Source organism: Serratia sp. CY74737 (genome assembly GCF_052166775.1).
GTDB lineage: Bacteria > Pseudomonadota > Gammaproteobacteria > Enterobacterales > Enterobacteriaceae > Serratia > Serratia ureilytica.
The window spans coordinates 1-41155 of sequence record NZ_JBJNOF010000018.1; the positions used below are offsets into that span (position 1 = coordinate 1).

The following is a 41155-nucleotide window of genomic DNA, read 5'->3' on the forward strand; positions in this document are numbered from 1 at the left end:
TGACCCGGCGGCTTGTCAGTCGTTGTTCCCGGTCAGTGGAGGCGCATTATAGGGAGTTCTCGGCAGGCCGCAACCCCTAAATGCAAAAAACTTTTCAAGCGCGGATTTTTTCGGCAAAAGAGCGAAAAAGCGGCGAATTTATGTCACTTTTTCAGGCAAACAGCCATAAAAGCTGGCGATCACTGGAGTAAAATAGAAGAAACGAAGTCAGTAAGGATCCGCAGCCATGCCATTAAATGCACAACAACAGGCCGCCCAACGCAATCTTTCTTATCTGCTTGCAGAGAAACTCGGCCAACAAATTCTGGCAGGCGATTATCAGGCCGGCAGCATCCTGCCCGGTGAAATGGAACTGGGCGAGCAATTCGGCGTCAGCCGCACCGCGGTGCGCGAAGCGGTAAAGATGTTAGCCGCCAAAGGCATGTTGTTGCCGCGCCCGCGCATTGGCACCCGCGTGATGCCGCAAAGCCAATGGAATTTCCTCGATCAGGATTTACTGACCTGGTGGATGACGCGGGAAAACTTCGATCAGGTGATGCAACACTTCCTTATATTGCGCACTTCGTTGGAACCGCAGGCCTGCGCGTTGGCGGCAGACCACGCCAGCCCGCAGCAAACCAAACTGCTGGCGGAATTGATGGCGGAAATGCGCGCGCTGCATACCCAGTTTGATCGCGAGCGCTGGATCCAGGTCGATACTCAATTCCACCAGCTCATCTACGAGGCCAGCGGCAATCCGTTCCTGACCTCGTTCGCCAACCTGTTCAGTTCGGTGTATCAGAGTTACTTCCGCGCCATCACCGGCAATGAAGTGATCAAGCTGCGCCACCATCAGGCTATCGTCGATGCGATACTCGCCGGAGACAGCGCAGGCGCCCTCGTCGCCTGCCAAGTTTTGCTGAAAGAGAAAGACTAGACACGCTCCCCGCTTATAGATAGAAGAAAGAGATGAGGGAGAGACGACCATTTAACCAGGACCGACCATGACCCAATCCGCGCGCAGTATGGCAGGACTCCCGTGGATCGCCGCAATGGCGTTCTTTATGCAGGCGCTGGACGCCACCATCCTCAACACGGCGCTGCCGGCGATCGCCCACAGTCTCGGGCACTCGCCGCTGGCGATGCAATCTGCCGTCATCAGCTATACGCTGACGGTGGCGATGCTGATCCCGGTCAGCGGTTGGCTGGCGGACCGCTTCGGCACCCGCCGCGTGTTCATCTTCGCCGTCACGTTATTCACCCTCGGTTCGCTGTTGTGCGCCCTCTCCCCCACGTTGAGCGTACTGGTTGCCTCTCGCGTGCTGCAGGGCATCGGCGGCGCGATGATGATGCCGGTCGCGCGACTGGCGCTGCTGCGCGCCTACCCGCGCAGCGAACTGCTGCCGGTGCTGAACTTCGTCACCATGCCCGGCCTGGTCGGGCCGATTCTGGGGCCGCTGCTGGGCGGCTGGCTGGTGACCTACGCCACCTGGCATTGGATTTTCCTGATCAATATCCCTATCGGCCTGCTCGGCATCTTCTATGCGCGCAAATACATGCCGGACTTCACCACGCCCAAGCGCCGCTTCGATTTTCTGGGTTTTATGCTGTTCGGCCTGAGCCTGGTGCTGATCTCCACCGGGCTGGAACTGTTTGGCGAGCGGGTGCTGGCGAGCTACGTTTCGCTGGGCATTCTGCTCAGCGGCTTCGTGATGCTGTTCGGCTACATCGCGCACGCCCGCCGTCATCCTCAGCCGCTGATCGGCCTCGACCTGTTCAAAACCCGCACCTTCTCGGTCGGCATCGCCGGTAACGTCGCATCCAGGTTGGGCACCGGCTGCGTGCCGTTTTTGATGCCGCTCATGCTGCAGGTGGGATTTGGCTACACGGCGATCGTCGCCGGCTGCATGATGGCGCCGACCGCCATCGGCTCGCTGATGGCGAAATCCACCGTCACTCAGGTGTTGCGCTGGTTCGGCTACCGTAAAACGCTGGTCGGCATCACCGTTATCATCGGAGCGCTGATCGCGCAGTTTGCCCTGCAGAGCCCAGGCATGCCGCTGTGGCTGATGATCCTGCCGCTGTTCGTACTGGGCATGGCGATGTCCACCCAGTTCACCGCCATGAATACCATCAGCCTGGCGGATTTGAACGACGCCAACGCCAGCGCCGGCAACAGCGTCCTGGCGGTCACCCAACAGCTGTCCATCAGTTTCGGCGTCGCGATCAGCGCGGCGGTGCTGCGTTTTTACGAATCCCTGTCGTTAGGCACTATGATCGACCACTTCCACTACACCTTTATCACCATGGGGATCGTCACCGTGGCGTCGGCGCTGGTATTTATGTTGCTGAGAAGGAAAGATGGCCGCAACTTGATCAGCGGCCAGGAAAGCAAGAAAGAAGCGAAGGCGGCCAGTTAACGGCGGCCCACCGAGGCGCGTTCCACCAGCTCGGGCGTCAACACCAGCACCTGGGGCGCGCGCTCCGGGTTTTGCAGGCGGTTGATCAGCGCATCGATCGCCAGCTCGCCCAGCGAATCCTTCGGTTGATGAATGGTGCTCAGCGGCGGCGCCAGATAACGCGCCAGTTCAATGTCATCGTACCCCATCACCGCCATATCCTGCGGCACGGAAAGCCCGGCCTGATACAGCGCCTGATAAACGCCTACCGCCACCGCGTCGTTGCCGGCGAACACCGCATGCGGCGGCTCTTCCAGCGCCAGCAGTTGGCGCATGGCGGTCACGCCGCCTTCAAACTCAAAGTCGCAATGCACTTCATACCCTGGCGGGATCGGTAATCCGGCGCGCCGCATCGCGTTGCGATAGCCTTCCAGCCGGTGACGGGCGGTGGTTTTGTCCTGCGGGCCGGCGATGCAGGCGATCTTGCGGTAGCCGCGAGCGATCAGATGATCGGTCGCCATCTCGCCGCCCAGCAGCGAGTTATCCTGAATAATGTCGTTCGCGCCCTCGAACGGCGCCCAGTCCATCATCACGATCGGCAATGACGGGTAGCGACTCAGGGCATCCTGAGATGGCCGGTGATTTTCGGTGCACATCAACAGCAAACCGTCGACGCGCTTTTGCAGCAGCGTCTCCATACTGCGGTTCATGCGCGCGGCGTCTTCTTCGGTATTGCACAGGATCAGGCTGTAGCCGCGTTCATAGCAGCTGCGCTCCACGCCGCGCACCACTTCAGCATAAAACGGGTTGTTGCTGGCGGTCACCAGCATGCCGATGGTGCGGGTCTGATTGAGCTTCAGGCTGCGCGCCAGCGCAGAAGGCGCATAGTTCAACTGTTCCACGGCCGCCATGACCTTGTCGCGCACGCTGTCGCTGACAAAGCGATTGTTGTTGACCACATGCGAAACGGTAGAGGTTGAAACGCCCGCCAGGCGGGCGACATCTTTCATGGTGGCCAAAGGATCACCCCTGTTGCTGCAAGAAGGCGTCGATCTCTTCGCGCCACGGCACCGAAGGCTGCGCGCCGGGGCGGGTGACGGCGATCGCCGCCGCCGCATGGGCGAAACGCACCGCGTCGGCCATGATCTTGCCTTCCAACAGGGCAGTGACCAGCGCGCCGTTAAAGGTATCGCCGGCGGCGATGGTATCCACCGCTTGCACTTTGAAGCCGGGCACCCGTTTGCCGTTGCCGTTTTCGCTCAGCCACACGCCGCGGCTGCCGAGGGTGATGATCACCGTCGCGATGCCTTTGTCGTGCAGCGCCTGTGCCGCGCGCGCCGCATCGGCGTCGCTGTCCACAGCGATGCCGGTCAGGCGCTGCGCTTCGGTTTCATTCGGGGTGATCATATCAATCATCCCCAGCAGCTCGTCCGGCAGCTCGCGCGCCGGGGCCGGGTTGAGGATCACCTGCGTTTGATGTTGCTTGGCCAAGCGGGCGGCGGCGATCACCGTCTCCAGCGGCGACTCCAGCTGCATCAGCAGGGCGTCGGCGTCGATGACTTTTTGCCGGTAGCGCGCCAGGTAATCCGGCGTCACCGCGGCGTTGGCGCCGGCATTGATGCCGATCACGTTCTCGCCTTCGGCGTTGACGAAGATCAGCGCCACGCCGGTGGTGCTGTCGGCGATGGCTTCAATCGGTTGGGTATCAATGCGATCGCTCGCCAGCTGCCGGCGGACACGCTCGCCGATATCGTCGGCGCCCACGCAGGCGATAAAGGCGATCTCCGCCCCACTGCGCCCGGCCGCCACCGCCTGATTCGCGCCCTTGCCGCCAAACGCCACCTTATACTGCTTCCCGATCACCGTTTCGCCCGGGTGGGGGAATTGTTCAATATTGAGGATATGGTCGGCATTGATGCTGCCCAGAACCACCAGCTTACCTGTTTCCATCGCATTGATTCCTGAATTGCGCGCCATCGTAAACGCCCCGTCCCGATGGCGCTGGTATGACTTACTGAGTGACCAGTTTCAAATCGACCGGAATGGTCGCCGGCACTTTTTCGCCTTTCAGCACTTTATCGGCGGTTTCCACGCCTATCACGCCGATCTGATCGGGACGCTGCGCCACGGTCGCCGCCAGCTTGCCGCCTTCAACCGCTTTCACGCCGTCGGCGGTGCCGTCGAAGCCTACCACGATCACGTCGGTTTTACCGGCGGTTTGCAGCGCACGCAGCGCGCCCAGCGCCATTTCATCGTTCTGGGCAAATACCGCCTGCACATCCGGGTGAGCGGTCAGCAGGTTCTGCATCACGTTCAGGCCCTTGGTGCGGTCGAAATCGGCCGGCTGGCTGGCCAGCAGCTTGAATTTATTCTGATCCAGCGACTGTTTAAAGCCTTCGCCGCGTTCACGCGCGGCGGAGGTGCCGGCAATGCCTTCCAGCTGAATCACCTTGGCGTCGGCGCCCGCTTTCTTGGCGATGAAGTCGCCGGCCATTTTGCCGCCCACGCGGTTATCCGAAGCGATATGGCTCACCACGTCACCCTTGCTCGCCACGCGGTCCAGCGTGATGACCGGGATCTTAGCCTGGTTGGCCATCTTGATGGCGTTGCCCACCGCATCGGAGTCAGTCGGGTTGATCAACAGCAGCTTGGGCGCCCGCACCATCAGATCCTGCACGTTGGCCAGCTCTTTCGCCGGGTTGTTTTGGGAATCCAGCACCACCAGGTTATAACCCAGCTTGTTGGCCTCTTGCTGCGCCCCATCCTTCATCGAGACGAAGAACGGGTTGTTGAGGGTGGACACCACCAGCGCGATGGTGTCTTTGGCCATGGCATTGGCGCTCAGGGTGGCGCTCAACGCGATGGCGGAAGCTAAGGTTGCCAGTTTTTTCATTTTCATCATCGTGATTCCTGTAGGGGGAGGTTACTTGTTGCTTTTGTTATCTACCAGAACCGCCAGCAGTATCACCACTGCCTTCACGATCATTTGGTAGTAGGAAGAAACACCCAGTAAATTCAGGCCGTTGTTCAGAAAACCGAGGATCAGCGCCCCGATCAGCGTGCCGACGATGCGTCCCTTGCCGCCGGCCAGGCTGGTGCCGCCCAGCACCACGGCGGCGATGGCGTCCAGCTCATAGCCGGTGCCGGCGGTCGGCTGCGCCGACGAGAGGCGCGCCACTTCGATCACCCCCGCCAGCGCCGCCAGCAGACCGCACAGCGAATAGACGATAATTTTCACTTTATCGACGCTGATACCGGACAGGCGTGTCGCCGCTTCATTGCCGCCCAGGGCATAAATATAGCGGCCCAGGCGCGTATGGTGCAGCATATACCAGGCGGCGATGAACACGATCGCCATGATCCAGATCGGCGTAGGCACACCCAGCGGACGGCCGATGCCGAACCAACCAAAGGTGTCGGCCACGTCGGTGAAACCGGTATTGATCGGGCTGCCGTTGGTGTACACCATGGTGACGCCGCGCAGCAGCAGCATCATCACCAGCGTAGCGATAAAGGCTTGCACCTTGCCTTTGGCGACGATCACCCCGGTGGCGGCGCCAATCGCGGCGCCCAGCGCCAAGGCCGCCGCCACCGCCACCAGCGCGTTGACTTCAAAGCCGACGATCGACGCCGCCACCGCGCCGGTCAGGGCCAGCAGCGATCCCACCGACAGATCGATGCCGGAAGTGAGGATCACCAGCGTCATCCCCACCGCCATGATGGCGTTGACCGAGGTCTGCTGCAGAATATTGAACAAGTTGTTCAGGGTGAAGAAGTTCGGGCTCATGGAAGAGACCACGGCGATCAGCACCAGCAGCGCAATCAACGACTTCTGCTCTAACAGCCATTCTTTACTGAACCAGCGCTTAGCTGCGATAGTCTGGGAACTCATATCTGATTACTCCTGCTTTACGCCGTATTGCTTGCCGACGGCTGCCGCCATCAACGCTTCCTGGGTGGCCTGTTCAATCGGGAACTCGCCGCTGAGATGCCCTTCGTGCATCACCAGAATGCGATCGCTCATGCCCATCACCTCCGGCATTTCCGAAGACACCAAAATGATGCTCAGCCCTTCCTGCTTGAACTGGTTGATTAACTGATAGATCTCTTTTTTCGCCCCGACATCGACGCCGCGCGTCGGCTCATCGAGGATCAGCACCTTCGGCCGGGTCATCAGGCCGCGGGCGATCGCCACTTTCTGCTGATTGCCGCCGGAAAGCAGACCTATCGGCTGCTCCATCGACGGCGTTTTGATATTGAACAGGCGGATGAAGTCCCCCACCGCCTGCCGCTCGTCGGCCTGTTTCAGGCTGCCGTCGGCGCGGCTGAAGTAGCGCAGCGCAGTCAGAGACATGTTTTCCTTTACCGACATGCCCAGCACCAGGCCGTCGCGCTTACGGTCTTCCGAGATATAGACGATGCCGTTCGCCAATCCATCCTGCGGCGAATGGGTGACTACCTCGCGGCCGTCGAGGTTGACGGTGCCGGCCTTGCGCGGCGCGGCGCCGTACAGAATCTTCATCAATTCGGTGCGCCCGGCGCCCATCAAGCCGGCCACGCCGAGGATCTCACCGCGATACAGCGTAAAGCTGACGTCTTCAACGCCGGGTCCGGAAAGATGACTGACTTCCAGCCGCTTTTCCCCGCGCGGTAAATCAAGGCGCGGGTATTGTTCTTCCAGCTTGCGACCGACCATCATCTCAATCAGCGAATCTTCCTGCAGCTCGCTCACCGGCCGCTCGGCGATGAACTGCCCGTCGCGAAATACCGTCACGTCGTCGCAGATTTCAAAGATCTCTTTCAGACGGTGCGAGATATAGACGATGCCGCGCCCTTCGGCCTTCAGCTCGTTGATCACCTTGAACAGCGAGGCGGTTTCGGTGTCGGTCAGCGCATCGGTCGGTTCGTCCATGATGATCACTTTCGATTCGAAGCTCAGTACCTTGGCAATCTCCACCATCTGCTGATCGCCAATCGACAGCTCGCCCACCAGCCGGTGGCTGCTGTAGCGCAGGTTGAGGCGCGCCAGCAAGCGATCGGCCTCGGCGTACATGCGCTTCCAGTCAATGCGGCCGAAACGGTTGACGAACTCGCGGCCGAGGAAGATGTTTTCCGCAATCGTCAGCTGCGGGATCAGGTTCAGCTCCTGATGGATAATGCCGATGCCCGCTTCCTGCGAATCTTTAGGCCCGTTGAACGCCACCTCTTTACCGAGAAAATACTGGCTGCCGGCGTCTTTCTGGTAGATGCCGGTCAGCACTTTCATCATGGTGGACTTCCCGGCGCCGTTTTCCCCCACCAGCGCCATCACCTTGCCGGGATAAACGCTGAGAGCGGCGCCGGAAAGCGCCTTCACGCCGGGAAAGGCTTTATCAATCCCTTTCAGTTGCAGTAAAGGTTGCATAAACGCCTCAGAAAGTTACGCCGGCGCACAGGATCACGTTCGCGTAAGGCGAACACTCTCCGCTGCGGATCACCGCCCGGCTGTGCTCGGTTTGCGCTTTAAACGCCTGATGGCTGATATAACGCACGCCGATGGTATTGCCCTGGCGTTGGCCCAGTGCGGTCAGTTCAGCCAACAATGCCTCGTGGAGCGACGGATTTTGTTTCACGATTTCTTCCGCCAGGATGGCGCTTTCTACCTGCATCTCTTGCGTGACCGCCGCGAACACCTGCATGAAGGTCGGCACGCCCTGCGTCAGCGCCAGATCGATGCGCTGCGTCGCCGCCGGTATCGGCAAACCCGCATCGCACAAGGTGAGCTGATCGGTATGCCCCAGCCGGGCAATCACGGCAGACACGTCGGAATTCAGTAATACGCCTTTTTTCATCTTCTCACTCCGCTAGCGAAACGTTTCGCTCTCTGGAGGAGTGTAAAAAAACGGCAGGGGAAGGCAACCCGGACAATGCAGAAGTGTGATCGTCATCGAAACGTTTCGTTCGCGCACGGAGAAAGCGCAAACAAAAGGGGCTCAGCCTAGCTGAGCCCCTGTCAGGCGGGTTAGATCTCGACCTGCGTGCCGAGCTCGATGACCCGGTTCGGCGGGATTTCGAACTGATCCGGCGCGCGCAGCGCATTGCGGCTCAGAGCAACGAACAGTTTGCCGCGCAGGTAGAGGTACCATGGCCGCTTGGTGAGGATCAGCGATTCATGGGACATGAAGAACGACGTCTCCGACATGCGGCACGGCAACCCTTCCAGCCCGCAGCGGTGGAACACTTCCTCCACGTTCGGCGTTTCGCGCCAGCCGTAGCTGGCCACCACCCGCCAGAAGGTCGGCGACAGCTGCTCGATGGTCACCCGGCGCACGTTGTGCACGTAAGGCGCATCCTCGGTGCGCAGCGTCAGCAGCACCACGCGCTCGTGCAGCACCTTGTTGTGCTTCAAGTTATGCAACAGCGCAAAAGGAATGACGTTGGTGGCGCGCGACAAGAAGACCGCGGTGCCCGGCACCCGTACCGGCGGCGATTTCTCCAGCGAGGCAATCATCGCCTCCAGCGAGTTGCCGTGCTCATGCAGACGGCGCAACAGGCGGAAACGCTCGCTCTTCCAGGTAGTCATAATGATGAACATCACCAGCGCCAGGGTCAGCGGCAGCCAGCCGCCGGAGAACAGCTTCAGGGCGTTGGCGGAGAACATCGGCACGTCGATGATCAGCAAGATGGTTACGATGCCGATCGCCAGGAAGCGGTTCCAGTGCCAGTTATTAATCGCCACCGAAGTGACCAGTATGCTGGTCAGCACCATAGTGCCGGTAACGGCGATGCCGTACGCCGCCGCCAGGTTGCTGGAGTGCTCGAAGCCGATGATCACCAGCACCACCGAGATATACAGCGTCCAGTTGATCACCGGAATGTAGATCTGGCCGGATTCCATTTCCGAGGTGTGAATGATGCGCATCGGCGACAAATACCCGAGGCGCACCGCCTGGCGAGTCAGCGAGAAGACGCCGGAAATCACCGCCTGCGAGGCGATGACCGTTGCCAGGGTTGCCAGAATCAGCAGCGGGATCAGCGCCCAGTCGGGCGCCAGCAGGAAGAATGGGTTTTTGATCGCTTCAGGGTTTTTCAGCAGCAACGCCCCCTGGCCGAAGTAGTTGAGCACCAGCGAAGGCAGCACCACGGTGAACCAGGCCAGGCGGATCGGGAACTTGCCGAAGTGCCCCATGTCGGCATACAGCGCCTCAACGCCGGTGATCGACAGCACCACCGCCCCCAGCGCGAAGAACGACACCTTCTTATATTCCATAAAGAAGTTGAGCGCCCATTTGGGATTCAGCGCCTGCAGCACTTCCGGGTTCGAAATGATGCTGCGCGCGCCCAGCACCGCCAACACGATGAACCACAACAGCATTACCGGGGCGAACAGCTTGCCGACGCTGCCGGTGCCGTGTTTTTGGATAACGAACAGCAGGGTCAGCACCAGAATCGAGAGCGGCACGATATAGGCGTCGAGCGCAGGCGCGGCGATTTCCAACCCCTCTATCGCCGACATCACCGAGATCGCCGGGGTGATCACCACCTCGCCATAGAAGAAGCTGCCGCCGATCAGGCCCAGTATCACCAGCACTGCGGTGGTGCGCGCCGAGGTATTGCGCCCGGCCAGCGACATCAGCGTCAAAATGCCGCCTTCGCCGGCGTTGTCCGCCCGCATCACGTAGGTGAGATATTTGAGGGAAACGATCACGATCAGCATCCAGAAAATCAGCGACAGGAAGCCGAAAACCACGTCTGGACGAACATCGAAGCCGTAATGGCCGGAGAAACACTCTCTCAACGTATAGAGAGGACTGGTGCCGATATCACCGTAGACCACGCCGATGGCAGCCAGGGTTACCGCCGATAGGGACTGCTTATGCTCTGCGCTCATAATTCGTTTCTTTATCAGAACATCCGTTAGCGATGCATCCGCATCAGGCAAAATACGGGCTCAAAGATCCGTCACGCCCACCAGAAAGCCGCACAGTATGCACCATTTATACGGCTTGCCTACCCTTATATCAGAGCCGAAAAATAAACAAAATGTGAACCGGATATCCGACTCAACTGAGAAAATTTTTACTAATCAATAAGCTATACCATTAAAAATAATGGTGGTTTATCATCGAATTATCGACCAAGATTGGCTAACTCTCGGACAATACGACGATTATATGACGCCATCATCCCTTCTGGCAGAACGAATTTCCCGCCTCAGCAGCGCGCTGGAGAGCGGCCTTTATGAGCGGCAAGAGGCGATCCGCCTGTGCCTGCTGGCGGCGCTGAGCGGCGAAAGCGTATTCTTGCTCGGCCCGCCCGGCATCGCCAAGAGCCTGATCGCACGCCGGCTGAAGTTTGCCTTCCGCAACGCCCGCTCTTTTGAATACCTGATGACGCGTTTTTCCACGCCGGAAGAGGTCTTCGGCCCGCTCTCGATTCAGGCGCTGAAAGATGAGGGGCGCTATCAGCGTCTGACCGCCGGCTATCTGCCGGAAGCGGAGATCGTGTTTCTGGACGAGATCTGGAAGGCCGGCCCGGCGATCCTCAACACCCTGCTGACGGCGATCAACGAACGCCGCTTCCGCAACGGCAACAGCGAAGAACCGATCCCGCTGCGCCTGCTGGTCACCGCCTCCAATGAACTGCCCGAAGCGGACAACAGCCTCGAAGCCTTATATGACCGCATGCTGATCCGTCTGTGGTTGGACAAGGTGCAGGATAAACAGAATTTCCGCTCGCTGCTGGTCAACCGCCATAGCGAAAGCCAAAACCCGGTGCCGGCGGCGCTGAGCATCAGCGACGAAGAGTTTCTGCAGTGGCAACCGCAGATCGACAAGGTGGCGCTGCCGGAAGCCTGCTTTGAGCTGATTTTCCAACTGCGCCAGCGGCTGGACGCGCTGGAACAGGCGCCGTACGTCTCCGATCGGCGCTGGAAGAAAGCCCTGCGCCTGCTGCAGGCCTGCGCCTTCTTCAGCGGGCGCGACGCCATCGCCCCGCTCGATCTGATGCTGTTGAAAGACTGCCTGTGGCACGATCTCACCTCGCTGAAGCTACTGCAACAGCAGATCGATCAACTGCTGACCGAATCGGCCTATCAGCAGCAGTCGATGTTGATCCAACTGCAACAGATCCATACCCGCTGGATGCAGGACCAGCAGCAACAAAGCGACCGACAGGCCATCAGCCTGGTGAAAAAAGGCGGGATGTTCAGCCGCAAACCGCAATACGCGCCGGCCACGCCGTTCGCCGGCGGCACCCTCACCCTGCTGCTGCAAAAACCGCTGCAGCTGCATGACATTCAGGTCAATCATCTGAGCATCGAAAGCAGCGCGCTGGACAACTGGCTGCAAAAAGGCGGCGACGTGCGCGCCAAGCTGAACGGCATCGGCTTTGCGCAGCCGATCGACCTGGAAGTGGACGATCAACTGCACCTCACGGTGTTGGACGTCAGCCGTCAGCCGTCGCTGCTGGCGCTGCCGGGCAAACAGGCTACCGCTACGCCGCAGGCGCTGCTGGATGAAATGGACGCATTGGCCCAGCGCCTGGCGGAGCAGCGCCGCGCCTTCAGCCAACATCAGCCCTGCCTGTTCACGTCCGCCGCCGGTCTGGCCAAGATCGAAGCCAGTCTGCTGCAGGTCGCGGAACAGGTTAAACAGCAACAGCAGCAAATGCGCGGCCAGTAACCATGCTCAGTCTGGAGACGCTCGATCTGCTGCTGGCGATCACCGAAGGCGAGATGATCGAGGAGATGATCGTCGGCATGCTGGCCGCGCCGCAGCTGTCGGTATTCTTTAAAAAGTTTCCGGCCCTACGCCGGGCGCTGGATCGCGATCTGCCGCGCTGGAAGCTGCAGCTCAAGGAGCGTTTGCAGGAGGCCATGGTGCCGCCGGCGCTGGCGCAGGAATTTTACCGCTACCAACAGTGCCAGCTGGAGAACAATACCCAGTTCTATCACAACCTCAACGACACGATGGAGCTGCTGCGCCAGCTGGTTTCCCCGTTTTATGAACAGGCGCGCGCGCTGGTGGACGCCGCCGATCTGCCCAATCATCCGTTGGACGACAGTTTTCAAACGCTGTTTCTGCAGCGCTGGCGCATCAGCCTGACGCTGCAGGCCACCATGCTGCACCACCAGCTGCTGGAACAAGAGCGTGAGCAGCTGATGGCGGAACTGCAGGAACGCCTGGCGCTGAGCGGCGCGCTGGAACCGCTGCTGTCGGAAAACGACACCGCCGCCGGCAGGCTGTGGGACATGAGCAAAGGCCAGCTGCAGCGCGGCGATTACCAGCGGCTGGTGGAGTACGGCAACTTTTTGCAGCAGCAGCCGGAGCTGAAAAAGCTGGCGCAGCAGCTGGGCCGCAGCTATCAGGCCAAGGCGGTGCCGCAACAGGACGCGCAGCCGGAGCCGTTCAGGGTCATGGTGCAGGTGCCGGCCACGCTGCCGGAAGAAGTGAGCGGCATTCATCAAAGCGACGACATTCTGCGCCTGCTGCCGCCGGAGCTGGCGACACTGGGGATTGAAGAGCTGGAATTCGAGTTTTATCGCCGCCTGCTGGAAAAACGACTGCTGAGCTACCGCCTGCAGGGCGACGTCTGGCAGGAACAGATCCTGATCCGTCAGGTCACCCACCAACAGCAGGATAAGCAGCCGCGCGGGCCGTTTATCGTCTGCGTGGACACCTCAGGATCGATGGGCGGCTTCAACGAACAATGTGCCAAGGCGTTCTGTCTGGCGCTGCTGCGCATTGCGCTGGCGGACAACCGCCGCTGCTACATCATGCTGTTCGCCAACCAGATCGTACATTACGAACTCACCGCCGCCAGCGGCATTGAGCAGGCGGTGCGTTTTCTCGGCCAGCAGTTTCGCGGCGGCACCGATCTGGCGGCCTGCCTGAACGCCACCGTCACCAAAATGGCGGAGAGCGGCTGGTTCGATGCCGATGCGGTGATCATTTCCGATTTTATCGCCCAGCGGTTGCCGGAGGAGGTAATAAAGAAGGTGAAACAGCAGCAGCAAAGCCACCAGCAGCGTTTCCACGCGGTGGCGATGTCCGCCTACGGCAAACCCGGCATCATGCGCATCTTCGATCACATCTGGCGCTTCGATACCGGGTTGAAAAGCCGGTTGATGCGCCGCTGGCGGCGCTAGGCGGAATCAGAGCAGGCCTTCAACCGCGCCGCGCACTTCCGGTGACCACACGCCGCACTGCACCTGGCCGATATGCGACAGCTGCAACAGCAACATCACCAAACGCGACTGACCGATGCCGCCGCCGATGGTCTGCGGCATATCGCCGCGCAACAACGACTGATGCCATTCCAGCTTCATGCGATCTTCATCGCCGGTCAGCGCCAGCTGATGTTTCAGCGCCGCGGCGTCGACGCGGATGCCCATGGAAGAAAGCTCGAAAGCGTCCTGCAGCACCGGGTTCCACACCACGATATCGCCGTTCAGGCCCGCCAGGCCATCCGCCGTCGGCGTGGTCCAGTCATCATAATCCGGCGCACGCACATCGTGCGATTTGCCGTGCGACAGCTTGCCGCCGATGCCGATCAGGAACACCGCGCCCAATTCTTTGGCGATCGCCCGCTCACGCCCTTTGGCGTCCAGATCAGGATAGCGCTGCAGCAGGGTTTCGCTGTGCACGAAGTGGATCTGTTCCGGCAGGAACGGGGTCAGGCCATGCTCACGGCTGACTTCCGCTTCCGTCGCCTTGATCGCGGCGTAAATGCTGCGCACGGTAATTTTCAGATAGTCCAGACCGCGCTCACCGTCGCCCATCACCCGCTCCCAGTCCCACTGATCGACGTACACCGAGTGGATTGGCGTCAGGCGGTCTTCATCCGGGCGCAGCGCCTTCATATGGGTATACAGGCCTTCGCCGGCACCGAAATCGTAGCTGCCCAGGGTTTTGCGTTTCCATTTCGCCAGTGAGTGCACCACTTCGAAGGTGGCGTCCGGCAAAGTTTTGACTTTGACCTGCACCGCTTTCTCGCTGCCGGAGAGGTTATCCTGCGTGCCGTCGCCCAGGCGGCTAAGGATCGGGGCCTGCACTTCGATCAGACCGAGCTGCTGTTCCAGCTGGCGGGAGAAGAAGGATTTGACCTGGCTGATTTGTTGTTGTTTTTGGATAAACTGTTTTTTCATTGCCGTATCTCTTGTAAACCTGTCTCTGTTGCCATCGATTAAGCAACAAAACGATACGCCAATTCAATATCCGTTAATCAATATTGCCTTTTCACTTTTAATCGTTCATTTTTACCCGGACTGAATTCAACAATCGTTAATTAATGGGGGATTAAATGGCGGAAATTTATCAGATCGATAATCTCGATCGCGGCATCCTCAACGCCCTGATGGACAATGCGCGCACACCGTACGCCGAACTGGCGAAAAACTTCGCCGTCAGCCCCGGCACCATTCACGTGCGGGTGGAGAAGATGAAACAGGCCGGGATCATCACCGGCGCGCGTATCGACGTCAGCCCCAAACAGCTGGGCTACGACGTGTGCTGCTTTATCGGCATCATATTAAAGAGCGCCAAGGACTACCCTTCGGCACTGAAGAAGCTGGAAAGCCTGGAAGAAGTGGTGGAAGCCTATTACACCACCGGCCACTACAGCGTCTTTATTAAAGTGATGTGCCGCTCGATCGACGCGTTGCAACAGGTACTTATCAACAAGATCCAGACCATCGACGAGATCCAGTCCACCGAAACGCTGATCTCGCTGCAGAACCCCATTATGCGCACCATCGTGCCGTAACCCGCCAAATTGCATACCCACATTATCCACAGGTAGATCCCAGCCGATTCACAGCGTACAATGCAGCCACTTTGAGTGAGAAGGTTGGGATCGTTGGTTCATGGCAGACATTACTCTGATCAGTGGCAGTACGCTTGGCAGCGCCGAATACGTGGCTGAACATTTGGCTGAAAAGCTGGAAGACGCCGGCTTCTCTACCGAGATGCTGCACGGCCCTGAACTGGATGAACTGCCGTTGAACGGCCGCTGGCTGGTGGTCTCTTCCACGCACGGTGCCGGCGAACTACCGGATAACCTTCAGCCGCTGTTGGAACAGATCGCTGAGCAGCAGCCGGATCTTTCCGAGGTGCAGTTCGGCGCCGTCGGTTTAGGCAGTTCGGAATATGACACCTTCTGCGGTGCGATCAAACAGATCGACGATCTATTGATCGCCAGAGGCGCTAAAAGGATCGGCGATCGTCTCGAGATCGACGTGACCGAGCATGAAATTCCCGAGGATCCGGCCGAGGAATGGGTAAAAAACTGGATTAATTTACTCTGATTCGTCTAAAGATCGCGCGAACGATTGTGGATAACTAAGCTTAAAAGCAGGGTAAAAGCCGTAGTTATCCCAATAACAACCGTAGTGCGCTTTTTGTCCTGTGCATAACAAGCCTTTTAGATCCCAGCTTATCTGCGTCGGGATCACCGATCATTCACAGCAAACGATCCTCCTTAATCTGCTGATCTTCATCGTGAATAGTCACTTATCCACAGAGGATCGCGATCCTAATAAGAGATCTAATAAAGAGATCTTTAAATAAAAAAGATCTTCTTTTAATTACCGACGATCCTGACCACTTGGTCGATCGTCTAAACTTGAGTAGAATCCCCGACCCCAGGGCAAATACGATCGTTCGCAATACGGCGAGGTGCAGTTCCATGTTTTATCCAGATCAATTTGACGTCATCATCATCGGTGGTGGCCATGCAGGTACCGAGGCCGCCATGGCCGCGGCGCGCATGGGACGTCAGACTTTATTATTGACACACAATATCGACACGCTGGGACAGATGTCCTGTAACCCGGCGATTGGCGGTATTGGTAAAGGGCATCTGGTTAAGGAAATTGATGCACTCGGCGGCCTGATGGCGACAGCGATCGACCACGCCGGCATCCAGTTTAGGATACTAAACGCCAGCAAAGGCCCTGCCGTTCGCGCCACTCGCGCTCAGGCGGATCGCGTGTTGTATCGCCAGGCTATCCGTACCGCGTTGGAGAACCAGCCCAATCTGATGATCTTCCAACAGCCGGTTGAGGATCTGATCGTCGAAAACGATCGCGTCGTGGGCGCCGTCACCCAAATGGGCCTGAAATTCCGCGCCAAAGCGGTGGTATTGACCGTAGGCACCTTCCTGGACGGCAAGATCCATATCGGCCTGGAAAATTACAGCGGCGGCCGCGCCGGGGATCCGCCTTCGATCTCGCTGTCTCAGCGTTTGCGTGAACTGCCGCTGCGCGTCAACCGTTTGAAAACCGGGACACCGCCACGCATCGACGCCCGCACTATCGATTTCAGCGTACTGGCGCCGCAACACGGCGATACGCCGGTGCCGGTATTCTCGTTCCTGGGCGATGCCAGCCAGCATCCGGAACAAATGGCGTGCTATATCACCCATACCAATGAAAAAACCCATGACGTGATCCGCAATAACCTCGATCGCAGCCCGATGTATGCCGGGATCATCGAAGGGATCGGCCCACGTTACTGCCCGTCGATCGAAGACAAGGTCATGCGTTTTGCCGATCGCAACGCGCACCAGATCTTCCTCGAGCCGGAAGGCCTGACCAGCAATGAGATTTACCCTAACGGGATCTCCACCAGCCTGCCGTTCGATGTGCAGATGCAGATCGTCCGTTCGATGGAAGGGATGCAAAACGCGCGTATTATTCGCCCTGGTTATGCTATCGAGTACGATTTCTTCGATCCGCGCGACCTGAAACCGACGCTGGAAAGCAAATTCATTCAGGGGCTGTTCTTTGCCGGTCAAATCAACGGCACCACCGGGTATGAAGAAGCCGCCGCACAGGGGCTGCTGGCCGGTCTGAACGCCGGTCGCTTCGCCGCCGAACAAGAAGGCTGGGCGCCACGTCGCGATCAGGCTTATCTCGGCGTGCTGGTGGACGACCTCAGCACCCTCGGCACCAAAGAACCGTACCGCATGTTTACCTCACGCGCCGAGTATCGTCTGATGCTGCGCGAAGACAACGCCGATCTCCGCCTGACGGAAAAAGGCCGTGAACTCGGCCTGGTGGACGACGTGCGTTGGGCGCGCTACAGCGAGAAGCTGGAGCGAATCGAACGTGAACGTCAGCGCCTGCGCGACATCTGGATGCACCCGCACGCCGAGAACGTCGAACAGGTCAATGCGTTGCTGAAAGCGCCGCTGTCACGCGAAGCAAACGGCGAAGAGCTGCTGCGCCGTCCGGAAATGGACTACGCGCAATTGACCGCTACCGAGGCCTTCGCGCCGCCGTTGGACGATGTACAAGCCGCCGAGCAGGTTGAGATCCAGGTCAAATACGAAGGCTACATCGCTCGCCAGCAGGAAGAGATCGAAAAACAGCAGCGCAACGAGAACACCGTGTTGCCGTTGGATCTCGACTACCGTCAGGTTTCGGGGTTGTCGAACGAAGTGATCGCCAAACTGAACGATCACAAACCGAACTCCATCGGCCAGGCTTCACGCATCTCCGGCATTACGCCGGCGGCGATCTCGATTTTGCTGATTTGGCTGAAAAAGCAGGGGCTGCTGCGCCGCAGCGCATAAATCCCGCATCCAGGCGGCCGTTTGCTCAACCCGTAGCCAAACGGCCGCTGACATCACCTGCGCGCTGAATTATCATAGGCGCCTCATTGCGCCAGCTAACCATCCGCTGGTCGTTCAGCGCCTGCCAGAGGATCCGTTGTGCAAAAAAAATTAGACTCGCTGCTCGCGGCAGCAGGCATTGAGCTGCCCGATCAGCAGAAACAGCAGCTGCTGGGCTATGTCGGCATGCTGGATAAGTGGAACAAGGCTTATAACCTCACGTCGGTGCGCGATCCGCAGCAAATGCTGGTGCGCCACATCCTCGACAGCATCGTGGTCAACCCGCATCTGCAGGGATCGCGTTTTATCGATGTCGGCACCGGCCCCGGTTTACCGGGCATTCCGCTGGCGATCGTGCGTCCGGATGCGCATTTCACGCTGCTCGACAGCCTGGGCAAGCGCGTGCGTTTCCTGCGCCAGGTGCAGCATGAACTGGGCCTGAACAATATCGAGCCGGTTCAGAGCCGCGTTGAAGCGTTTCCGGCCGAGCCGCCGTTCGACGGCGTGATCAGCCGGGCGTTCGCTTCGCTGCAGGATATGCTGTCTTGGTGCCATCACCTGCCGGCGAAAGGGCAGGGGCGTTTTTACGCATTGAAAGGCGTGCGCCCGGATGAAGAATTGGCGCACCTGCCGGAGGGCATTAGCCTGGAGTCTATCGTGCGGTTGCAGGTGCCTGAACTGGAAGGCGAACGCCATCTGGTGGTGCTTAAGGCAAACTGAGTTTGTTTTTGATCAAACAAGCGTGAATTAACGGTAGTACGGTGTGTAAAGGTAAGCAGGCTAATTAATTGGTCGCTTTTTTTAGTTAATTTACTTTCTATTAACACAAAAAACGCGGCTAATTAGCGACAATAGAGTAATTGCAATTAGAAATAGTCACGTTAGCAATCATGTGCGAAAGATTGGCCTTTGCTGCTAATGTTAATTGGCTGTTGGAATATTGCCCCGTTGCTTGTCAATAAAAGGTTTTCATCGGGTATACGGATTGTTTTTGAACAGTTAACTGATAATGTTTTGATTTATATAATCTTTTGATCGCTCAAATTGCTAAAGACGGTTTGATTGTCCATCGGCTATAAATCAGTGAAGGGCATTATTGTGATCGGCTTCGCGTTTCTAAACGCAACGCTGGAATAATCAGACAATTAAATGCGCCCTATTATTCCGACCGTTTTCTTGTGAAAATAGGCTGGAATAGGGAAATTTAAATAATTGTTCACCTTTTCGCTACTTATCGATTGAATTCGTTGGTATGCCCCGTATAATTTGCTCGTTTTTTGCTGCTTGACTCAGGACAGCAAAAACAGTTGTATACGTCACTCAGCATACCCCCTCTGGGGTACGGAGAGAACAAACGTCATGTCTGTGTCCCTTTACAGCGGGAAAGTCGCACGCAAACTGCTGTTTTTGCAGTTAATGACTTTTGTTCTGATCAGCGTTGCTTTCTGGCTGAAAAGCCCGGAATGGAGCGCTTCGGCGTTGGCAGGCGGTCTCGCCGCCTGGTTGCCGAGTGCAATGTTTATGCTGTTTGCCTTGCGCCATCAGGCGCAAACGCCGGCGCCCGGTAGGGTTGCCTGGTCGTTCGCCATCGGCGAGGGGCTAAAGGTCGTGATCACCATCGTTTTGCTGATCGTGGCGCTGGGGGTGTTCAAGGCGGAGTTTATACCGCTTGGCCTGACCTATTTAGCGGTGTTAGTGGTGCAGATAGTGGCACCGGCCGTGATTAACAGTTACCGAACTTAACTAAATAAGGGTAAGAGGCATCATGTCTGCAGGAGAAGTCTTGACTCCACAGGAGTATATCGGTCACCACCTGACGCAGCTTCAGGTCGGGACTGGGTTCTGGTCGATCAACATCGACTCGATGTTTTTCTCCGTCGTCCTCGGGGCGCTTTTCCTGGTGATCTTCCGCAAAGTGGCCAAAAACGCCACCAGCGGCGTGCCGGGTAAACTGCAAACCGCCGTGGAGCTGGTAGTCGGTTTCGTCGACAGCAGCGTGCGCGACATGTACCACGGCAAGAGCAAGGTGATTGCGCCGCTGGCGCTGACCGTGTTCGTCTGGGTGTTCCTGATGAACCTGATGGACTTGCTGCCCATCGACTTCCTGCCTTACGTTGGCGAACACATCCTCGGCCTGCCTGCGCTGCGCGTGGTGCCTACCGCCGACGTGAACGTCACGCTGTCGATGGCGCTGGGCGTGTTTATCCTGATTCTGTTCTATAGCATCAAAATGAAAGGCGTTGGCGGGTTCGTTAAAGAGTTGACCATGCAGCCGTTCAACCACCCTGTATTCATTCCTATCAACCTGATTCTTGAAGGTGTCAGCCTGCTGTCCAAACCTGTTTCACTGGGTCTGCGACTGTTCGGCAACATGTATGCGGGTGAGTTGATCTTCATCCTGATTGCCGGCCTGTTGCCGTGGTGGTCACAGTGGGTCCTGAGCTTGCCTTGGGCTATCTTCCACATCCTGATCATTACGCTTCAAGCCTTTATTTTCATGGTTCTGACGATCGTCTATCTGTCGATGGCATCTGAAGAGCACTGATTTTCTTAAAACACTTGCACTTTTAAACTGAAACAAACTGGAGACTGTCATGGAAAACCTGAGTATGGATCTGCTGTACATGGCTGCCGCTGTGATGATGGGTTTAGCGGCAATCGGTGCTGCGATCGGTATCGGCATCCTGGGTGGTAAATTCTTGGAAGGCGCTGCTCGTCAGCCTGACCTGATTCCTCTGCTGCGTACACAGTTCTTTATCGTTATGGGTCTGGTCGACGCCATCCCGATGATCGCTGTAGGTCTGGGTCTGTACGTGATGTTCGCCGTCGCGTAAGTAGAGCAACCCTCTACGACGTAACCAAACTATTAACTTTTAAAGAGGCATTGTGCTGTGAATCTTAACGCAACAATCCTCGGCCAGGCCATCGCGTTCGTTCTGTTTGTCTGGTTCTGCATGAAGTACGTATGGCCGCCGATCATGGCTGCCATCGAGAAACGTCAGAAAGAAATCGCTGACGGCCTCGCTTCTGCAGAGCGTGCCAAAAAAGATCTGGACTTAGCGCAAGCCAATGCGACCGACCAGCTGAAAACTGCCAAAGCAGAAGCTCAGGTGATCATCGAGCAAGCGAACAAACGCAAAGCTCAGATCATGGATGAAGCGAAAGCCGAAGCCGAGCAGGAACGTAACAAAATCGTGGCGCAGGCTCAGGCTGAGATCGAAGCCGAACGTAAGCGCGCTCGTGAAGAGTTGCGTAAGCAAGTCGCGATGCTGGCAATTGCCGGCGCCGAGAAGATCATCGAACGTTCCGTGGATGAAGCTGCTAACAGCGACATCGTTGATAAACTGGTCGCTGAACTGTAAGGAGGGAGGGGCTGATGTCTGAATTTGTAACTGTAGCTCGCCCCTACGCCAAAGCAGCTTTTGACTTTGCCGTTGAGCACCAAAGCGTAGAGCGCTGGCAGGACATGCTGGCGTTTGCGGCTGAAGTCACTCGCAATGAACAGATTTCTGAACTGCTGTCTGGCGCGGTTGCGCCAGAAACGCTGTCCAAGACGTTCATCGCGGTTTGTGGCGATCGGCTCGACGAACATGGCCAGAACTTTATCCGTGTAATGGCCGAAAATGGACGTTTACTGGTTCTTCCTGCCGTGCTGCAGCAGTTCATCGAACTGCGCGCCTCGCTGGAATCCACCGTCGAAGTCGAAGTGCTCTCTGCGAGCGCGCTGAGCGACGAACAGCAGGCGAAAATCGCCGCTGCGATGGAAAAACGTCTGTCACGCAAAGTTAAGCTGAATTGCAAAATTGACAAGTCTGTACTGGCCGGCATCGTTGTTCGCGCCGGCGATATGGTGATTGATGGCAGCGTTCGCGGTCGTCTTGAACGCCTGACAGACGTCTTGCAGTCTTAAGGGGACTGGAGCATGCAACTGAATTCCACCGAAATCAGCGAACTGATCAAGCAGCGCATTGCTCAGTTCAATGTAGTGAGCGAAGCTCACAATGAAGGTACTATCGTTTCCGTCAGCGACGGGATCATCCGCGTACACGGCCTGGCCGAAGTTATGCAGGGCGAAATGATCGCGCTGCCTGGCAACCGTTACGCAATCGCATTGAACCTGGAGCGCGACTCCGTTGGTGCCGTGGTCATGGGTCCGTACGCGGATCTGGCCGAAGGCATGAAGGTTAAATGCACCGGCCGTATCCTGGAAGTTCCAGTCGGTCGTGGTCTGCTGGGCCGCGTCGTTAACACCCTGGGCGCGCCAATCGACGGCAAAGGCCCGATTGAAAACGACGGTTTCTCTCCGGTAGAAGCGATCGCCCCAGGCGTTATCGAGCGTCAGTCCGTTGATCAGCCGGTTCAGACTGGCTACAAATCCGTTGACGCCATGATTCCAATCGGCCGCGGCCAGCGTGAGCTGGTGATCGGTGACCGTCAGACCGGTAAAACCGCGCTGGCGATCGATGCGATCATCAACCAACGCGACTCCGGCATCAAATGCGTTTACGTGGCTATCGGCCAGAAAGCGTCCACCATCGCTAACGTGGTGCGCAAACTGGAAGAGCACGGCGCACTGGCCAACACCATCGTGGTGGTGGCGACCGCTTCCGAATCCGCTGCACTGCAATACCTGGCGCCATACGCCGGTTGCGCAATGGGCGAATACTTCCGTGACCGCGGTGAAGATGCGCTGATCGTGTACGATGACCTGTCCAAACAGGCCGTTGCTTACCGCCAGATTTCCCTGCTGCTTCGTCGTCCGCCAGGTCGTGAAGCTTACCCAGGCGACGTATTCTACCTGCACTCCCGCTTGCTGGAGCGTGCAGCGCGCGTTAACGCCGAGTACGTTGAAGCCTTCACCAAAGGTGAAGTTAAAGGTAAAACCGGTTCACTGACCGCTCTGCCGATCATTGAAACCCAGGCGGGTGACGTTTCCGCGTTCGTTCCGACCAACGTAATCTCGATTACCGATGGTCAGATCTTCCTGGAATCCAACCTGTTCAACTCCGGTATTCGTCCGGCAGTTAACCCGGGTATCTCCGTATCCCGTGTTGGTGGCGCCGCGCAGACCAAGATCATGAAGAAACTGTCCGGTGGTATCCGTACCGCGCTGGCGCAGTATCGTGAACTGGCTGCGTTCTCCCAGTTCGCCTCCGATCTGGACGACGCGACCCGCAAACAGCTGAGCCACGGTCAGAAAGTGACCGAGCTGCTGAAACAGAAACAGTATGCGCCGATGTCGGTTGCACAACAGTCTCTGGTGCTGTTTGCCGCAGAACGCGGTTACCTGAACGACGTCGAAGTCGCCAAAGTGGTGAGCTTCGAAGCCGCGCTGGTGGCCTATGCGGACCGCGAGCACGCCGAACTGCTGAACCACATCAACCAAACTGGCAACTTCAATGATGAGATCGAGGGTAAGTTGAAAGACGTCCTCGAGACCTTCAAGAAAACCCAGTCCTGGTAACGCCGAACGGTCCTGCTGTTGAAAGACAGCAGGCCGTCTGGCACTGAGGAGAAGCAGAGATGGCCGGCGCAAAAGAGATACGTAGTAAGATCGCTAGCGTGCAAAACACGCAAAAGATCACTAAAGCGATGGAAATGGTCGCCGCCTCCAAAATGCGTAAATCGCAGGATCGCATGGCGGCCAGCCGTCCTTATGCAGAGACCATGCGCAAAGTGATTGGTCACCTTGCGTTAGGGAATCTGGAGTACAAGCACCCGTACCTGGATGAGCGTGACGTTAAGCGCGTTGGGTATCTGGTGGTGTCTACTGACCGTGGTCTCTGCGGCGGCTTGAACATCAACCTGTTCAAAAAGCTGCTGGCGGAGATGAAAGCCTGGTCCGAAAAAGGCGTCGAAACCGATTTGGCGCTGATTGGCTCTAAAGCGGCCTCTTTCTTTGGTTCCGTGGGCGGCAACGTGGTTGCCCAGGTGACCGGCATGGGGGATAAACCTTCCCTGTCGGATCTGATCGGGCCGGTGAAAGTGATGCTGCAGGCCTACGACGAAGGTCGTTTGGACAAGCTGTACATTGTCAGCAACAAATTTGTTAATACGATGTCCCAAGAGCCGCAGGTGCTTCAGCTGCTGCCGTTACCGCCAGCCGATGACGAAGAGCTGAAGAAAACGCCTTGGGATTACCTGTATGAACCGGATCCAAAAGTGCTGCTTGATACCTTGCTGCGCCGCTATGTGGAGTCGCAGGTTTATCAGGGCGTCGTGGAAAACCTGGCCAGCGAGCAGGCCGCACGAATGGTCGCGATGAAAGCCGCAACCGATAACGGCGGTAGCCTGATCAAAGAGCTGCAGTTGGTATACAACAAGGCGCGTCAGGCCAGCATCACTCAGGAACTCACCGAGATCGTTTCGGGAGCCTCCGCGGTTTAAGCTAGGTTTACGAATTACGTAGAGGATTCAAGATGGCTACTGGAAAGATTATCCAGGTAATCGGCGCCGTGGTGGACGTCGAGTTCCCTCAGGATGCCGTACCAAAAGTGTACGATGCCCTTGAGGTAGAAAACGGCACCGAAAAACTGGTGTTGGAAGTTCAGCAACAGCTGGGCGGTGGCGTGGTTCGCTGTATCGCAATGGGGACCTCCGACGGTCTGCGTCGCGGTCTGAAAGTGAACAACCTGGACCACCCGATTGAAGTGCCGGTGGGTAAAGCTACCCTGGGCCGTATCATGAACGTATTGGGTCAACCCATCGACATGAAAGGCGACATCGGCGAAGAAGAACGTTGGGCGATTCACCGCGCGGCGCCAAGCTACGAAGAGCTGTCCAGCTCCCAGGAACTGCTGGAAACCGGTATCAAGGTAATGGACCTGATTTGTCCATTCGCCAAGGGCGGTAAAGTCGGTCTGTTCGGCGGTGCGGGCGTAGGTAAAACCGTAAACATGATGGAGCTGATCCGTAACATCGCGATCGAGCACTCCGGTTATTCCGTGTTTGCGGGCGTGGGCGAGCGTACTCGTGAGGGTAACGACTTCTACCACGAAATGACCGACTCCAACGTTCTGGACAAAGTATCCCTGGTTTACGGCCAGATGAACGAGCCACCAGGTAACCGTCTGCGCGTTGCGCTGACCGGTCTGACCATGGCGGAGAAATTCCGTGACGAAGGCCGTGACGTTCTGCTGTTCGTTGACAACATCTACCGTTATACCCTGGCCGGTACCGAAGTGTCCGCACTTCTGGGCCGTATGCCATCCGCGGTAGGTTATCAGCCGACGCTGGCGGAAGAGATGGGCGTTCTGCAAGAACGTATCACCTCGACCAAGACCGGTTCCATCACTTCCGTACAGGCCGTTTACGTTCCTGCGGATGACTTGACTGACCCGTCTCCAGCCACCACCTTTGCGCACTTGGACGCAACCGTGGTACTGAGCCGTAACATCGCTTCTCTGGGTATCTACCCGGCCGTTGATCCGCTGGATTCTACCAGCCGTCAGCTGGATCCGCTGGTTGTTGGCCAGGAGCACTACGACGTAGCGCGTGGCGTGCAGTCCATTCTGCAACGCTACCAGGAACTGAAAGATATCATCGCGATCCTGGGTATGGACGAGCTGTCTGAAGAAGACAAACTGGTCGTATCCCGTGCGCGTAAGATCCAACGCTTCCTGTCTCAGCCGTTCTTCGTGGCAGAAGTCTTCACCGGTTCTCCGGGCAAGTTCGTATCGCTGAAAGACACCATCCGTGGTTTCAAAGGCATTATGGACGGCGACTATGACCACCTGCCGGAGCAGGCGTTCTACATGGTTGGCACCATTGAAGAAGCAGTGGAAAAAGCCAAGAAACTGTAACGCCTTGAGAGGAGGGTGATATGGCTATGACTTACCATCTGGATGTAGTCAGCGCGGAAAAACAGATGTTTTCCGGCCTGGTGCAGAAGATCCAGGTGACAGGCAGCGAAGGTGAACTGGGGATCTTCCCTGGCCATGCGCCGCTGCTGACTGCCATCAAGCCTGGCATGGTGCGTATTGTTAAGCAGCACGGTGAAGAAGAGTTCATCTACCTGTCCGGCGGCATCCTCGAGGTGCAGCCGAGCGTGGTTACCGTGCTGGCGGACACTGCTATCCGTGGTACTGACCTCGACGAAGCGAGAGCGTTGGAAGCTAAGCGTAAAGCTGAAGAACACATTCGCAGCTCTCATGGCGATGTCGACTATGCTCAGGCATCCGCTGAACTGGCGAAAGCGATCGCAAAACTGCGCGTTATCGAGCTCACCAGAAAAGCGATGTAATGTTTGGGTGCAGAGCACCCAACTTTAAGAAAGCGGCCTATAGGGTCGCTTTTTTTTTACTTTAAAATAAGCATTTCAGCCCGGCGTACAGAGTGGTGTATAACCCCTGATATCGGGAAAGAAACGTCGCCGATCGCCGACAGTTTTTTCGTCCCAGCGTCGAATTGGCCGCGATAGCGGCAGGCCAAGGCCCACGCGGCCTGCGCCGGGTTCGTGTAGAGAAATATGTAGTAATATCGCCGCTAAACGGTTTTACTTTCATCTATCAAAATGGAGTTATCAGGTTGCTTATGTCGAACAGCGCAATGAGCGTGGTTATCCTCGCCGCGGGCAAGGGAACACGCATGTATTCCGATCTTCCCAAGGTCTTACATCCGTTGGCCGGCAAGCCGATGGTGCAACACGTCATTGATGCCGCGATGAAACTGGGCGCGCAACATGTACACCTGGTATACGGCCACGGCGGCGATCTGCTGAAAAGCACGCTGACCGAGGGCGCGCTGAACTGGGTGCTGCAGGCCGAGCAATTGGGTACCGGCCATGCGATGCAGCAGGCGGCGCCGCATTTTGCCGACGATGAAGACGTATTGATGCTGTATGGCGACGTGCCGTTGATCTCCGTGGATACGCTGCAGCGCCTGTTGGAGGCCAAGCCGCAGGGCGGCATCGGCCTGCTGACGGTCAAGCTGGACGACCCGAGCGGCTATGGTCGCATCGTGCGCGAGCAGGGTGACGTGGTGGGCATCGTCGAACACAAGGACGCCAGCGAAGCGCAGCGTCAGATCAATGAGATCAATACCGGCATCCTGGTGGCGAATGGGCGCGATCTGAAGCGCTGGCTGGGGATGTTGAACAACGACAACGCACAGGGCGAGTTTTACATCACCGATATCATTGCGTTGGCGCATGCCGACGGCAAGAAAATCGAAGCCGTGCACCCATCGCGTTTGAGCGAAGTGGAAGGCGTGAACAACCGACTGCAGCTGGCGACCCTGGAGCGCGTGTTCCAGTCGGAACAGTCTGAAAAACTGCTGCTGGCCGGCGTAATGCTGTTGGATCCGGCGCGTTTCGACCTGCGCGGTGAACTTGTTCACGGCCGCGACATCACTATTGATGCGAATGTGATTATCGAAGGTCACGTCAAGCTGGGCGACCGGGTGAAAATCGGCGCCGGCTGCGTGCTGAAAAACTGCGTGATCGGTGATGACTGCGAGATCAGCCCTTACAGCGTACTGGAAGACAGCGTGCTGGAAGCCGACTGCACCGTGGGGCCGTTCGCCCGCCTGCGCCCTGGCGCGGAGCTGGCAACAGGGGCCCACGTCGGCAACTTCGTGGAAATGAAAAAGGCGCGTTTGGGCAAAGGCTCCAAGGCCGGTCACCTCAGCTACCTGGGCGATGCCGACATTGGCGATGACGTGAATATCGGCGCCGGCACCATCACCTGCAATTACGATGGCGCCAACAAGCACAAGACGCTGATCGGCGATGGCGTGTTCGTCGGTTCCGATACTCAGCTGGTGGCGCCGGTGTCGGTCGGCAAAGGCTCCACCATTGCCGCCGGTACCACGGTGACGCGAGATATCGCCGAAAACGAACTGGTGCTGAGCCGCGTCAAGCAGGTGCACATTCAGGGCTGGCAGCGCCCGGTGAAGAAGAAGTCATAGTGTGTTTTGCGTTGGGCTCCATTCACGAGCCCAATACAAAACATAATAACCCCCACCATCTACAGGCTCGGGGGACGCACGGTAAAACCGGCAAAAATCAGGTCAAGGCATCGAAAACGCCCATGAAAGGCGTTCATTAGGAATATAACTGAATGTGTGGAATTGTAGGCGCAGTAGCGCAACGTGATATCGCAGAAATTCTGCTGGAAGGTTTACGTCGTCTTGAGTACCGCGGTTACGACTCCGCCGGTCTGGCGGTGGTCGACGATCAAGGTAACGTCAGTCGCCTGCGTCGCGTAGGCAAGGTGCAAAAACTGGCCGAAGCGGCGGAGCAGACCGATCTGCACGGCGGCACCGGCATCGCTCACACCCGTTGGGCAACGCACGGTGAACCGACCGAGGCGAACGCGCACCCGCATGTTTCCGACTACATTACCGTGGTGCATAACGGCATCATCGAAAACCACGAGCCGCTGCGCGAACTGCTGATCGAACGCGGTTACCGCTTCAACTCTGAAACCGACACCGAAGTGATCGCGCACCTGGTGCACTGGGAACAGCTGCAGGGCGGTACGCTGCTCGACGTGGTTCAGCGCGTGATCCCACAGCTGCGCGGCGCTTACGGCACCGTGGTGATGGACAGCCGCGATCCGAGCGTATTGGTCGCGGCGCGCTCCGGCAGCCCGCTGGTTATCGGCCGCGGCGTCGGGGAAAACTTCATCGCTTCCGATCAGCTGGCGTTGCTGCCGGTCACCCGCCGCTTCATCTTCCTGGAAGAAGGCGATGTGGTGGAGGTGACTCGCCGCACCGTCAACATCTTCGACAAACAGGGTAACGCCATCGAGCGCCCTGAGATCGAGTCCCAGGTGCAGTATGACGCCGGCGACAAGGGCGCTTACCGCCACTACATGCAAAAAGAGATTTACGAACAGCCGCTGGCGCTGAAAAACACCCTGGAAGGGCGTTTCAGTCATGGCCAAATCAACCTGAGCGAGCTGGGCCCGCACGCCGACGAGCTGCTGGCCAAGGTGCAGCACGTGCAGATCATCGCCTGTGGGACTTCTTACCACTCCGGGATGGTGGCGCGTTACTGGTTCGAAGCGCTGGCCGGCGTGCCGTGCGATGTCGAGATCGCGTCCGAATTCCGTTACCGCAAATCGGCGGTGCGTCCGGGCAGCCTGATCATCACCCTGTCGCAGTCCGGCGAAACCGCCGACACGTTAGCGGCGCTGCGTCTGTCCAAAGAGCTGGGTTATCTCGGTTCGCTGGCCGTTTGTAACGTTGCGGGGTCTTCGCTGGTGCGCGAATCCGATCTGGCGCTGATGACCAAAGCGGGCACGGAAATCGGCGTTGCTTCGACCAAAGCCTTTACCACGCAGCTCACCGTGTTGTTGATGCTGGTGGCGCGCCTGGGCCGTCTGAAAGGCATGGCGGAAAGCGTGGAGCAGGAGATTGTGCACGGCCTGCAGGCGCTGCCGGCGCGTATTGAGCAGATGCTGTCGATGGATAAAGAGATCGAAGCGCTGGCGGAAGGTTTCTCGGACAAACATCATGCGCTGTTCCTCGGCCGCGGCGATCAGTACCCGATCGCCATGGAAGGGGCGCTGAAGCTGAAAGAGATCTCCTATATTCACGCTGAAGCTTATGCGGCGGGTGAGTTGAAACACGGCCCGCTGGCGCTGATCGACGCCGATATGCCGGTAATCGTGGTGGCGCCGAACAACGAACTGCTGGAAAAGCTGAAGTCCAACATTGAAGAAGTGCGCGCGCGCGGCGGTCAGCTGTACGTGTTCGCCGATCAGGACGCCGGCTTCGTCAGCAGCGAAGGCATGACCATCATTCCTCTGCCGCACGTTGAGGAAATCGTGGCGCCGATCTTCTACACCGTGCCGTTGCAGCTGCTGTCTTACCACGTGGCGCTGATCAAAGGCACCGACGTTGACCAGCCGCGCAACCTGGCGAAGTCTGTCACCGTAGAGTAATTTGCCGCAGGTAAACTGCAAAAGCCGGCCTTCGCGCCGGCTTTTTTCATGAGCGACCTTAAAGATGACAGCGCGACCGATTCGGCGATAAACATTGTCATATTCAAGCGGATAGGCTGTGCCCAAACGGTTTTTTTGTTGTTTGGCAATCGCGCTATTTTTGAGTTAATTGATTGATTTTTAAATAAACAAACCCCATTCAAACGCACTGTAATATAACTGTCATATTGCGTACATTTTTCTGTCACCAAACTGTCCTATTTTCCCTCCTGCAGCAATACTTACTCTGATTAAAACGACTCGACGTCGATTTTAAGTATCCCATTAGGAGGGATTATGAAACTGATGCGTACCACCGTCGCCAGTATTGTGGCAGCGACCTTCTCCCTGACCGCCGTGTCCGCGTTCGCTGCTGCCAGCCTGACCGGTGCAGGTGCGACATTCCCCGCTCCGGTTTACGCCAAGTGGGCAGATTCTTATCAGAAAGAAACCGGCAACAAAGTTAACTATCAGGGCATCGGCTCCTCTGGCGGCGTGAAGCAAATCGTGGCCAACACCGTTGACTTTGGCGCTTCCGACGCCCCGCTGTCTGACGACAAACTGGCGGCCGACGGCCTGTTCCAGTTCCCGACCGTGATCGGCGGCGTGGTGCTGGCTGTGAATATCCCGGGCATCAAATCCGGCGAACTGACGCTGGACGGTAAAACCCTGGGCGATATCTACCTGGGCAACGTCAAAAAGTGGAACGATCCGGCTATCACCAAGCTGAACCCAGGCGTGAAACTGCCTGACCAGAACATCGCCGTGGTGCGCCGCGCCGACGGTTCCGGCACCTCGTTCGTGTTTACCAGCTACCTGTCCAAGGTGAACGCGCAGTGGAAAGAGAAGATCGGCGCCGGTTCTACCGTTAACTGGCCGACCGGTCTGGGCGGCAAAGGCAACGACGGCATCGCCGCCTTCGTTCAGCGTCTGCCTGGCTCTATCGGCTACGTAGAATACGCTTACGCCAAGCAGAACAACCTGGCTTACACCAAGCTGGTGTCCGCCGACGGCAAACCGGTCAGCCCGACCGAAGAGAGCTTCAGCAACGCCGCCAAGGGTGCGGATTGGAGCAAAACCTTCGCTCAGGATCTGACTGACCAGAAAGGCGACAACGTGTGGCCAATCACCTCCACCACCTTCATCCTGGTGCATAAAGAGCAGAAAAACCCTGCTCAGGGCGCCGAAGTGCTGAAGTTCTTCGACTGGGCCTACAAAACCGGCGGCAAGCAGGCTAACGAACTGGATTACGCCACCCTGCCGAAAGAAGTGGTTGAGCAGGTGCGTGCGGCCTGGAAAACCAACGTAAAAGACAGTTCAGGTAAAGCGCTGTACTAACAACGCAGGGGCGCGGGTTCGCCGCGCCCCACACAGTTCTTCAGGCTCCGATCCCGGTTGGGGCTGCCAGGGTTCAAACAGAGAGTAATCTATGGCTGAGTACAAGCCGACCATCAAAGCACCGGGCAAAAACGGTGACATCATTTTTAGCGCGCTGGTGAGACTGGCTGCGCTGATTACCCTATTGTTGCTGGGTGGCATCATCGTTTCGCTGATCTTCGCCTCCTGGCCAAGCATGCAGAAATTCGGCTTCGCCTTCCTGTGGACCAAAGAGTGGGATGCGCCGGCGGAGCAGTTCGGCGCGCTGGTGCCTATCTACGGCACCGTGGTCACCTCGCTCATCGCGCTGATTATCGCCGTGCCGGTGAGTTTCGGCATCGCGCTGTTCCTGACCGAACTGGCGCCGAACTGGTTGAAGCGGCCGCTGGGCATCGCCATTGAGCTGCTGGCGGCCATCCCGAGCATCGTCTACGGCATGTGGGGCCTGTTCGTGTTCGCCCCGCTGTTCGCCGAATATTTCCAGACGCCGGTGGGCGACGTGCTGTCGGGCATTCCTATCGTCGGCGAGCTGTTCTCCGGCCCGGCCTTCGGCATCGGCATTCTGGCCGCCGGGGTTATCCTGGCTATCATGATCATTCCTTATATCGCCGCGGTGATGCGCGACGTGTTCGAACAGACGCCGGTAATGATGAAAGAGTCGGCCTACGGCATCGGCTGCACCACCTGGGAAGTCATCTGGCGCATCGTGCTGCCGTTCACCAAAAACGGCGTCATCGGCGGCGTGATGCTGGGTCTGGGCCGAGCGCTGGGGGAGACCATGGCGGTAACCTTTATCATCGGCAACACCTACCAGCTCGACAGCGCTTCGCTGTACATGCCGGGCAACAGCATCACCTCGGCGCTGGCCAACGAATTCGCCGAAGCCGAATCCGGCGTGCACACCGCCGCACTGATGGAGCTGGGCCTGATTCTGTTTGTTATCACCTTTATCGTGCTGGCGCTGTCGAAACTGATGATCATGCGTCTGGCCAAGAATGAGGGGCGTTAACATGGCGACGATGGATATGCAAAACGCAGTCGTTCTGGCGGAAAGCCGCCGCAAAATGCAGGCCTGGCGCCGGCAGAAAAACCGCCTCGCGCTGTTCCTGTCGATGGCGACCATGGCGTTCGGGCTGTTCTGGCTGATCTGGATCCTTATCGCCACCGTGACCAAAGGCTTCGACGGCATGTCGCTGGCGCTGTTCACCGAGATGACCCCGCCGCCGAACACCGCGGGCGGCGGCTTGGCCAACGCCATCGCCGGCAGCGGCCTGTTGATCCTGTGGGCGACCATTTTCGGCACGCCGCTGGGCATCATGGCCGGTATTTACCTGGCGGAATACGGACGTAAATCCTGGTTGGCGGAAGTGATCCGCTTTATCAACGATATTCTGTTGTCCGCACCGTCGATCGTGGTGGGCCTGTTCGTTTACACCATTGTGGTGGCGAAGATGGAACACTTCTCCGGTTGGGCCGGCATCGTGGCGCTGGCGCTGCTGCAGGTGCCGATCGTCATTCGCACCACCGAGAACATGCTGAAGCTGGTGCCGGATACGCTGCGCGAGGCCGCTTATGCGCTGGGCACGCCGAAATGGCGCATGATTTCCGCCATCACGCTGAAGGCGTCGGTGTCCGGCATCATCACCGGCGTGCTGCTGGCGATTGCGCGTATTGCGGGGGAAACGGCGCCGCTGCTGTTCACCTCGCTGTCGAACCAGTTCTGGAGCACCGACCTGATGCAGCCGATCGCCAACCTGCCGGTGACCATCTTCAAATTCGCCATGAGCCCGTTCGCCGAATGGCAACAGTTGGCCTGGGCCGGGGTGCTGTTAATCACCCTGTGCGTACTGTTACTGAATATCCTGGCGCGCGTGATTTTCGCCAAGAAAAAGCATTCATAAAATTTTGAGCGCCGCTTTGGCGGCGCTGATGAAAAGAGAGAAGTCTTGATGAGTATGGTTACTGACGCTTCCAGCAGCAAAATTCAGGTACGCGATCTGAACTTCTACTACGGCAAATTCCATGCGCTGAAGAACATCACGCTGGATATCGCCAAGAACAAGGTCACCGCGTTTATCGGCCCATCCGGCTGTGGCAAGTCCACCCTGCTGCGCACCTTCAACAAGATGTACCAGCTGTACCCGGAACAGCGTGCGGAAGGCGGCATTCTGCTGGACGGCCAGAACATCCTGACCGACAACTCGGATATCGCGCTGCTGCGCGCCAAGGTCGGCATGGTGTTCCAAAAGCCGACGCCGTTCCCGATGTCGATTTACGACAACATCGCCTTCGGCGTTCGCCTGTTTGAAAAGCTGTCGCGCGCCGATATGGACGAGCGCGTGCAGTGGGCGCTGACCAAAGCGGCGCTGTGGAACGAAACCAAGGACAAGCTGCACCAGAGCGGCTACAGCCTCTCCGGCGGCCAGCAGCAGCGTCTGTGCATCGCCCGCGGCATCGCCATTCGTCCGGAAGTGTTGTTGCTGGATGAGCCTTGCTCAGCGCTGGATCCGATCTCCACCGGCAAGATTGAAGAGCTGATCAGCGAGCTGAAGGCTGATTACACCGTGGTGATCGTGACGCACAACATGCAGCAGGCGGCGCGCTGTTCCGACTCTACCGCATTTATGTATCTGGGCGAGCTGATCGAGTTCAGTGATACTGATAACCTGTTCACTGCGCCGCAGAAAAAGCAGACTGAAGACTACATCACTGGCCGTTATGGTTGATAGGAAGCATCATGGATAACCTGAATTTAAACAAACACATTTCCGGCCAGTTCAACGCAGAGCTCGAGCATATCCGCACCCAGGTGCTGACCATGGGCGGGCTGGTGGAGCAGCAGCTGACCGACGCCATCACCGCGATGCACAATCAGGATGGCGAGCTGGCCAAGCGCGTGATCGAAGGCGACGCCAAGGTCAACATGATGGAAGTGGCGATCGACGAAGCCTGCGTGCGCATTATCGCCAAGCGCCAGCCGACCGCCAGCGATCTGCGTCTGGTGATGGCGATCATCAAAACCATTTCTGAGCTGGAACGCATCGGCGACGTGGCGGACAAGATCTGCCGCACCGCGCTGGAGAAGTTCTCGCACCAGCACCAGCCGCTGCTGGTCAGCCTGGAGTCGCTGGGGCGCCACACCGTGCAGATGCTGCACGACGTGCTGGACGCCTTCGCGCGCATGGATCTGGACGAAGCGATCCGTATTTACCGTGAAGATAAAAAGGTCGACCAGGAATACGAAGGCATCGTACGTCAGCTGATGACCTACATGATGGAAGATTCGCGCACCATTCCGAGCGTGCTGACCGCGCTGTTCTGCGCCCGTTCTATCGAGCGTATCGGCGATCGCTGCCAGAACATCTGCGAATTTATCTTCTATTTCGTCAAAGGACAGGATTTCCGTCATTTGGGCGGCGACGCCCTGGAAAAGCTGCTGTCTCCGGGCGGTAAAGACGAAAAAGACGACTAACCCTTTCCGGGTAATATCCTTCCAAGGCGCGGTTTCCCGCGCCTTTATTCCATCTTAAGCGCGTAAAGATAAAAAGGTTATAAATATAGCTTTTTATATTATTTCCTGACCTATGTGGCGCTTGCTAGCTTATCCGCCAGCAGGACATCAACCACTTAGGAGCTTTCTATGAAACATCGCGCTTTGGCCTTAACGTTGTTAGCCAGTCTGACCGGCCTCGCCGCCGGCGCCGCGCACGCGGACAAACTTGACGATATCAAGCAAGCCGGCGTGGTGCGCATCGCGGTGTTCGACAGCAACCCGCCGTTCGGCTACATCGATCCGCAGAGCAAGAAGCTGGTGGGCTACGATGTGGATGTCGCCGACGCGATCGGCAAAGCGCTGGGGGTGAAAGTGGAGCTGCGCGCCACCAACCCGGCCAACCGCATTCCGCTGCTGGTGTCGAAGAAGGTTGACCTGATTGCCGCCAACTTCACCATTACCGACGAGCGCGCCAAGGAAGTGAACTTCAGCGTGCCGTACTTCGCCACTGGCCAGAAATTCATCGCCCGCAAAGGCGTGTTGAAAACGCCGGAAGACATCAAGAAGCTGCGCATCGGCGCGGATAAGGGCACGGTGCAGGAAATCACCCTGCGCGAGCGTTTCCCAACGGCGAAAGTGATCTCCTACGATGATACCCCGCTGGCGTTCGTGGCGCTGCGTAACGGCAACGTGCAGGCGATCACTCAGGACGACGCCAAGCTGGTCGGCCTGCTCGGCAACCTGCCGGCGGCGCAAAAGGCGGAGTTTGAAATTTCGCCGTTCAGCCTGACCAAAGAGTATCAGGGCGTCGGCATTCCCAAGGGTGAAGATCGCCTGACCGCCGCGGTGAACGAGACGCTGATCAAGCTGGAAAAAGACGGCGAAGCGGTTAAGATTTACGATCGCTGGTTCGGGCCGGAAACCAAATCCGCTCAACCGCGCGGCGATTTCAAAATCGCGCCTTTGGATCAGCAACCAAAAGCCTGACTTAACCGCTTGCGGTGAGATAGGCACGGAGGGGCGCAGCTTGCTGCGCCCCTGATGCATTCTGCAAGACAAGGATTGAACATGAACCTGGACTGGCTGCTGGCGCCGCAATACCTGAGCTGGCTGTGGCACGGTTTTCTGCTGACGCTGTGGCTTTCCGCCTGTGCGGGGCTGGCGGCTACGCTGCTGGGCTTTGTGCTGGCGGCGATGCGCGACAGCAGCCTGCGGCCGTTGCGCTGGCTGGCGATGGGGTACAGTTCGCTGTTTCGCAATACGCCGCTGCTGGTGCAGCTGTTCTTCTGGTACTTCGCCGCCGGGCAGATCCTGCCGTCCGCCGCCATGCAGTGGCTGAACAGCGCCCATCAGGTTGGCCCGCTTGAGTGGCCGTCGTTCGAGTTTCTCGCCGGTTTCTTCGGCCTGACGCTGTACTCCACCGCCTTTATCGCCGAAGAGATCCGCTCCGGTATTCGCGGCGTCGCCGGCGGGCAGAAATATGCCGCTCAGGCGCTGGGGCTGACCAGCTGGCAGGCGATGCGCTATGTGGTGCTGCCGCAGGCGCTGAAAATCGCGCTGCCGCCGCTGCTGGGCCAATACATGAACGTGATCAAGAACTCGTCGTTGACCATGGCGATCGGCGTGGCCGAACTCTCTTACGCCTCGCGTCAGGTCGAAACCGAAACCCTGCGCACTTTCCAGGCGTTCGGCGTGGCGACGGTACTGTATATCGCCATCATCGCGCTGCTGGAAGGCTGGGGCATGTGGCGACAACAGCGTAAACCGCTGGGAGGGCATTGAGATGGATTTCAGCGTAATTCACGACAACCTGGGCTACCTGCTGTGGGGCACCTGGCCGGATGGGCCGCTGGGCGGCGCGGCGCTGACGTTGGCGATCAGTCTGATGGCCGGGGTCGCCTCGGCGGTGCTCGGCACCCTGCTCGGCGTGGCGCTGGCGATGTCGCGCGGCATCGCCGCCGGGCTGCTGGCGGCGGTGTTGGGCTTTTTCCGCGCCATTCCGGTCATCATGCTGATCTTCTGGACCTATTTCCTGTTGCCGATGGTGTTTGGCGTCGAGATCCCGGAAATCACCACCGTCGTGTGCGCGCTGGCGCTGATCGCCTCGGCCTATCTGGCCCATGCGGTGAAAGCCGGCATCGCCGCGATCGGCCCCGGTCAGTGGCAGGCCGGGCTTTCTCTGGGGCTGACCCGCTGGCAGACGCTGCGCATGATCGTGCTGCCGCAGGCGCTGCGCATGATGGTGCCGTCGTTCATCAACCAGTGGATTTCTCTGATCAAAGACACCTCGTTGGCTTATATCGTCGGCGTTGGCGAACTGACCTTCCTGGCGACCCAGGTCAACAACCGCAGCATGGTCTACCCGATGGAAGTCTTCCTGTTCGTGGCGCTGGTCTATTTCGTGTTCTGCCTGGCGCTCGATCTGCTGGCCAACGCGGTCAACCGCCGCTTCGGCGCGCAAACCCGCGGCCTGAAGCGCTCCTGGCGCTGGTGGCGCAACAAGCCGCCGTTGCCGGCCAGTTAATCGGCCGTCAGCCGCCAGCCGCGTTCGCGCCACAGCGCGGGCAATTGAGCCAGGTCGTCAAACGTTGTCACCAGCGGGTGGTCGATCGGCGGGTTATGCGGATCGGCGCAGAAGTAAAAGACCGGAATGCCGGCATTGATGCCGGCCTGCGCGCCGGCGGGCGAATCGTCCACCAGGATGCAGCGCGTCACCGGCACCTGCATCTGTTCGGCGGCGTGAAACACGATCGCCGGATCCGGCTTCCAGCGCTGAATGTCATAGCCGCTGAACAACCGGTCATCAAAATAAGGCAGCATGCCGGTCAGGCCGAGCGAGTGCTGCATCTTGCTGACCGGCCCGTTGGAGACGGTGCAGACTGGCACCGTCACCTGCGCCAGCAGCTCGCGGGCGCCGGCAATCTGTTGCAGTTCGCTGTCGAACAGCCGCGCCACTTCCTGCCGATACAGCGGCTCCAGCGTCTCTTTTGCCAGGTCAGTGCCCTGCTCGGCGTTGACCCGATCGATGATCTCGTACAGCTTCACCCCTTTGTATTTCTTGAATACCTCTTCCAGCGACAGATGAATGCCGTAGCGGGCGAACATATGGACATAGGCTTTGCTGCACAGCACTTCGCTGTCCACCAGCGTGCCGTCGCAGTCGAACAAAATGCAGTCAATCTGATTCATGCGGGACAGGTTCCTTCGGGTTAACGCCGCTGAGGCCGCTCAGCGATCACTTGATCAGGCTACGTGCCTTAAGATCGTGCAAAATCAGCGCGGCGACGTGTGAACACTGCGGCAGATCGCGGCTGTCGCACCACTTCAGCTCGGCGATTTCGGCGGCCGGCTGCAACTGCCCGGTAAAGTCGGCCTGGTAGCAACGAATGCACACCTGGGTGCCGTCCTGCTTGCCGTCCGCCGGGCCGGTGAACTCGCCGTAAAACGCGATGGATTGCGGCTGCAGCGCAACGGTCAGCTCTTCGTCGATTTCGCGGCACAGCGCCTGCTCATCGGTTTCACCCGCTTCGCGCTTTCCGCCCGGTACATAAAACAGCGTCTTGTTGTGCGAGCGCACCAGCGCCACTTTGTCATCTTTCAGCGCGATCAACGCGAGCTTATCGATAAGGGTCGAAGACATGCGGGTTCCTGTTTTTTAGCGGGTAGGGTAAGAGATGCGATAGGCCATTTTATCGGCCGTGTCGGCAAACGGCAACGCGGCGGGCTGTGATGGAGAATGAATGCCTGTAAATACAAGCCGTTGACGCGTTTAGCCGTAAAGACGGCGAAAAAAACCTGTGACCGGCGTCAAAAGCCCCATTTTTTGTTATAGGATAGCCGGCGACTGTCCATTCCCATTTTCGGAATTCTGATAATGACCAAACCAGTATCTGGCCTTGACGCTGAGCAAGGCTTGCTTGGGCGCGTGTTTAAACTCAAGCAACATGGCACGACGGCGCGTACGGAAACGATTGCCGGTATCACCACTTTCCTCACCATGGTGTATATCGTGTTCGTTAACCCGCAAATTTTGGGCGCGGCGGGCATGGATACCCAGGCGGTATTTGTCACCACCTGTTTGATCGCTGCCTTCGGCAGCATCTTTATGGGCCTGCTGGCGAACCTGCCGGTGGCGTTGGCGCCGGCGATGGGCCTGAACGCCTTCTTCGCCTTCGTGGTGGTCGGCGCGATGGGCATCTCCTGGCAGGTGGGCATGGGCGCCATCTTCTGGGGTGCGGTCGGCCTGCTGCTGCTGACCATTTTCCGCATTCGCTACTGGATGATCGCCAACATTCCGGTCAGCCTGCGGGTCGGCATCACCAGCGGCATCGGTCTGTTCATCGGCATGATGGGGCTGAAAAACGCCGGCATCGTGGTGGCCAACCCGGACACGCTGGTGACCATTGGCAGCCTGACCTCGCACAATGTGCTGCTGGGGGCGCTTGGCTTCTTCATCATCGCCGTGCTCTCTTCGCGCAACTTCCACGCGGCGGTGCTGGTATCGATCGTGGTCACTACCCTGATCGGCTGGATGCTGGGCGACGTGAAATACGGCGGCCTGTTCTCCTTGCCGCCGAGCATCACCTCGGTAGTGGGCCAGGTCGACGTGGCCGGCGCGCTGAACATCGGGCTGGCCGGGGTCATCTTCTCGTTTATGCTGGTGAACCTGTTCGACTCCTCCGGCACCCTGATCGGCGTCACCGATAAAGCCGGTTTGACCGACAATCAGGGCAAGTTCCCGCGCATGAAGCAGGCGCTGTACGTTGACAGCATCAGCTCGGTGGCCGGTTCGCTGGCGGGCACTTCTTCCGTAACCGCTTACATCGAAAGCTCATCCGGCGTCGCCGTGGGCGGCCGCACCGGTTTGACGGCGGTGGTCACCGGCCTGCTGTTCCTGCTGGTGATCTTCCTGTCGCCGCTGGCGGGTATGGTGCCGGCGTATGCCGCCGCCGGCGCGCTGATCTACGTCGGCGTGCTGATGACCTCCAGCCTGGCGCGGGTGAAATGGGACGATCTGACCGAAGCGGTACCGGCGTTTGTCACCGCGGTGATGATGCCGTTCAGCTTCTCGATCACCGAAGGCATTGCGCTCGGCTTTATCTCCTACTGCGTGATGAAGCTCGGTACCGGCCGCTGGCGTGAAATCAGCCCGTGCGTGGTGGTCGTGGCGCTGCTGTTCGTGCTGAAGATCGTTTTCGTCGACGGCCATTGACAGCCAAAGGGCCGACGTCCGTCGGCCCTGAAACCCTAGACTCCCGGCGTCGCATCCGGCGCCCGATCCAGCACCCATTGCAATGGCCGCCTGAAGCGCGCCTGCCAACTGCCGGCGGCATCCTCCCCCTGGGCGAAGTGCAGCGTTTGCACCTGATTATCCTCTCCGAACAGATTGGCGAAGTGCAACGCCAGCGCCTGCTCGCTGAAGTTCTGCCGATCGTAATACGCCATCACGATTTTCTTTTTCGCCGCCAGCGACTGCTGGGCCGGCTTGATCTCGCCGTTGGGGGCGATCAATAGCGCGCCGGCGTAAAACTGCGGGTACTTCGCGATCAGATTGGCGGCGTGCAGCGCACCCTGGCCGCGAGCGCTGAGATAAATCCGTTGGGGGTTCAGCTTTAACTGTGGAGCCAGCTGTTGCACCGTACGCTGAAGGGCGGCCTGGGTGCTCTCGTCGCTGTAATTCGACCAGCGGAAGCTGTTTTCCGACAACATCTGCGTGCCGTTGATCTCGATATAGGCCACGCCCATTTCGCCGAACAGCAGCCGTTCCTCGGGGCTGATGGCGGCGGCCTTGCCGTAGGTATGCAGGAAGATCACCGTTGGCCAACCTTCGGGCGGCGCTTCGCCGTCCGGTATCGCGTAGCTGGCTTTGCCTTCATAGCGGCGGGCGTGCTGCAGATAGCGCGCTTTGGTGGCGGCCAGAATGGATTGGTAGGTGGCGGAGTGCTGGATGCTGTTGAAGGCGTCGTCCTCCAGCAGATTGTAGTAGTACCACAGGCCGCGATCGGCGCTCAGCTGCAGATAGCGCTCCGCCAGCTCGGTTTGCCCTTTCTCCGCCGACGATACCGCCAGCTGGTAGGGGGCCCAGACGTTGCGGCCGTCTTCGCGCATCAGCGTCAGGTACAGCGACATGGCGCCCAGCTTTTTATCTTCCTGGTTTTGCGCGGATCGCGACAGTTGGGCGTTAAGCGCACTGTGCGCAGGCAGCTCCAGCGGCTCTTCACCGGCGGGATAACGCATGTCTGCGGCGAAAGCGGGACTGGTGATGGAAACGAAAAATAACGCTAAAATGAAAAAATACATGATGCTATGGCTTTAATTTCAATAAATTGGCGGACTTCATGTCCTGTTGGGGGGGGGGGGGGGGGGGGGGGGGGGGGGGGGGGGGG

At 58.3% G+C, this 41155-nt stretch carries 39 protein-coding genes; 28 read left to right on the forward strand and 11 right to left on the reverse strand.

The features are described 5' to 3' along the window. Positions 1-226 precede the first annotated feature (226 nt). Positions 227-916: a FadR/GntR family transcriptional regulator gene (locus ACJ8PE_RS22230; protein ID WP_033652336.1), complete on the forward strand. Its 690-nt coding sequence runs from the start codon at positions 227-229 to the stop codon at positions 914-916. 67 nt (positions 917-983) lie between these two features. Beyond that, positions 984-2399, forward strand: a complete 1416-nt coding sequence (gene mdtD, locus ACJ8PE_RS22235; RefSeq protein ID WP_033645165.1) for a multidrug transporter subunit MdtD — start codon at positions 984-986, stop codon at positions 2397-2399. On the opposite strand, the gene rbsR is transcribed toward mdtD, so the two are convergent. The 7 genes from rbsR to kup all read right to left on the reverse strand — a co-directional run bounded on the left by rbsR (position 2396) and on the right by kup (position 10248). Then, positions 2396-3397, reverse strand: coding sequence for a ribose operon transcriptional repressor RbsR (rbsR, locus tag ACJ8PE_RS22240; RefSeq protein ID WP_042785608.1), 1002 nt, complete (start codon positions 3395-3397; stop codon positions 2396-2398). The genes mdtD and rbsR overlap by 4 nt on opposite strands. Before the next feature lie 4 nt (positions 3398-3401). Continuing rightward, on the reverse strand, positions 3402-4328 hold the full coding sequence (gene rbsK, locus ACJ8PE_RS22245; RefSeq protein WP_046898746.1) for a ribokinase: 927 nt from the start codon (positions 4326-4328) through the stop codon (positions 3402-3404). 61 nt (positions 4329-4389) lie between these two features. Further along, entirely contained in the window at positions 4390-5277 is an 888-nt protein-coding gene (gene rbsB / locus ACJ8PE_RS22250) for a ribose ABC transporter substrate-binding protein RbsB (RefSeq protein ID WP_025304729.1), read from the reverse strand. Positions 5278-5301: 24 nt separating this feature from the next. Continuing rightward, positions 5302-6270, reverse strand: coding sequence for a ribose ABC transporter permease (gene rbsC / locus ACJ8PE_RS22255; RefSeq protein WP_404769118.1), 969 nt, complete (start codon positions 6268-6270; stop codon positions 5302-5304). Between the two features lie 6 nt (positions 6271-6276). Beyond that, a complete protein-coding gene (gene rbsA, locus ACJ8PE_RS22260) occupies positions 6277-7782 on the reverse strand; it encodes a ribose ABC transporter ATP-binding protein RbsA (protein ID WP_033652332.1) in 1506 nt (501 codons plus the stop codon). Between the two features lie 7 nt (positions 7783-7789). Then, entirely contained in the window at positions 7790-8209 is a 420-nt protein-coding gene (rbsD, locus tag ACJ8PE_RS22265) for a D-ribose pyranase (protein WP_033645162.1), read from the reverse strand. A gap of 170 nt (positions 8210-8379) precedes the next feature. After that, on the reverse strand, positions 8380-10248 hold the full coding sequence (gene kup, locus ACJ8PE_RS22270) for a low affinity potassium transporter Kup (protein ID WP_015379467.1): 1869 nt from the start codon (positions 10246-10248) through the stop codon (positions 8380-8382). A gap of 283 nt (positions 10249-10531) precedes the next feature. Between kup and ravA the strand changes: the two genes are divergently transcribed. Together ravA and viaA are read left to right on the forward strand one after the other, a co-directional pair. Beyond that, complete coding sequence (gene ravA / locus ACJ8PE_RS22275; protein ID WP_197793683.1) at positions 10532-12040, forward strand: ATPase RavA; 1509 nt, start codon at positions 10532-10534, stop codon at positions 12038-12040. A gap of 2 nt (positions 12041-12042) precedes the next feature. Continuing rightward, positions 12043-13506, forward strand: a complete 1464-nt coding sequence (viaA, locus tag ACJ8PE_RS22280) for an ATPase RavA stimulator ViaA (protein WP_197793681.1) — start codon at positions 12043-12045, stop codon at positions 13504-13506. Positions 13507-13512: 6 nt separating this feature from the next. On the opposite strand, the gene asnA is transcribed toward viaA, so the two are convergent. Further along, positions 13513-14505 (reverse strand): aspartate--ammonia ligase, encoded by a 993-nt coding sequence (gene asnA, locus ACJ8PE_RS22285; RefSeq protein WP_197793679.1) that lies wholly within the window; start codon positions 14503-14505, stop codon positions 13513-13515. Positions 14506-14660: 155 nt separating this feature from the next. Here asnA and asnC point away from each other — a divergent pair, with 155 nt between their 5' ends. The 23 genes from asnC (at position 14661) to ACJ8PE_RS22400 (ending at position 37293) form a co-directional block, all read left to right on the forward strand. Continuing rightward, the gene (gene asnC / locus ACJ8PE_RS22290) at positions 14661-15122 is read left to right on the forward strand and encodes a transcriptional regulator AsnC (RefSeq protein ID WP_004933786.1); all 462 of its coding nucleotides are present in this window, start codon (positions 14661-14663) and stop codon (positions 15120-15122) included. 100 nt (positions 15123-15222) lie between these two features. Then, the gene (gene mioC / locus ACJ8PE_RS22295; protein WP_015379470.1) at positions 15223-15663 is read left to right on the forward strand and encodes an FMN-binding protein MioC; all 441 of its coding nucleotides are present in this window, start codon (positions 15223-15225) and stop codon (positions 15661-15663) included. Positions 15664-16043: 380 nt separating this feature from the next. Further along, on the forward strand, positions 16044-17933 hold the full coding sequence (gene mnmG / locus ACJ8PE_RS22300; RefSeq protein ID WP_033645158.1) for a tRNA uridine-5-carboxymethylaminomethyl(34) synthesis enzyme MnmG: 1890 nt from the start codon (positions 16044-16046) through the stop codon (positions 17931-17933). A gap of 138 nt (positions 17934-18071) precedes the next feature. Continuing rightward, positions 18072-18692, forward strand: a complete 621-nt coding sequence (gene rsmG / locus ACJ8PE_RS22305) for a 16S rRNA (guanine(527)-N(7))-methyltransferase RsmG (protein WP_197760417.1) — start codon at positions 18072-18074, stop codon at positions 18690-18692. 639 nt (positions 18693-19331) lie between these two features. Continuing rightward, the gene (gene atpI, locus ACJ8PE_RS22310) at positions 19332-19715 is read left to right on the forward strand and encodes a F0F1 ATP synthase subunit I (protein ID WP_004933796.1); all 384 of its coding nucleotides are present in this window, start codon (positions 19332-19334) and stop codon (positions 19713-19715) included. 22 nt (positions 19716-19737) lie between these two features. After that, positions 19738-20517, forward strand: a complete 780-nt coding sequence (gene atpB / locus ACJ8PE_RS22315) for a F0F1 ATP synthase subunit A (RefSeq protein ID WP_015376132.1) — start codon at positions 19738-19740, stop codon at positions 20515-20517. 49 nt (positions 20518-20566) lie between these two features. Continuing rightward, positions 20567-20806, forward strand: coding sequence for a F0F1 ATP synthase subunit C (gene atpE / locus ACJ8PE_RS22320; protein ID WP_004093904.1), 240 nt, complete (start codon positions 20567-20569; stop codon positions 20804-20806). A 57-nt stretch (positions 20807-20863) separates the two neighbouring features. After that, complete coding sequence (atpF, locus tag ACJ8PE_RS22325; RefSeq protein WP_004933804.1) at positions 20864-21334, forward strand: F0F1 ATP synthase subunit B; 471 nt, start codon at positions 20864-20866, stop codon at positions 21332-21334. 14 nt (positions 21335-21348) lie between these two features. Next, on the forward strand, positions 21349-21882 hold the full coding sequence (gene atpH / locus ACJ8PE_RS22330; protein WP_025160298.1) for a F0F1 ATP synthase subunit delta: 534 nt from the start codon (positions 21349-21351) through the stop codon (positions 21880-21882). 12 nt (positions 21883-21894) lie between these two features. Continuing rightward, a complete protein-coding gene (atpA, locus tag ACJ8PE_RS22335) occupies positions 21895-23436 on the forward strand; it encodes a F0F1 ATP synthase subunit alpha (protein WP_033652328.1) in 1542 nt (513 codons plus the stop codon). Positions 23437-23495: 59 nt separating this feature from the next. Continuing rightward, positions 23496-24359, forward strand: coding sequence for a F0F1 ATP synthase subunit gamma (gene atpG / locus ACJ8PE_RS22340; RefSeq protein WP_004933811.1), 864 nt, complete (start codon positions 23496-23498; stop codon positions 24357-24359). 32 nt (positions 24360-24391) lie between these two features. Next, entirely contained in the window at positions 24392-25774 is a 1383-nt protein-coding gene (gene atpD, locus ACJ8PE_RS22345; RefSeq protein ID WP_004933813.1) for a F0F1 ATP synthase subunit beta, read from the forward strand. A gap of 20 nt (positions 25775-25794) precedes the next feature. After that, entirely contained in the window at positions 25795-26214 is a 420-nt protein-coding gene (locus ACJ8PE_RS22350) for a F0F1 ATP synthase subunit epsilon (protein WP_004933814.1), read from the forward strand. 290 nt (positions 26215-26504) lie between these two features. Beyond that, positions 26505-27878 (forward strand): bifunctional UDP-N-acetylglucosamine diphosphorylase/glucosamine-1-phosphate N-acetyltransferase GlmU, encoded by a 1374-nt coding sequence (glmU, locus tag ACJ8PE_RS22355; protein ID WP_197793678.1) that lies wholly within the window; start codon positions 26505-26507, stop codon positions 27876-27878. A 152-nt stretch (positions 27879-28030) separates the two neighbouring features. Continuing rightward, positions 28031-29860 carry a glutamine--fructose-6-phosphate transaminase (isomerizing) gene (gene glmS, locus ACJ8PE_RS22360; RefSeq protein WP_047026002.1) on the forward strand — a complete coding sequence of 610 codons (1830 nt, stop codon included), beginning with the start codon at positions 28031-28033 and terminating at the stop codon, positions 29858-29860. A 336-nt stretch (positions 29861-30196) separates the two neighbouring features. After that, positions 30197-31237, forward strand: a complete 1041-nt coding sequence (gene pstS, locus ACJ8PE_RS22365; RefSeq protein ID WP_033645155.1) for a phosphate ABC transporter substrate-binding protein PstS — start codon at positions 30197-30199, stop codon at positions 31235-31237. 91 nt (positions 31238-31328) lie between these two features. Continuing rightward, positions 31329-32285 (forward strand): phosphate ABC transporter permease PstC, encoded by a 957-nt coding sequence (pstC, locus tag ACJ8PE_RS22370; RefSeq protein WP_016929615.1) that lies wholly within the window; start codon positions 31329-31331, stop codon positions 32283-32285. A 1-nt stretch (position 32286) separates the two neighbouring features. Next, positions 32287-33177, forward strand: coding sequence for a phosphate ABC transporter permease PstA (pstA, locus tag ACJ8PE_RS22375; RefSeq protein WP_019455481.1), 891 nt, complete (start codon positions 32287-32289; stop codon positions 33175-33177). A gap of 54 nt (positions 33178-33231) precedes the next feature. Continuing rightward, positions 33232-34002: a phosphate ABC transporter ATP-binding protein PstB gene (gene pstB, locus ACJ8PE_RS22380; protein WP_016929614.1), complete on the forward strand. Its 771-nt coding sequence runs from the start codon at positions 33232-33234 to the stop codon at positions 34000-34002. Between the two features lie 11 nt (positions 34003-34013). After that, positions 34014-34748 (forward strand): phosphate signaling complex protein PhoU, encoded by a 735-nt coding sequence (gene phoU / locus ACJ8PE_RS22385; protein WP_004933833.1) that lies wholly within the window; start codon positions 34014-34016, stop codon positions 34746-34748. A gap of 168 nt (positions 34749-34916) precedes the next feature. After that, positions 34917-35756 (forward strand): ABC transporter substrate-binding protein, encoded by an 840-nt coding sequence (locus ACJ8PE_RS22390; RefSeq protein WP_089181463.1) that lies wholly within the window; start codon positions 34917-34919, stop codon positions 35754-35756. A gap of 81 nt (positions 35757-35837) precedes the next feature. Beyond that, complete coding sequence (locus tag ACJ8PE_RS22395) at positions 35838-36551, forward strand: amino acid ABC transporter permease (RefSeq protein WP_197760415.1); 714 nt, start codon at positions 35838-35840, stop codon at positions 36549-36551. A 1-nt stretch (position 36552) separates the two neighbouring features. Next, a complete protein-coding gene (locus ACJ8PE_RS22400; RefSeq protein ID WP_033645153.1) occupies positions 36553-37293 on the forward strand; it encodes an amino acid ABC transporter permease in 741 nt (246 codons plus the stop codon). Here ACJ8PE_RS22400 and yieH read toward each other — a convergent pair. Then, positions 37290-37958, reverse strand: coding sequence for a 6-phosphogluconate phosphatase (yieH, locus tag ACJ8PE_RS22405; RefSeq protein ID WP_004933845.1), 669 nt, complete (start codon positions 37956-37958; stop codon positions 37290-37292). The genes ACJ8PE_RS22400 and yieH overlap by 4 nt on opposite strands. 46 nt (positions 37959-38004) lie before the next feature. Then, complete coding sequence (locus ACJ8PE_RS22410; protein WP_197793676.1) at positions 38005-38409, reverse strand: NUDIX hydrolase; 405 nt, start codon at positions 38407-38409, stop codon at positions 38005-38007. A 234-nt stretch (positions 38410-38643) separates the two neighbouring features. Between ACJ8PE_RS22410 and ACJ8PE_RS22415 the strand changes: the two genes are divergently transcribed. After that, on the forward strand, positions 38644-39981 hold the full coding sequence (locus ACJ8PE_RS22415) for an NCS2 family permease (RefSeq protein ID WP_004933851.1): 1338 nt from the start codon (positions 38644-38646) through the stop codon (positions 39979-39981). Positions 39982-40016: 35 nt separating this feature from the next. On the opposite strand, the gene ACJ8PE_RS22420 is transcribed toward ACJ8PE_RS22415, so the two are convergent. Next, entirely contained in the window at positions 40017-41069 is a 1053-nt protein-coding gene (locus ACJ8PE_RS22420) for a hypothetical protein (protein WP_033645149.1), read from the reverse strand. Between the last annotated feature and the right edge of the window lie 86 nt (positions 41070-41155).

What these genes read in the sequence shown, in the direction of transcription:
- ACJ8PE_RS22230 (WP_033652336.1), top strand. Translation starts at nt 227, where the DNA reads ATGCCATTAAATGCACAACAACAGGCCGCCCAACGCAATCTTTCTTAT.
- mdtD (WP_033645165.1), top strand. Translation starts at nt 984, where the DNA reads ATGACCCAATCCGCGCGCAGTATGGCAGGACTCCCGTGGATCGCCGCA.
- rbsK (WP_046898746.1), bottom strand. Translation starts at nt 4,328, where the DNA reads ATGGAAACAGGTAAGCTGGTGGTTCTGGGCAGCATCAATGCCGACCAT.
- rbsB (WP_025304729.1), bottom strand. Translation starts at nt 5,277, where the DNA reads ATGAAAATGAAAAAACTGGCAACCTTAGCTTCCGCCATCGCGTTGAGC.
- rbsC (WP_404769118.1), bottom strand. Translation starts at nt 6,270, where the DNA reads ATGAGTTCCCAGACTATCGCAGCTAAGCGCTGGTTCAGTAAAGAATGG.
- rbsA (WP_033652332.1), bottom strand. Translation starts at nt 7,782, where the DNA reads ATGCAACCTTTACTGCAACTGAAAGGGATTGATAAAGCCTTTCCCGGC.
- rbsD (WP_033645162.1), bottom strand. Translation starts at nt 8,209, where the DNA reads ATGAAAAAAGGCGTATTACTGAATTCCGACGTGTCTGCCGTGATTGCC.
- kup (WP_015379467.1), bottom strand. Translation starts at nt 10,248, where the DNA reads ATGAGCGCAGAGCATAAGCAGTCCCTATCGGCGGTAACCCTGGCTGCC.
- ravA (WP_197793683.1), top strand. Translation starts at nt 10,532, where the DNA reads ATGACGCCATCATCCCTTCTGGCAGAACGAATTTCCCGCCTCAGCAGC.
- viaA (WP_197793681.1), top strand. Translation starts at nt 12,043, where the DNA reads ATGCTCAGTCTGGAGACGCTCGATCTGCTGCTGGCGATCACCGAAGGC.
- asnA (WP_197793679.1), bottom strand. Translation starts at nt 14,505, where the DNA reads ATGAAAAAACAGTTTATCCAAAAACAACAACAAATCAGCCAGGTCAAA.
- asnC (WP_004933786.1), top strand. Translation starts at nt 14,661, where the DNA reads ATGGCGGAAATTTATCAGATCGATAATCTCGATCGCGGCATCCTCAAC.
- mioC (WP_015379470.1), top strand. Translation starts at nt 15,223, where the DNA reads ATGGCAGACATTACTCTGATCAGTGGCAGTACGCTTGGCAGCGCCGAA.
- mnmG (WP_033645158.1), top strand. Translation starts at nt 16,044, where the DNA reads ATGTTTTATCCAGATCAATTTGACGTCATCATCATCGGTGGTGGCCAT.
- atpI (WP_004933796.1), top strand. Translation starts at nt 19,332, where the DNA reads ATGTCTGTGTCCCTTTACAGCGGGAAAGTCGCACGCAAACTGCTGTTT.
- atpB (WP_015376132.1), top strand. Translation starts at nt 19,738, where the DNA reads ATGTCTGCAGGAGAAGTCTTGACTCCACAGGAGTATATCGGTCACCAC.
- atpE (WP_004093904.1), top strand. Translation starts at nt 20,567, where the DNA reads ATGGAAAACCTGAGTATGGATCTGCTGTACATGGCTGCCGCTGTGATG.
- atpH (WP_025160298.1), top strand. Translation starts at nt 21,349, where the DNA reads ATGTCTGAATTTGTAACTGTAGCTCGCCCCTACGCCAAAGCAGCTTTT.
- atpA (WP_033652328.1), top strand. Translation starts at nt 21,895, where the DNA reads ATGCAACTGAATTCCACCGAAATCAGCGAACTGATCAAGCAGCGCATT.
- atpG (WP_004933811.1), top strand. Translation starts at nt 23,496, where the DNA reads ATGGCCGGCGCAAAAGAGATACGTAGTAAGATCGCTAGCGTGCAAAAC.
- atpD (WP_004933813.1), top strand. Translation starts at nt 24,392, where the DNA reads ATGGCTACTGGAAAGATTATCCAGGTAATCGGCGCCGTGGTGGACGTC.
- ACJ8PE_RS22350 (WP_004933814.1), top strand. Translation starts at nt 25,795, where the DNA reads ATGGCTATGACTTACCATCTGGATGTAGTCAGCGCGGAAAAACAGATG.
- glmU (WP_197793678.1), top strand. Translation starts at nt 26,505, where the DNA reads ATGTCGAACAGCGCAATGAGCGTGGTTATCCTCGCCGCGGGCAAGGGA.
- glmS (WP_047026002.1), top strand. Translation starts at nt 28,031, where the DNA reads ATGTGTGGAATTGTAGGCGCAGTAGCGCAACGTGATATCGCAGAAATT.
- pstS (WP_033645155.1), top strand. Translation starts at nt 30,197, where the DNA reads ATGAAACTGATGCGTACCACCGTCGCCAGTATTGTGGCAGCGACCTTC.
- pstC (WP_016929615.1), top strand. Translation starts at nt 31,329, where the DNA reads ATGGCTGAGTACAAGCCGACCATCAAAGCACCGGGCAAAAACGGTGAC.
- pstA (WP_019455481.1), top strand. Translation starts at nt 32,287, where the DNA reads ATGGCGACGATGGATATGCAAAACGCAGTCGTTCTGGCGGAAAGCCGC.
- pstB (WP_016929614.1), top strand. Translation starts at nt 33,232, where the DNA reads ATGGTTACTGACGCTTCCAGCAGCAAAATTCAGGTACGCGATCTGAAC.
- phoU (WP_004933833.1), top strand. Translation starts at nt 34,014, where the DNA reads ATGGATAACCTGAATTTAAACAAACACATTTCCGGCCAGTTCAACGCA.
- ACJ8PE_RS22390 (WP_089181463.1), top strand. Translation starts at nt 34,917, where the DNA reads ATGAAACATCGCGCTTTGGCCTTAACGTTGTTAGCCAGTCTGACCGGC.
- ACJ8PE_RS22395 (WP_197760415.1), top strand. Translation starts at nt 35,838, where the DNA reads ATGAACCTGGACTGGCTGCTGGCGCCGCAATACCTGAGCTGGCTGTGG.
- ACJ8PE_RS22400 (WP_033645153.1), top strand. Translation starts at nt 36,553, where the DNA reads ATGGATTTCAGCGTAATTCACGACAACCTGGGCTACCTGCTGTGGGGC.
- yieH (WP_004933845.1), bottom strand. Translation starts at nt 37,958, where the DNA reads ATGAATCAGATTGACTGCATTTTGTTCGACTGCGACGGCACGCTGGTG.
- ACJ8PE_RS22410 (WP_197793676.1), bottom strand. Translation starts at nt 38,409, where the DNA reads ATGTCTTCGACCCTTATCGATAAGCTCGCGTTGATCGCGCTGAAAGAT.
- ACJ8PE_RS22415 (WP_004933851.1), top strand. Translation starts at nt 38,644, where the DNA reads ATGACCAAACCAGTATCTGGCCTTGACGCTGAGCAAGGCTTGCTTGGG.
- ACJ8PE_RS22420 (WP_033645149.1), bottom strand. Translation starts at nt 41,069, where the DNA reads ATGTATTTTTTCATTTTAGCGTTATTTTTCGTTTCCATCACCAGTCCC.